Annotated in this window: 27 protein-coding genes (1 of these 27 cut by a window edge); 9 read left to right on the forward strand and 18 right to left on the reverse strand. The window is 45.6% G+C overall.

Annotation, left to right across the window (positions count from 1 at the left end):
• From CLV42_RS07735 to CLV42_RS07775, 9 genes are all read right to left on the reverse strand, one after another.
• Positions 1 to 359, reverse strand: partial view of a DUF4255 domain-containing protein gene (locus CLV42_RS07735; protein ID WP_106601310.1) — the 5' portion only. It extends 256 nt beyond the left edge of the window; the window shows 359 of its 615 coding nt (coding positions 1-359); it begins with the start codon at positions 357 to 359; its stop codon lies off the left edge, out of view.
• An 844-nt stretch (positions 360 to 1203) separates the two neighbouring features.
• Positions 1204 to 2928, reverse strand: coding sequence for a hypothetical protein (locus CLV42_RS07740; protein WP_106601311.1), 1725 nt, complete (start codon positions 2926 to 2928; stop codon positions 1204 to 1206).
• A 24-nt stretch (positions 2929 to 2952) separates the two neighbouring features.
• Entirely contained in the window at positions 2953 to 8436 is a 5484-nt protein-coding gene (locus tag CLV42_RS07745) for a coiled-coil domain-containing protein (RefSeq protein WP_106601312.1), read from the reverse strand.
• Between the two features lie 31 nt (positions 8437 to 8467).
• Positions 8468 to 11587, reverse strand: a complete 3120-nt coding sequence (locus CLV42_RS07750; RefSeq protein WP_106601313.1) for a hypothetical protein — start codon at positions 11585 to 11587, stop codon at positions 8468 to 8470.
• A 2-nt stretch (positions 11588 to 11589) separates the two neighbouring features.
• The gene (locus CLV42_RS07755; RefSeq protein ID WP_106601314.1) at positions 11590 to 15009 is read right to left on the reverse strand and encodes a DUF6603 domain-containing protein; all 3420 of its coding nucleotides are present in this window, start codon (positions 15007 to 15009) and stop codon (positions 11590 to 11592) included.
• Positions 15010 to 15011: 2 nt separating this feature from the next.
• Positions 15012 to 17474: a metallophosphoesterase family protein gene (locus CLV42_RS07760; protein ID WP_106601315.1), complete on the reverse strand. Its 2463-nt coding sequence runs from the start codon at positions 17472 to 17474 to the stop codon at positions 15012 to 15014.
• A gap of 224 nt (positions 17475 to 17698) precedes the next feature.
• Positions 17699 to 18187 (reverse strand): hypothetical protein, encoded by a 489-nt coding sequence (locus CLV42_RS07765; protein ID WP_106601316.1) that lies wholly within the window; start codon positions 18185 to 18187, stop codon positions 17699 to 17701.
• A 2-nt stretch (positions 18188 to 18189) separates the two neighbouring features.
• On the reverse strand, positions 18190 to 19428 hold the full coding sequence (locus CLV42_RS07770) for an AAA family ATPase (RefSeq protein WP_106601317.1): 1239 nt from the start codon (positions 19426 to 19428) through the stop codon (positions 18190 to 18192).
• Between the two features lie 161 nt (positions 19429 to 19589).
• Positions 19590 to 21416 carry a family 20 glycosylhydrolase gene (locus CLV42_RS07775; RefSeq protein ID WP_245901540.1) on the reverse strand — a complete coding sequence of 609 codons (1827 nt, stop codon included), beginning with the start codon at positions 21414 to 21416 and terminating at the stop codon, positions 19590 to 19592.
• A 754-nt stretch (positions 21417 to 22170) separates the two neighbouring features.
• Between CLV42_RS07775 and CLV42_RS07780 the strand changes: the two genes are divergently transcribed.
• Both CLV42_RS07780 and CLV42_RS07785 read left to right on the forward strand, forming a co-directional pair.
• Positions 22171 to 24240 (forward strand): CHAT domain-containing protein, encoded by a 2070-nt coding sequence (locus tag CLV42_RS07780; RefSeq protein ID WP_106601318.1) that lies wholly within the window; start codon positions 22171 to 22173, stop codon positions 24238 to 24240.
• Positions 24237 to 28517, forward strand: coding sequence for an ATP-binding protein (locus tag CLV42_RS07785; protein WP_146154333.1), 4281 nt, complete (start codon positions 24237 to 24239; stop codon positions 28515 to 28517). The genes CLV42_RS07780 and CLV42_RS07785 overlap by 4 nt, the downstream gene beginning before the upstream one ends.
• Positions 28518 to 28578: 61 nt before the next feature.
• Here the strand turns inward: CLV42_RS07785 and CLV42_RS07790 are convergent, their stop codons facing one another.
• Positions 28579 to 29562: an MBL fold metallo-hydrolase gene (locus CLV42_RS07790; protein ID WP_170117428.1), complete on the reverse strand. Its 984-nt coding sequence runs from the start codon at positions 29560 to 29562 to the stop codon at positions 28579 to 28581.
• A gap of 119 nt (positions 29563 to 29681) precedes the next feature.
• Between CLV42_RS07790 and CLV42_RS07795 the strand changes: the two genes are divergently transcribed.
• Positions 29682 to 30062: a winged helix-turn-helix transcriptional regulator gene (locus CLV42_RS07795; RefSeq protein WP_106601321.1), complete on the forward strand. Its 381-nt coding sequence runs from the start codon at positions 29682 to 29684 to the stop codon at positions 30060 to 30062.
• Positions 30063 to 30102: 40 nt separating this feature from the next.
• On the opposite strand, the gene CLV42_RS07800 is transcribed toward CLV42_RS07795, so the two are convergent.
• Together CLV42_RS07800 and CLV42_RS07805 are read right to left on the reverse strand one after the other, a co-directional pair.
• Positions 30103 to 31140, reverse strand: a complete 1038-nt coding sequence (locus CLV42_RS07800) for an STING domain-containing protein (RefSeq protein WP_170117429.1) — start codon at positions 31138 to 31140, stop codon at positions 30103 to 30105.
• Positions 31141 to 31150: 10 nt separating this feature from the next.
• Positions 31151 to 33856 carry an NAD-binding protein gene (locus tag CLV42_RS07805; RefSeq protein ID WP_106601323.1) on the reverse strand — a complete coding sequence of 902 codons (2706 nt, stop codon included), beginning with the start codon at positions 33854 to 33856 and terminating at the stop codon, positions 31151 to 31153.
• Between the two features lie 130 nt (positions 33857 to 33986).
• Between CLV42_RS07805 and CLV42_RS34425 the strand changes: the two genes are divergently transcribed.
• A complete protein-coding gene (locus tag CLV42_RS34425; RefSeq protein ID WP_262509990.1) occupies positions 33987 to 34118 on the forward strand; it encodes a hypothetical protein in 132 nt (43 codons plus the stop codon).
• A gap of 38 nt (positions 34119 to 34156) precedes the next feature.
• Here the strand turns inward: CLV42_RS34425 and CLV42_RS07815 are convergent, their stop codons facing one another.
• From CLV42_RS07815 to CLV42_RS07825, 3 genes are all read right to left on the reverse strand, one after another.
• Positions 34157 to 34699, reverse strand: a complete 543-nt coding sequence (locus CLV42_RS07815) for a hypothetical protein (RefSeq protein ID WP_106601324.1) — start codon at positions 34697 to 34699, stop codon at positions 34157 to 34159.
• 173 nt (positions 34700 to 34872) lie between these two features.
• Positions 34873 to 35145, reverse strand: a complete 273-nt coding sequence (locus CLV42_RS07820) for a UBP-type zinc finger domain-containing protein (protein WP_106601325.1) — start codon at positions 35143 to 35145, stop codon at positions 34873 to 34875.
• Positions 35146 to 35263: 118 nt separating this feature from the next.
• Positions 35264 to 36922 (reverse strand): S1C family serine protease, encoded by a 1659-nt coding sequence (locus CLV42_RS07825; RefSeq protein WP_106601326.1) that lies wholly within the window; start codon positions 36920 to 36922, stop codon positions 35264 to 35266.
• 214 nt (positions 36923 to 37136) lie between these two features.
• Between CLV42_RS07825 and CLV42_RS07830 the strand changes: the two genes are divergently transcribed.
• From CLV42_RS07830 to CLV42_RS07850, 5 genes are all read left to right on the forward strand, one after another.
• On the forward strand, positions 37137 to 38549 hold the full coding sequence (locus CLV42_RS07830; protein ID WP_245901542.1) for a M48 family metalloprotease: 1413 nt from the start codon (positions 37137 to 37139) through the stop codon (positions 38547 to 38549).
• Positions 38550 to 38573: 24 nt separating this feature from the next.
• Positions 38574 to 39191: a DUF6770 family protein gene (locus CLV42_RS07835; protein ID WP_106601328.1), complete on the forward strand. Its 618-nt coding sequence runs from the start codon at positions 38574 to 38576 to the stop codon at positions 39189 to 39191.
• A gap of 36 nt (positions 39192 to 39227) precedes the next feature.
• Positions 39228 to 40142 (forward strand): hypothetical protein, encoded by a 915-nt coding sequence (locus tag CLV42_RS07840; RefSeq protein ID WP_106601329.1) that lies wholly within the window; start codon positions 39228 to 39230, stop codon positions 40140 to 40142.
• A gap of 182 nt (positions 40143 to 40324) precedes the next feature.
• On the forward strand, positions 40325 to 41497 hold the full coding sequence (locus CLV42_RS07845) for an ATP-binding protein (protein WP_146154334.1): 1173 nt from the start codon (positions 40325 to 40327) through the stop codon (positions 41495 to 41497).
• A 2-nt stretch (positions 41498 to 41499) separates the two neighbouring features.
• Positions 41500 to 43479 carry an NACHT domain-containing protein gene (locus CLV42_RS07850; RefSeq protein ID WP_106601331.1) on the forward strand — a complete coding sequence of 660 codons (1980 nt, stop codon included), beginning with the start codon at positions 41500 to 41502 and terminating at the stop codon, positions 43477 to 43479.
• A gap of 65 nt (positions 43480 to 43544) precedes the next feature.
• Here the strand turns inward: CLV42_RS07850 and CLV42_RS07855 are convergent, their stop codons facing one another.
• From CLV42_RS07855 to CLV42_RS07865, 3 genes are all read right to left on the reverse strand, one after another.
• Positions 43545 to 45380, reverse strand: coding sequence for an OmpA family protein (locus tag CLV42_RS07855; protein ID WP_106601332.1), 1836 nt, complete (start codon positions 45378 to 45380; stop codon positions 43545 to 43547).
• A gap of 17 nt (positions 45381 to 45397) precedes the next feature.
• Entirely contained in the window at positions 45398 to 46366 is a 969-nt protein-coding gene (locus CLV42_RS07860) for a PorP/SprF family type IX secretion system membrane protein (RefSeq protein WP_106601333.1), read from the reverse strand.
• Between the two features lie 20 nt (positions 46367 to 46386).
• A partial coding sequence (locus tag CLV42_RS07865; RefSeq protein WP_146154335.1) for an Ig-like domain-containing protein occupies positions 46387 to 48480 on the reverse strand: 2094 nt, incomplete at its 5' end.

Below are 48480 nucleotides of genomic sequence, written 5' to 3' on the forward strand. Positions count from 1 at the left end.
AAACTTGTTTTACTCTGAAAGAACTGTATAGCCTGTGAAAGCCGTGACAGCGCATCTTCATAGTTCTTGTAATGCGCGGACACAAGCATGTACAGGTTCAGATATATTGGAGGATTGTGATAGGCAACTCCCTGCGCATTCCGATAAAAATGTGTGCTGTTCTTCAGGGTTGCTTCTTCCTCAATATTCACCAGGCTCAGGATGATCCGTTCTTCTGCGCCGGGTGGCCTGTCTGGTGTTTCCAGGGTAGCTACATTATCCAGAACCACATGACCTTCGGGGTCGTTTCCCATAGGATTAAAGGACTGTATATAACTATCCAGCTGGTCTTTTAATAATTTAAAAGCAGTGAAAATCATGGTTATGATTTTATTACTATCAAGACATGGAAGCTAGTCCGGTGGCTATTGCCATCGGCTGCGTTACTCGATATGATAAATGATATATTATTTCATCGATACGGTTGATGAGGAATACGTGGATCGTTTCCAAATACAGTTGTGGCAGCATTCTGCTTACGGATTTCAGAGGGTGTATGGGCCATAATGCACATGTTGCGGCGACTGCAGCGCATCAATAGTGTCAAGAATCTTCTTTGTTTTTTTGATTTTTTTTGGGGTACTAATTAAAAAAATTTGTCTTTTTTGAGTGAAATTTTGAGTTAAAATTGGAGTTCTTCAAACGCTTTACACACGATTACCATAGAGACGTAAAACTAGGTAATAATTCGGAAATAAAAAACTTTTCAAAGGATGTAAATTTAAATTGCGTAGAAGTACGCAATGTAATTTCTACTGATGAAAATTAACTTTTCTTATACAATATTTTCTACTCATATGAGGAAAGTATTGTTCTCTTTGTTGTTCAATTGCGATTACTCAAACTTGCATATGAGTTGCATATGAGTTGCATATGACTAGCATCTTCCTCCGTTTAAAAACGGAGGAAGAACGTAAGAATATGCTAGTCATATGCTAGTTACATCCTGGTTATATGCAAACTCATATAAAGATCATTCGCAACGGCAGGACTCCGTTAGGAGTCCCATTGTTTGTAGCGCGGGGTTTCAACCCCGGGAACGTTAGGAGTCCCATTGTTTGTAGCGCGGGGTTTCAACCCCGGGAACGTCATAAACCAGGATAGCATAACGTAATCATTCGCAACGGCAGGACTCCTCCGGAGTCCTATTACCGTGAACATGACCTACGGTATATCTTCGATCTGATCAAACTTCAGATTACTCCACCCCTCTCCTTTACCTGCCTGTTTAAACCTTCCCCGCCACAACAGCGGTTCCCCATTCAACCATCTCGTACGCTGGTAGGAGATGCTTACAATCACTCCCGCACGTGGGATCTCTTCTTCATTGATAAAATAAGGCGCGGGCTGCTCTTTGAGCAACATCCCATAAGCAGGTTTTGCTCCCGGCATGCGTGCGCGTTGGAACCGGATCTCTGTATCACTGTTCTCAACATGTACAGGTATAAAAGGTGTCCAGTTGCCGGGTACTGTTGTACCTAACACATACCGGATGACGGCATTACCAACCGGTACAAAATCAGACGGCGGCGTATCGACCCTTGCCATTTCGTCTCCTCTTATTCCCTTTCCTGTATGAGAGGGTACAATGTTTTCAACCGCCCACACCATATTGGCCATTTCATCCCGGAGGAAGTTCACTTCTTCCAGCGGCGGACATTCCAGTGCTTTGGTGATGGCTGGTGTCAGGTAGAAGAAGTTCGTATTATTGGTAGAAGCTGTCTTTGAGGAGTGATGGAACATGGCCCAGCGATGCCAGTTCGTTTCTGGTCCTTTGCCGGCAGGTCTGATTAAAATTTCCTGTCCGAATACATCTGTGATGACGATACCCTTTATTTCACAGAGGGTGTTGACGGCAAGTGGATAAGGCAGCATAAACCAGTCGTTCGAATAGATCAGTCCGAACTCTGCCAGCATGAGGTGCAGCATACCGGTAACAGAGGTATCGATCTTACCGAAATCGGTCTGGTTTTCTTCCATCTGCCAGAAGCGCGGATGCGGCATCCCCTTAAAGGCAATAGGCGATGGAAGGAATGAAACGAAGTTTTCGACAGGTCCGGCCTGTTCCCCCTCCTCTCCTGGTAAGGGTACCTGCTTACGTGGGTCCATGTCAAAGGAATACCAGTCGAGGTGTCCTTCATAATACTGATCTGCCACCAGTGTTACCTGCTGGTTCTGTGGAGATGATATACTGAACTGGTATTCCAGCTGAGAAGGCAGCCAGGCAGTATCGTCTGCATTTGCCGGCTGACTGTAATTCCGCTCATGCCATGCGGCGAACAAAGGTGCCAGGCTTTTGAAAGTACCTGCATCTGCGGGGAAAGCAGTATCTACCCATGTGTTAAAAACGTGGGATATCGCTATATCCTGGTACAATCTATAGCCGTCAAACATTTTATGCTTCACAGCACTATACAATACGACGGCATCCTTATCATGCGGATCTATTGCATAAATGAGCGGGTACCTTGTTATAAAATCCGGCAGCTTCCCTTCCAGGGAATGCTTCTTCATCAGTTTCAGGAAATATCTGCCCATCTGCACCGATACCGACAGGTCAGGACGGATCACTTCTCTTTCCACATGTGTTTCCAGTGGTATGTCCTGCTTAAACGGGAATGCATCTCCTTTCGGAAAGCTCACCCTGTCCATAGTGGTATGCATACCCAGGATCTGCGCCGTAACCGGGGAAGCGGCATCTTCTCCTTCAAATTCTCCGAACTGCCATTGACGGGTCAGCATCCATAAAGGGTCTCGTACTTCCGCTTTCAGGCTCCTGTCAAAGTTGGCGGTACGCGGAGAATTTTCCAGCCTGTTATAAGCTGTGATAGAAGGTATCCGGTATGATACAAGTAAGAGTTCAGTATATGATCGTGCTGCTTCAGGCATATATCATTTTTTGAAATAGTAAACCTATTTTAGTGATACAGACGTTATCGGTAGTGCTTCTGCCAGCAGTACCAGGTTCAATCTGTAATCCAGTGACACGTTCAGGTCATATTGCGTAAAATCAGCCACAATAGCCGGGCGTAATACACTAACGGCTGGATGACTCACCTCATCCAGCAATCGTGGCTCTACGGCTCTTAATTTGGCCCTTGACAGGGTATCGTTCAGGATGCCGATCAGGTCATCCCATGTCCAATGACCTTTCACCTGCGGGGTGATCGCCAGCAAAAGTGCTTGTGGCGGCATGGCATTGGGCTGGTTATAGTTGAATGAAATACCCGTAGTCTCCTCTGTTGTTGGAATAGCCTCTGTCCAGTCGTCTATCAGCAGACCGGATTGCCGGCCGGCAGGCGTAAATGCGTCTCCATGTACGACAATGGACAAGGTATCATGCACAATATTGAACGGCTGACTGGTAACTGGATCTGTTTCCGGAAACGCTACCGCCAGCCAGGAATCCTTCACTCTATAAGGCAGCTGAACAGCCTCCACCTGCAGGTCCTCTCCTGCATGATCCAGCTCATACAGTGAACGCACCTGCTCCCAGCGTTGCAAACGGGGCCGCACATGCGCTGCCTGCTGCATCCATTCTTCCACGATGTAGTCTGTATTCAGTTTAGTGGCAGCATAACTTAGTAGCTGGGTGCTGTCATTGTGTGACAGCAGGATGTCTGCTTCGTTATTGTAGCTAAACAGCGGCAGGATATTGAATGCCTCCTGCAACAGCAGTTTACCAGCCCGCCTGTACTCTTTTACTTTTTCCGCAATCACCGTCAGACTGGCGGCAGCGGTAACAATATCCCCGGAAGCCTTATATGTGACTGTTATTTTCCGTTGAATACCCTTCGCCTGTTCCAATAGTAGCGCCTTGCTTTCGGTAGTCAGTACCCAAGCGGGCTTGGGAAAAGCATCAGGAACACCAAACTGCGATACGGCCATCAGCGTTTCCTGCAACTTTTCCGCCTCCACGTTACCCAGTGTAAAGGAGATATCGTCAAAAGTCAGTTTCGCCTTGTCTAAGGCATTAAAAGCAGTTTCCAGTGTATTGTATACCGTCAGTAGGTTATTGGCATCCGGGTCTGGGATCTCTGCATGAACAGAAAGGCCATTTATAGCCCCGATATTGACCTGAAAAGCTGTCCGGGCACTCTGTACCCTTGCCAGCAGTTCAGCGTCGTCCAGCGCCCCCGGATTCGATTTATCGGCCAGACTTTTCTTTGAATCAGGATCATAGTCCGCCGCGTCCACAGCACGGGAGTCTGTAATAACAGCCCGCAGGCTGCCCAGCAAAGGCAGGAGGCTGGCCAATGTCTGCGTGCCCGTCACATTATCAGGCTGCGTAAAGGCAATGCTGATAGCCGTACTGTCTTCCAGTCCATGCGCTTTTCTATACTGCCAGGCAATACGGCTTTCCAACTCAGAGACGGAGGTTTTATCCGCCGCCCCTGTATTCAGCTCAGCTCCCGTGATATAAAGCAGATCAACCGGCTGAATACCCAGTTTATCCAGCGTCCATGTTTCCTGCCCCAGGGGCAGGTTCAGGGCGTCCAGATAGGCTACGTTGTATATTATCTTCGCCGGATCTCCTATTACCTTTCCGAGCCACTTATTCAGACCGGCTTCCATCTTTGCCCTTACCGTCATATCCACCGCAGGCCATGGATTACTGGCAGGATCAGCCGCATCTACATTCCCAAACTGTATCATCACCCTGTTGGTGAAGGTAAACTTACTACCTCTCGGCGTTTCAACGACATTCAGTTCAGCTGGAATAACGGCATCCTTCACCGCATTGAGCAAGGCACCACAACGTTCAAAATTACCCTGCACCAGCTGGTACACACTTTCTGCGGATAAAAGGTCTTTTACAGCATCCAGGGTATCCGCCAGTTTATCTTTCTCTGCTATGATCGCGTCTATCTCTCCTGCTGATGCCGATAGCACAGCACCTGTTGCGCCAAAAGGAAATCCCCCGGTCTTTTCAGCCAGTGTTACACCATTCACTACGTTATTGGCAGGAATACTTTCCTGCACAGTTCCTGTTCCTACCTGTTGCACTACATGCTGCAATAGCGGGAAAGCCGCGCGATAGTCGTAGATATATGCGTTCAGTTTCTTCAGACTATCATCCGCAGAACCACGGTCATGCAGTCCTCTTTCAAACTGATATCCCAGCAGTGCTTCCAGGGTCTGACCATTACGCATACCATCCAGTATGAACATGGCCCTGCGCACTCTTTCGGAAGAAAGATTCACTGCCATGATATCCGGATTCTCAGGTGTAGCATGACTCATATAGGCACTGCGTAACACCGCTGCGGCAGAAGCGTGATTCAGAGAAGGCGCATGCACAAAGCCCCCATTATCGGTATACTCGTACAAAGGCCGGTTAGCTGGCTTCAGTTTTTCAGGTACGGGATCAGTGACTACCCGACGTTTACCGGAGGGGCGTACATGTTCCACCCACCCATACGACCCGAGATAAATACCTTTCTGACGCTCCGCAGTCTGCAATCGCCGCTGTTGTGACAACCGCACATTGAACATACCGGTTTGCCATGCATCCAGGCGATAATTACAGGTATCCAGGTGTTCTATGAAACAACGTTCCAGTCTTGCCGTGGGCAGGTCAGCTAACGAACCAATGGCCTTTCTCATGGCAGTCAGAAAGGCTGCTTCATCCTCATCTCTGCCAAGCCCTAATAAATACGCGCCGATAGTACTGTTACTTTGCGGATGCTCAGGCGCTGCTTTCGAAACTGGTGCGCGCATCATCTCCCATTTACTCAGATCACCACCGGGACGGATATTATGGAAATTGGCAGGCTGCAACATGAAGTCAAGCGGGAAATCATTTTTCTTAAACCATAGTATAGATGCCTTGTGCAACTGCAATGACAGACTTCTGCGTAATTGCATGTACAACAGTGCTGCAGGGATTGGCTTCCCTGCACCAAAGTCCTGTTTTTCAAGCGTGTCCAGGTCTGTGATCTCTGCCAGCCAGTTGAGGTAATTCTTCTTAGCTGCTTCATTATAGTAAGTGATCCCGTCCTTTTCTGACAGTGGAACATTATCGATAAGATTAGCAGCATCCAACGTAGTATGATAATGCTGGTAGACCAGTCGTAACAACTGCGGTACTTTTAACACACCACCTTCATCAGCCGTATAACCCAATTGTTGCAGGAAGCTCAGCGCATCTGTCTTGGATGTCATGCTTTGCTGCAGGTCCTTATAATATTTGCCGCCATGTTTGAAGCTGTCCAAATTCCGCAGGTAATCTGTGGAATACCCGATGCGCTGGAAAACAGACGCACTGTTAGGCTGCAAACCGATAATATCCATCAATGTGGCAGACGGATCAAGCCCCGGTTTGCCTACGTAAGAAAGTTTGCCAAGGATCTCTTTCCATATCTCCGAATAGGCTTTCAGCACCACATATAATCCATTCAGGAATCTGTTATCCGGCAATGCGATACCCGGCACGGGCAATGTGCTGTTCCACTTCCATTCCTCGAAATTGCTGGTTAGCAGCACGCCGTAGGGCTGGTTGCCCACACGGATAGCAGGTAAGGGCCCACGACCTGTTACATGCCGCACAAAGAAACTGCGGAGCTTATCCTGTTGCGCTTCACTCAACACGGGGTTAATCATGGTATCGAAGTAATAACCCAAGGTAGAAGGAAAGAGCGCTGTGTTCATCGCTATGGCTTCCTCCAGGTCTTTTCCATTGCTATGCGCTATATTCTGTAAGGATGCATACTCAATACCCAGCGCATTAGCGAGGTTCTTCCCATCACAATCATCTGCATCAGTGAATAATGGCGCCTGCGCCTCTATTACATAACTGGCATTACTAAAATCATCATTCCTGGTATAACCGGAACCATTATCATCCATATTGTTGGTAGCACTGCCCTGTGGTATCAGGCTGAATCCCTTCGGGGAATAATGATGATTATCTATCAGTTCCTCCACCATCTGCTGTGCAGCCGATTCACTGGCGGAAAGATTTACTCCCAATACGAGTATCTTGTCAAATCCATTGGCTGCTTGTGTTGCGTTCAGGGGGATCCTGAAACCCATCCCATTCAGTATAGCCTTATCAAAGTCAGATGTCCAGTCATAACTTTCACCGAACACCAGCTTATCATCTTTCGTAACAAAACCGGCATCTGCATCCATCGGGTCCGGCCCTACAAATAATTCATCCGGTATAATATTCCCTACTACTTCCTTCGTCACTACATTGCCTTCATATAAGGTCACTACAAACCTGTCAGGCAAAACATTCACCCTGGGTGCGCGGCTCCAGGTATCGGGCTTTGTCAGTTCGGGAGAAGGGAATGTCAGCCCATCAACACTTTCTATATTCGGAAGATTATCCCAGTTGGTAGGTTTTGTCTGCAAGGCTACCCATGCAGCACGCTGAGGACTGAATGTCGTTGCCAATACATTCCAGGCTGCCTTCTTTTTGTCTTCTTTTTCCGCACCGCCCTTTTTCTCTGCGTCAAACAATGCCTTCCAGTAGGTGATGCCATCTTTCAATTCCTGACTGGTCAGCAGTTTTTCATGTGTATGTACAGCGATATCGTCGGGGTATATTCGTAACCACAGTTCTGAAAGATTACCGGAAGTGATAAACCGGGTTTCTATCCTTACGGGCATGAACAGGAAAGGAATATTGTCATTCAGTTGTTGCACACCATTACGCGGATGTGGGTCAACATAGATCCCTGCAATGGCATCCGACAATGCGATGTCGTTTTTATAATGCTGTTGTTTAGCCTGTACATATGCCTCCTGTTGTTGCTTCAGTGTCTGCAATACTTCGTCCATATTCTCACCATTACCCTGTTGCAGGAGACCTGCCAGATCAGCTTCCAGGCTAGCCAGTTTAATCTGGAGACCTTTCTTTGAAGATAACAGCTGTTGCTGTTGCTCCATTGCCTGCTGTTGTTGCTGCTTCAGCTGCGCAAGATCATGCTGTGCGGTGGCAAGGTTCTGATCCAGCTCAGGCAACAGTTTTTCCAGCTGCGCTATCTCCTGTATAAGTGCTGCAATAATCTTTTTATCAGGTGTTTCATTGCTTTCTTCCTCCTGCAACCGCTGCTGATCTTCCTGTATACGTGCAGTTGTCACTTCCTTTTTCTTCTGCAGGAAATCAATGTACTGCTCCTGTTGTTTCACCTTCACCCCATAACTGTCGGTTTCATTCAATGCCGCATTGATAGCCCTGATATCTGCCTGTAGTTTGGCGATCTGTTCCCGCAGGGCAGCGATCTGCTGCACATCAGGCGGCAGGGAGGTTTCTTTTTTACTAACCCGTCCCAGCAGGGTATTGGTAGCATGCAGATTGATCTGCGCCCTGTATAAGTCACCGGAACTTTGTTCGCGTTGCAGGCGCAAGGCTGTAATCAGTTCCTGTTGTTCGTTCAATGTGGGCATAATGCTTTATTATTTGGTGTGAATGGTATTTTTATGCATCAACTTTCTCCAGCATTTCCGTTGCGTGTACGGCCACCATGCTCGGTTTCTGGAACAGGATAAATGCCATATTCGCCGCATCCGTTCCCCATTTGTTAAACTCCGATGGAGGAAGGGGAATAGTGGGTTTTGTACCTGCTGTAATGAACTTCATACCAGGATCAAAGTTTGTCCAGGCCAGATCATCCCACGATAAACCATCACTTCCCTGGTCAAAGGAAACGTCCATACCAAACCTCGGCATTCCCGGTATTTCCTGTATGATGAAAAACCATCCCAGGTGGTCAGTGAAACCCGGAGTCAGCTCAGTACCTCTCGCCTGTTCTATGGTAAGATCGAATCCGAAGAATTTAATATCCGGCGCTATCTCGGCTTTATATAAGGGGAACTTGAGTTGTGTTTCAAACTCCGTATCGGAAAGGTCTAGGTCTATCACCGGATCATCATCAGGTGTCGCCCCCGCAAGTGCCTTCTGCGCAAAGATCAGGGTGTTAGGGTAACGCTTTAACAATTCTCCGCGTATCACCAGCACTAACTGCTCTGCATCTCCTTCTGCATCGCGGTTATTATGACGCCCCAATGTACTGCTGACAGGCCATGTATGAATAGGTTTGATATCCTTGTATGCTTCTCTCAGTTCAGCTTCGGATTTATTCTCTTTTGGACGGATCACACCTTTTACATCCCAGAACTGTCTGAAACTGCTTGGGCGTTCATCCGTAGGATATTCCCGCCATAATAACTCACGGCCCATTTCATGGTTCAGTCCAACCATGTAGGATTCTATAAATGGCTGATTTGTTTTCAGCAATGAAATAGTATTCTCTGGTATGAGCTTCAGGTTAGGCAGCAGCAGCTCATTCGAAATATCACACAGCCCTTTATACATCGGGTCTTCAAAATCGGGGTAAGCCATTGCAGGAAAGATCTTTTCCGGCGCATCCAGCTTTATATAAGATGGGAATTTCACCAACCTGTTAAGCCGCTGTGGATAGGCCTTGTAAGGATTAATAGCATCCCGCAGTTTCGTGTTGGCATTCCCCAGGTCGACCGATGTACGTACAGGATCAACCGCCTGCAACACCATTCTTCCCAGGAAGTCCTTCATAGCTACCCTGAAGTTTTGTGCCTCTACACTGTCAGCACCGGGAGTTGTTGGCGTAGGCGCTGGTGTAACTGTTTCATCACTTAATAGCAGCGTAAAATCGGGCTTTGCGGGTATATCTTTTAACTCGTCTGCCGCCTTGAAAGGATCATCCAGTGCTTCCGCTGCTGCCTCGTCATCCTTTCTGCCTTTCAGGAAACGGCTCAATGCAACATAGGCTGCCACAACTGCGACTATCAATACAGCAAAGGTGGCGTAGGCGCCTGTAATAAACATTAATAACAGCAGCAGTACTACGAGTATGATAAATGCCAGCAGACTATTCTTCAGCAGCCATAACATCAGATGGCTCAGCTGGTAGGGGAAGATCTTACTGGAGAAATCCTTTGTATTGGGCAGTCCTGCCGGTATTGTTTTAGGCGGAGCAGCCGTTAAGGTGCCGTCGTTTATCTTTGTAACAAGATCATTGTATACCAGCGGACCATTTGCACCCAGTCTTTTTGCCAGCTTGCCGTTAGGCCGTACCAATCTTCTGAACGCACCTGAGAATACTGTAGTAGGTAATATACTGTCAGTGATCTGCTGATAAATAGTAGTAGGACTCCCCATCACGCGCGTATGCACAGGTTTCGTCAAAGCCACCAGCACATTGTCGGGCAGCTTTGAGAATGTCTTCTGTGTAAACTGGAAAGTAACATACATGAGGAATTGGCTGTTCTTAATATTCCGGTTGGCCTCAATGATCCCGGCCACCTGCAGCCATGCTTTTTGCATATAGGTTTCCTGGTTCTTCTGGATCACTGCCGTCCCAAAGCCTGCAGGCACACGTGTACGCGGATCCCTGTTCAGCTCATTGACCCAGGTCTTTTTGGTAATATCCAGCAGCACTACATCTGTTGCTGATTTCTTTGCATGCTTGCCGCCATATAAGGGTACAGACACGACAGGGTCCTGCGTGAGATCGGCAGCCTGTATGGCCGGCAGGTTCACTATTTTCTGCAGCTCCTTCTGGAACTCACTGTCCGGCGGATTCGGAAAAACAGTTGACACTGTAGTGGGTGATTTAATTGCCCCTTCCAGTCCCAGCATAGGTGGCTGGGTACCGGGAATTTCTGTTGTATTATCATCAGCCCTTACAAAACCCGGCCTGGAAGCATCCATGTCCCGAATGCCCACCCTGGGGTCCATGGCCCTGGGTTCCAGCAGCTTTACCAGCGACTCGAAATCAGCATTGGTACCCGTCTGGAAAAACCATTCATAATAAACAGGCATCTCTCCTTTTGCACCGTTATCATCCCAGGAAGGCAACTGCGCTACTACATTTGCAGTAGGTAGCTCAAGTCCTGCCAGTCTCCCTGTTTCAAACGCAGGCACCAGGAATGCATAGTATTTTGTGTTGGCTTCCAGCTTCCGCGGACTCATTAAACGACAGTACAACTGGTCTGGATCATTATTCACTGTCTTATTCAGTGATAACAGGAACTCTTCATAATCAGACAGCTCACTGTCTGGTATATCTGCATCGCTATGCACATGCGCCCACAACCAGGTATCTTTGAAAGGCGGGAACGCCTCCTTAGCGTTGATATTAACAGACGTCAATGGCAGCTTTCTTTTCGTCCGCTCAAATTCAGTTTCTTTCACTACCAACAGTAACAGCCAGGGCCTGAGCTTATTACCCGACGGAGACGCCGGCGTATACCGCCAGGCAAAATCTTCATCATAAAATTCTATGAACGCAAGGTAGTTGGGCTCGAAATTGGTGATCCAGCTCAAGGGCTCCGTACGAACGATCATATCTTCTTTAATACCGATAATATCGCCCGGCCCTATCAGGGAAAAGTTCTTGGGAACATCCGTCGTATTGAGTGTGACCGAAATGGGAATTTCTGCACGCTCCTTTACAGCAGCAGCTCCTGCGCCAAGATCATCATGCTCGATAATATTGGCGGAAATACCTCTTCTTGACCATGCATGGAACTGGTATCTGGCGATTTCTACACTCATGGTTAATTGTTATTTATTTCATACTGAGATAAGATCTGCACTTTGTTCTTCAGCGCGGGTTGCTTTGCAGTAAGTGTATTGTACATTTCAACGGCTTCCGCATAACTGTTGGCTACCATACCTGCACTATGCATCTTCATATCGCTAACGTTGGCTACTACATATTGATCCTTCTGCACAGCCACTGCATCCGGCGCATTCACCGACTGGCGATTGGTAGCATAAGACATTTTGGATGCAGCCACTGCACTGCCTTTCAGATTGCTTCTGAAGAGCGACTTCGAATATTTATAGATACCCGCAAAGAACAAACTGAACCGCTTCTTCCGGAGATAGCTCAGCTCATAATCAACACTCTTGTTAACCGCAGGAGCAATGCTCAGGTCAGCACTGGCAGTCACCTTACAACCGCTTACATTTGTTTCAAACGAACGGCGGGAAAGCTTTTCATTATCCTTGAGATTGAAGAAATTGGCCGGTGCAAATCTTTCCGTAGCTGACGCATAAGTCAAATTGGTGGTACCGGTCTTCACACCATTGATCTTAAACAGATCTACATCTTTTGGCACCCTGGTGCCGAATTTCTGTATAGTCACTTCCATCGGCAATACCCTTTCACTAAAGGTGAGTACGCCCAGCGGGTGAATGACGATATTCGGAGAAGGGTTGTCTTCCGGTTGTATCAGTTTCAGGTCTTTTACACTTACGTGCAGCTTATTGTTATCCGGGATAACCGCCTGCCAGTTCTGGTTGTTATTGATCTCGTCGATCATCAGTTGCTGCAGGTCTTCTGTTATCTTAGCCACCGCATCCGGATCATCGCCCCAGGTAACATGGAACCCAATGCTGACATCGAAGAAAAGGATACTGAAACTGGCCTCTCCTTTTACGTCCCATGGCTTAGGACCACTCAGTTCGCCGGACAGGGTAATACCCTTAATAACGGATGTTCCATGTCGGAGCGCGAGTCCTGCATACAGTTTCGCCACGAAATGAAATGGCTCGAACTGGAACAGCACATCAAATCCGAGATAACCATACACATTAAAACCTGCCGCTTCAGCGTACAGTTCAGCTTTAGCGCCGAACTGCACCGTGTTGGAAGTGACAGCAAAATAACACTGGATGGTAATACGCGGATTCTCTCCCGACAACAGGCTGATGCCCAGGCGATCGAGGTTCTTGAACCCGTTTGGCAACTGCGGAATGGAAGGAATATCATGGAAGTCGGGATGGAATCCACCCACACTTAAAGCAAAGGTGGCATTGTCTCCCCATGCTACCAGCAATGCCAGGCTACCGGTCAGCGTAAATACCAGCAGTCTTGAATCGTACAGGTCTGCACGAAAGAAAATAAAGCTGTTCGGAATATCAATGATACCGACAAAATTGATCTGCAATTTCAGTACTGGTGCCTCTTCTTTCGGCAGGACGGCTTTCAGCACGCCAAGTATCACTACTCTCGGATCAGGGAAATCAACGATCACACCCAGGTCCAGCGTTACCAGTGTCGGAGTGCCCCACCCTATCTTAGCCATCAGTCCTACTACAAAATGGTCCTGTTGTATCGGGAAGACCTGTTTCAGGTCACTGATAATACGATTGATATTGGCCACCACATCTTCCGGGAAGAGAATGCTCTTCAGTGTATTGGTCTTCAAACCATCTACCAGCACATCTACCTTGATAGTACGATTCAGCCCAAGTAAGCCACCCAGTCCATTCAGTGTAAATCCGAATCCCAACTGGAAGCTGAAACCGGAAGCCGTTACTATTATCAACAGCGAATATCCATCACTGCCATCGGGCATTTTGGTATTGATGATGCCAATCGCTTTGAAGGTGAACAGGTTCTTGAACGAGAGTTCCAACGCGCCAAAATATTCCCCTGCCTTGGAATCGAAATAGAGGAAACCACCACCTGTTACCACACCGGCATCCACCGCTATACCAATACCATTAGGCGGTTTGAAGGAGAAGTCAATATCATAACCTGCAATAGCGCCTTCACCTGCAGGGTTCTTATTTAATTTGGCCAGTACACCGGTACGGGACACTGTAGCAGCAATCACGCTACCGATCTTCAGCTTGAAACTGACAGATACCTCTATCTGTTTTTCCTGGGTAGCCTCGTCGGAGGAGTAGGCCAGTGTGATCACATCAAAACTAACGGGGCCTAATGTGGCATATACCGGCAATGCAATGGTCAATCCGTTAGCCCCGCCATCCAGGAAGAAGCCTTTCTTCTGGCTGATCCCGATCGCTATATCAATCTTCTGGTCTAGTCCTTTTTTAGGGATCAGTGTGAAGGGGAAACTTGTCTTTGTGCCTCTGCCGAATTCAAAGGCTATTGTTGGCTTAAATTTGAATTCAATATCATCTTTAGAGAACCGGATACTTGTCTTAATTCTGCCATAACCAAACTTCATCACGGGATTAGCGAAGAGCGTTCCCTTCGTCACTTCATCCGTGTTGTTCTCCAGTATCATCTCCACAAAAGGATTGGTGGCAAGGGAAGCATCAGCCCCTTCGCCCACGCGGAATATGATACCCAATCCGCCCGTATCAAAAGTGAACTTCCAGTGATTGCCGAGGTCCAGTTCTATCTTTATCTCCCCGGTAATATCCATTACAGCGGCTTTTCCCTGCTGACTCAATGGCACTAATACCAATGTATTGGTCAGCTTACTTTCAACGGTATCAGCTTCATGTTTGATAGAGAAACTGAGTGTCCGTTGAGAAAGCATGTCTGCATTAGGACTGGTCGATGCGGGATAGGTATCATAACCGTAAGCAGCATCTACGCTTAAAGGAATACTAAAATGGAAGAATAACTTGTTCAGTAAGGTAAGTCCTACACCACCTACAAACAGCATCGTGTCAGACAGGTTACGGGCATGATCTTCATTTTCCAGTTTAAAGCCTTCACCTACATTCTCGAAGAACTTACCGATGGCGCCAAAGAGGTTAAGGATACCTCCCGATCTGACAGACTGCTGATCCACACTCTCAATAATGGACATCACCTTAAAGAACATGGGCGCCCTTAAACGGAAATAGTTCAGGGTCAGCAGGTTCATATACGAGGTGGTAAGCTCGCTGGCAGTCAGATTAGGATTGCCGGCGGAAGCTGCCTCGAAGAACTCTTTGATGACTGCCGATATCTGTATCAGGTCTTCCAGCACAGCGAAGAAGGCTATTTCATCTACCTCATCGGCCGACTTCTCTACATACTGGTTGATACTATTCAGGCTTGCCGTTGGAACGGCAGGAGATGAATTGGCAAAGGAAGGGTCCAGGCCAAGAGAGGCCAGCCCTTCTTTCCTGTCTTCCAGCGTACCGCCGAGCATATCCACAAAAGGATTGAGTATGTCCCGGGCAATCTTCACATATTGTTGCAGCAGATTTTTATTATCAGCCATGGTCAGCTAAGTTGTGGGGGTGTATCTGAAGTTGGTTCCAGAGAAGTAGTATGCATTGTGTAACAGGCAGGCTCCTCATACAGATCATCGTCGGGCAAACGGTACCAGAACTGGTGTTCAACAGACAGCTTACCGGCATCCTTTTTAATCTTTACAAAACCTATATTGGATGACCAAACCACTCTCCTTGCGATATTATCTTCAAAGGCTTTCTGATGCCTTGCTACTACTTTTTCATAACCGTCTTTGACAGAAGGAGCGGAAGCGAGATTGATATCCGGCGTGATCGTATCAATACGGATCTTTTCTGGTCTTGCACCCACGGTATCAGTATCGGGCCTTTCATCTCTCAGGATATTCAGTCGCCAGGACCAGTCAGCCGCCGGCGTCACAGTCGCCCCAGGGAACCAGCCTTGCGGAGAAAGTACTACCGGGTTCTTATGCCGGCGCATTTCATTCCTGGGAGAGATACTGCCATTCACGTTCACCACCTTGTTCAACCAGCCCAGTCTTTCAGAAGGGAAATACGCCGCTGACTGCAACTGCTGTAACCTTCCGCTGATAAGGATGTGTTGATTGCCGAGCGTATCCGATTCATTCTTCAGCGCACTGGATACCAGCTGTACGATCCTTGTCTTATCCGCGCCCTTGAAATAGTCCATCACAGTGCTCAATCCGAAATGTACATCCCCGGAAAGGATCACCACCTTTTTCAATTTCTGTATGGTGGCAAGGAAACTTTCAAAGACGGCAAAGTTCAATGCCCAGGCTTCCGTATCAGCATATACATTACTTTTAATGGAACTCATGAGAGGCTGTATCAGCTCTTCAAATACGGCCAGTCCTAATACCGGTGCAGGCGATACAATGAATACCACTTCCGCACCCAGCGGCAGCGGTGTAGTAGGTAATTGTTCCAGCAAGGCATCCGGCGACATTAATCCGGGACTACCATGTCTTGTTTCATACACTCTCCTTGTGCGTGTATCAAGTACATACGTGGTGGTAGGTCCTGTAGGCACATTAAAGTGCAGTTTTATCTTTGGTACATTGCCATCAAAACCCAGCAGGGCATCAATAGCATTGGCCACGCTCAGCGAAGGACCTTCTGTATTGCCGGGGGCAGCTACCTGTTTTATCTGCGTCAGTAAAGTGGCTTTATCACCTGATTCAAAGCTCTTCGGATCATTACCCCAGCCCTGGAACAGTATATAGGCCATCAGCCCGTTCCTGATAATATTCACGCCCAAAGGATGGCTCAGCACCTGGTCACGCCAGTCGCGGGTCATGTACCAGTCGTCCGTAATTTCATGATCATCCAGTATCATATACACCGGCACATTAGCGAGTATCCTCGCTATACGCGGCAGGTTGTCCCTGAACTCTATCACGTTCTTCAGCTCTTTCTTAAACATCCTCTTCATCTGTTTCTCCCACCTATCCCGCTTCTCATTGGAGGTGTGATTGAACATCTCTTTTTCTTCAGCGTTCATCAGGAAGTCACGCATGTCAGCAGCGCTATCGTCTATCATGGTCATGAGATCAGCAAAGATGGTATCCATAGCCCCTTCGCTGATGTCTTCCTTTATATTAGCCAGTTCCGTCGGCCACAGATGGTTACTGAAAGAGAACAGGTACATGGCCACGAACTCATGAAAGGCAATCAGGTGGCTGTCGTCATCATCACTGCTGAACTTTGCGGATTCCTTCATGAGGGTACGCCGCAGATTGGGAGGGAAATTGGTCAGTGTAGCGCTGGCCGTCTTTGTATTACTAACGGTGATCTTTTCGTCAAAATCATCCCCAAACAAGGCCTTCCCCTGCCGGGATAACCAGGGCAGTACCATCATGGGTACATCATCTGCATAGATCTGATCGCCCGTCAGAAATAGCTGGTGAGGACGCTTATTCGGCTCATTAATATAACTGCCTATGAGAAAGTCCATCGCCGCCAGTCCGTCTTTCCCGATACCATGCATCTTTCTGCAGGAGCCGTGCATGATGATCAGATCCTCCAGGTTAGTGGGCGTTAATGAGAAAGAAGGCAACTGCCCTTCCTTAAACCCGATAGCCATATTGGAGAAGCGCGATGTGACCGGGTTCGTCTGGTCAGCAAACAATCCTTCCGACTTCAGGTCGCGCAGGGTACTCGAATTAGTATCTGTAAAGCGGACGTTATAGCAATACACCTGGTTCGGCACCAACGGTAACTTAGGTGCCTCAATGTTCAATGTAATAAAGGCAATGTGGAAATGGGTACCGATGCGTTGCGTATCTGTCGTAGCCGTATAATCCGGTGGGATCTCCGGTTCATATACAGTACTCGTCTTCTGCGTCTTGATGATTTCAGACCATAAATGCAACTCTATATGCTGTGGCTCGGAAAACGCCATCCAGATAGTCACCAAACGAGGTTCTACTCTTCGCAGGATGGGGCCTGCCAGTATTTGGGGTAATGCAGCCATACATTAAATTTATCAGACAATTAATGCAGCCTCACTGGTTCGGTAAATATAGATTGAGCGATTGATTTTTGGGGTCAAACGCGAAAATGTAATTCGGGGTAATTAGTATTTTAACACAGTAACACTAGGTTCACAGTATAAATCTATATAGAATTTTGAAGAAATGGAAGTTTTGGGGGATTTTTTTGTCGGGCCCGTGTGCCTACTGCTCAGTTCCTTCTTTTCTATTTAGCGATAATAATTTCCGCCTGGACATCTACTCTGAAACCATATTTCCGGTAAAACCTAAGATTAAGTTCATTATCTATTTCCTGGAAGCGTGGGCGCCTTTTATTGCAGGCAAAAGCCTTTTTATGTTTAAAGCTGCTTATATCGTGATGCGCTTTCAGAAATTCAATTGTTGACGCCAGCTGGTCTACAGCCCCTTTTTGCCAGTGGGAAGTGGCATCTTTAAGTTCGATGAGGTACAAACTATTGTCTGACGTTAACATTCCATCACAACGGCCTCTATCATTTTCTTCATGATCCTTTATGACACATTTGTCGATAGCAGTGAATACTAATTGCTTTTGATCATCATTTTTAACTGTGGCAATCCATTCCGACAGATTTACTGTATCAGTAAATGCTTTGCCTCCATCCTGATCATCACATATTCCAAATAATTTATGCCGGAACGGTGGTTCCTGGCAGACAGTATCAAAAAAATTCATACTTATATTTCTTCTTCTATTTCCAGTAATGTATCGAAAAGATTATTTCCCTCCCTCAACATATCATTCAGATAGTTTTTATCTGTTGGAATGCCTTCGGCAGCAGATAGTTTCTTAATAGTTCCGTCCAGCTCATTTAGCTGATATACGATCACCGACGCTGAGGAGATCAGCGATTTGCCTGAAATGACTTTCTCAAGTTGGGGTAACAATTCAGATTGTTTCCCTGCTTCAATGATTTTATCCTTCAAATAATCAGCTTGTATAGCTATACTTAAAAAGTTAATAATGTATGGGCTGTGTGTAGTCATTATCAATTTGTTCCCATCACTCATGTTATTAAACTCAAGCAAACATTGAAGCGTTTGCCATTGTGAAGACGGGAAAAGATTTTGCTCCGGCTCTTCTACTATATTTACAAAAGCGGTTTTATTAAATTTTGAGGAAAGAGCAGAAAGCGCAATCCTCCGCTGTTCATCTGTAAGTGATGCATTTGCCCAAATGTCTACTATCCCTTTCTTGAATCTTTGCAATTCATCACTACTCATGGGCTCTTTATTATCATCACTTTGCTTCTTCACGGAAACTGCCAGGTAATCTGATACAAGGAACAAAGGCACCAATGACTGGAAACCGCTGGAAGCATCGGTTAACTTAGTTTTATATCCATCGCCTCTAAGATTCAATGTATCATTTAATTTATCATACTCAATGTCGGAATTATTGATGGGTAATTTTACATGTCCCTTCATCGCATCTTTCGCATTCTCAAATTCGGTAAGGAATTCTTTGAGAGAATCTGACGAAAGCTTTAATTCCCTCGCAGTTTTAACATAGGCAATAAAGTTTCTCTCCGCAGGCACATACATTATCTGGGGAAGCGAATAAGAAGACCCTGATATCTCTTCGATATTTAAAGAGCCATCAGCATATCTTATAGAATAGGCATCTCCCCGGTATTCTATTTCAGTTTTATTATCCAGTAAGTAATTTTCCAGACGATGGTACCTGAGGTACTGATTCTGGAGTTTATTCTTACGCTCAAACCACTTTTTATCATAATCACCCCGCACCAATGCCTTTTCTATCCAGGTAAAAGTCGATATCAGTTTCGCAACTGCACTTTTACCTGATCCCTGATTACCTATAAAGACAGTCGCCTTTTTAACTTCAATCCAGCCATCATTGTCGAGCAAACCTTCCTTAATAGGGCCAAAATTTTTTATTCTGATTCTACTCATTGTCTGATCCTAAAGTGTTTTGATAAGCAGATCCCTACTTTACTTTGTTTTAACAAATCTACAGAAAATAAGGCTATAATATAAGATTCAAAGTTTTCGTATAAACGAACAGGATGCCCCATTACTGAGAACATCCTGCCCTTATCAAATTAAAACAATCTCTATTTTCCTTCCTGCAACGGAACACTGAACATATTACTTATTCTTCCTCCCGGTGTCACGATAATATAATTCAACACCATTGGCTTTTCACCCGGAACAGGCAATGCAATAGGCCCGTTATACAGATTACCTGTCTGATCAGGTTTATGACCATCCAGTGTATAATACACTAAACTGTTCGCTACGAAAGGCGTGATCTCAGCCGTCCTTCTGCCAGCAGCATTCGTCGCGAATGCAACTTTTGCTTCAGGAATACGGAAGAAATATTGCATCTCTTCCAGTTCCTGCAAACGTGCGGGCAGTCTTCTGGTGGAGAATTCATCGTAGTTCTGTTTATCCCTTGGCGTCCAGGCTATTTCAGATAAAGCCAGTATCCGTGGGAACAACATGTACTCCAGTTTATTGTTGGTACCGATATATTCTGTCCACAGGTTCGCCTGTACACCTAATACCAATTTCTGCTGATCCGCAGTCAGGGAATCAGGACGTGGATGGTAGCTGTATACTCTTTCCAGTGGCAGGAAACCACCGATAGCAGTAGGCTCAGTTGTTTTATCCTTTGCCTGGTAATGGTCGATATACAGGTGACTGTTAGGTGTCATGATCACATCATGCCCCATTCTTGCAGCAGCAATACCGCCCTTTTCACCTCTCCAGCTCATTACAGTAGCATTAGGCGCTAAACCACCTTCCAGGATCTCATCCCAACCAACAAGACGTCTGCCGTTCTTGTTCAGGAATTTTTCGATGCGGGAAATGAAATAACTCTGCAGCTCATGTTCGTCTTTCAGTTTCTGTTTGCTGATGATACCCTGTGCGAATTTGGATTGCTGCCAGTGCTCTTTTGGTACTTCATCTCCACCGATATGGATATATTGGCTGGGGAAGATAGCCATTACTTCTGTCAGTACATCCTCCAGGAATTTAAAGGTCTCTTCCTTCGGACATAAGATAGCATAATGCACGCCCCAGTAACCAGGTACGTTGTACGTGGTGTCTTTACAACCGAACTGCGGATAAGCCGCCAGAACAGCCGTGCTATGACCAGGCAGCTCAATTTCCGGCAGGATCGTGATCTTACGGTCAGCGGCATACTTTACCAGTTCACGGGCTTCTTCCTGGCTGTAATAGCCACCGTGTTTTTCACCATCGTATACAAATGGCTTGAAATCACCATATTGTCCCAGGATGGTAGAATCACGCCATGCGGATATCTGTGTGAGTTTAGGATATTTTTTGATCTCGAGGCGCCATCCCTGATCGTCGGTGAGATGCCAGTGCAGCCTGTTGAATTTGAAATAGGCCATCACATCTACGATCTTTTTCATTTCATCGAGAGAGAAGAAATGCCTGCTCACATCAACCATTACACCGCGGTAGCCGAACTCAGGTTTATCGGCAATCACTACCGCCGGTATTCCCAGACTGCCATTCTGCACATTGATCAGTTGCAGCAGCGACTGTAAGCCATAAAAGCAGCCGATATTGCCACCTTTGATGGTTACCTTGTCTATTCCAGCTGTCAGGCTATATGCCTCTGTGGTATCGTTCTGTTCTTCCAGTACGATGGCCCTTCCTTTGGCATCAGGAGCTACAGTAAGACGGATACCATAACGGTTCCATAGGAAATCATTGAACAATGCTGCGTTTTTCCTGGCGGCATCACTCTGCGCTACCAGAACTGTCTGCGGACCGAGATCGAACCTGCCATTCGCAGGTTGCATAGACGTGGGTTTGGGTATTAAGGAATAGTTTCCCTGCTGCGCATAGGCGCCGCTAACCCCTAACGAAAGAAGTAAGATAGAAGCGATTCTTTTTAACATCATCCTGTTTTATTGGTTTACTAGATCAAATTGCACATGAAAAGTTTAAGTACCTGTAACGTGGAAATATACCCTCCTTATAGCATAATATTATCCAAACACTGATAGTATTTACACTGGTTTTCCGTAACTGGCTGAGTTATCGGACAATATAGTGAGAATTTAATGGGAATCAAAGCCGTTCATCCTATAAATATGTTCCAGATAGGGTGAAGTACCCTATCAGATCCGGTGGAGGCTATATCCTATAGGCTCATTACTATAGCATTATAGGCACTTCCTATAGCCACGGCTATACAATAGTGCCTGTAACGTAGGACCAGAGAGCCTATAGATAGAGAGGTCCACCATAGTCGGAGCGAATCTCTACCGAAGCTCCACCCCTCCTCAAAACGCCATTAACAAACCATAATAGGACTCCTTTAGGAGTCCCCTTGTTTGTAGCGCGGGGTTTTCAACCCCGGGTAACAATGCGTTCAGGTCCACCCATACGTCCGGTATACGTCCGGTATACGTCCGGTATACGTCCGGTATAAAGCGTACCTTCCCCCAGGCAACGACACATCCCCCTCATATTATTATTTTTTCATCGTGATTATTTTCCTTAACTTAATACCAGCATATTAAAAATAACTAACAAGTTATAATTGACTGAAATGTAGAACTGAAAAGGTAAGTAAGAATCATATACCCCAAGATAGAAAGCAGAAACATACCCCAGATAAATCCACACAACCCCGGTTAAACACAACACAAGATGTCCAGATTAGCACTGTTGGCATATGCCAATGATATGAAGGAGGGACCCTTACAATTTGTCGAACAGGAAATTAAAGAGATCAACACTAATTTCGGAAATATCAAAAAACACCTGAGTCCGGAAATCCTGATCAGCGCCACAAAAGATAACATGTTCCGCTTTTTCGCCGACCACGGTCCCGAAATTGAAATCCTGCACTTCTCAGGACACGGGAACAGCCTCGCGCTCTTCTTCGAAAAGGACGGACTATTCAGGAAAGAGGGACTCGCAGAACTATTAAACCTCGCCCCGAACCTGAAACTGGTCTTTCTCAACGCCTGCGCGTCCAAAGAGATCATAGACGTACTGCATACCCCTGATGCCGCCCATCCGAACAAGGGTGTGCCTATCGTGATCGGTACCCACCGTCCGGTATACGACAAGGTAGCCGCTGATTTCTCGATTTATTTCTATACCGCCCTGACCAAATCATGGCAAATTGGAAAAGCATTTGATTTCGCCAAAACCTTCGTCCTCTCGGGCGAACATTTTGCATTGTTCCCTAAAGGCACTAACCGTTACATAGGCACCAAACGGGCTGCGGTAATGGACGACGAACCAGACGATGATAAAAGCGACCAGTTCCCCTGGGGCATTTACTACAAGGAAGCGATGAACGATGAATGGTCTGTCACCCAATACCTGAATGAGAAATATGACGATAAAGAGAAGTATGCACCTAACGATGAACTGATACGGGCGCTGGCCTCCAATGCCAGCCGCATATACGCCGGTCTGACAAAGGAAAAGAACCAGCTTATAGAATCGCTGTATGAAAAGAATGATCTCTCCGCCAAGGAAGTATTGATCGAAGTCGAAAACATCAATGACAAGTTTAACCGGCGGAATAATCAGCTGAAAGAGATCGACGACCTGTATACGGCCTATATAAAAGATCCGCAGAGCCTCAGTGATATTGCAGATAAACTCATTAATACCTTCCCCCTTCCCCTGGGTAAGCTGCTGCAAAGGATGTATTCTTTTAGTAAAGAAAACCTGCTGACGGAAGAAGACTACAATGAATTCCTGGAACTGCAGATCAACTTCTATGAAATACTGGTGAAACTGGCCGCATCCACCATCCTCTCCGACCTGCTCGAAATATATGGCCTGAAAGAGAAGATCGGGAAGACCATGGAGCTGAACCCGATACAAAAGGAGATCATCCTGAGCTATTTCAGACTGACAAAAGAAAATGTAGACGATTTCGATTATACCTCATTCATTGAAGTGATCGGACAGGTATTAAAAAAGAACCTGGAGAATGAAAAGGGAATTGATGCTTTCGTAAAGGAATACCTGAACGTTAAAAACGTCAATACCTACGAGAATAACTTCTTTAGCTCGCACATGCTCATCAAGGGTATCAAGGCGAAGTTGCCTACCCTGAATACCGCTGCGGCCTATATCCATCATTGCAAGCTCATTGAACAGGGCCTGATCGATCTGCTGAAAGAACTGTTCTTCATCCTGCAGTACAAAATGGTGGTGATCAAAAACGTGGAAGCCATCCGAAAGAGGAATCTGTTGAACAAAACCTATTTCCATAAATACCTGCTGCTGGAACAACGCATCTCCGACAGGATGGAAGTACTGGAGCTGCAGTCCCTGCCGGAATATGCCGAGTCTTATTCCGTTATACTGGTGAAAGAGATCTACAGGATGTTTGAATACCTGTCCCTCTCTCCTTTCCTGATCGATAAAAATGTACTGTGCGAATTTGATGGCGTAGACCTCTATTTCTACAACTATACGGAAGGTGAGGGTATTGTGTACAAAAGTCTGACCAGCAATGAACGACAGATCCACATCCTGCCGGAAACGAATGAGATAGAGCTGGGCGCCACTACGATCACCAAAATAACGATTCGTTTCATCGAGGAAATGACCAGCAAAACTGACCGGGAGAAGAACAGGATCACAAACAGGCTGTTGCAACTGCATGCAGAATTCCTGTATTACAGGTCTAAAATTGCCGCTACCCCGGCTGTTGTATCCAGTTCAACCCCTATAAACAGCGAATCATGAGCACGTCGATGGAAAATCCCTTCAAACTGCTGGAGTCTTATACAAAAGAAGATAAAGACATCTGGGGTGGCCGTACGGCCGAGATAGATAACCTGTATAACCTATCATTTGCAGCCAGTCTCATACTGATCTACGGGATATCGGGTGTGGGTAAAACCAGCCTTATTCAGTGCGGACTGGCCAACAAGTTCAAAAGGACGGACTGGCATGCCATCTGGATACTGAGGAAGAATAACATAGCAGAAAGCCTGGTCAGTACCCTGCAACAGGAAGCGCGTGAAACCAATACCGGACAAGCGGCCAGCATTCCCGAATTGATCCGGAAGATTTATTTACGGCATTTTAAGCCCATCTTCCTCGTTTTCGATCAATTGGAGGAATTATTCATCTTCGGAACAAACGAGGAAATTCAGGGCTTTATAAGCACAATAAAGGATATTCTCAACAACGACATACAATGTAAGATCATCCTGGTGCTCCGGGAGGAATACCACGGACATCTGAAAATATTGCAGGATTCCGGTGTCCCTGTCTTTAAGGCCTCTGTGAAAATTGAGCCCATGAGCATTGCGGATGCTACTGACTCTATCGCCAGACTGCTGGATAAATTCAACATCCGGACACCCGATGGCGACCATCTTGGCTGTGCTGCCAGGATCGCATCCGACTGCGCTACGGAAGGCCGGGTAGACCTGGCCAACCTGCAGGTATATCTCTTCTGGGCATGGGAAAAAGCCGCAGAGAAAGCAGAAACGGATGAAGACATTGCTTTCACCCAGAGCATTCTCCGGGAGATCGGAGAAGGCAGAAATATGCTGGCCCGTTACCTGAATGCTGTCGTGGAAAAGGTCTCAAAAGGAAAGGCGGGCGGGGTATGGTATCTCCTGCAGCATTTTGTTTCAAAGTCGCAGACCAAACAGCCCCTACGCCTCGGGGAATTGCAGGATATTGATCCACAGATTGCCAGGTCATGGCTGAATGGCCTGAGCAAGGGCCGGCTCGTGAAATGTAGCAGGGAAGGCGATAACGAAGTATACTTCCTCGTTCATGACAGCCTCGTACCACTGATCATACAAAAGAGAACAGCGGCCTCCCGTGGCCGTAACCGGCATCCCACGGTACAGGGTAATCCTTTTAAGGGACTCCCCTCCTATGAAGAGAAAGATTCCAGCATCTTTTTCGGCAGGAGTATGATATTGCGGGAACTACTGGCCTTCTTTGAAGATAAAAGATTGCTGGTGATCGTAGGCCCCTCCGGATCAGGCAAATCCTCCATTATCAAAGCCGGTATTATTCCGGCCATGAAACAGGAAGGATACCAGGTGCTACAGGGAGAACCCGGCGCTCATCCCATGCTGTTCGGAAAAGAGATCATCAAAAAAACACATGTACTGAATGGAGACAAATTCCTGCTGTACATAGACCAGTTCGAAGAACTCAGCACACAGGCATCTACCCGCGAAAGCGAGGACTTTATCAAAATACTGAATGAACTGGTGGAAGATACTCACGCAGCCAGCCGCAACCTCAAAATCATATTGAGTGTACGCTCAGACTATGAGTATGAATTCGAACGGGCGCTCACCAACTGGCGGGAATCGAAAAAGACCGTACCTGATCTGATGGAAAGCGCTGTCCGGGAGATCATTACAGAACCGGCTTACCTCGCCGGACTGGAATACAAACCGGTATACCTCGTAGAAAATATCGTGCGTGATGTGATGCAGTCCAATGGTACACTGCCGCTCCTCTCCTATGCCCTGGAACAGATGTATATCGAATATGAAAAGAGCGGCGCCAATGATGGCTATCTTACCGAAGACCACTACAACGCCATCGGCGGTGTGGTGGATGGCTTAAGACTGCGGGCGTCCAAACTGTATACCAGTTCCGATGCAGATACCCAGCGTACCATCAAGAACGTGATGCTGCGCATGGTATCTCTGAGCATCAATGAAAAGGCTTCAAAAAGGATCCTGGCAGAAGAACTGATATATGAAAGTCCTGCAGAAAATGAACGCGTACAGAAAGTGTTGAATGACCTTGTCAGCAGTCGCCTGATCGTATCTGGCCCAAATGAAAGCGGTCAGGTATACTACGAACCTGCACACGATTCCCTGATCCGTTCATGGAACCTCATAGGCGATTGGATAAAGCAATATGGCAAGAATATCCTGTATCTCCAACAGGACCTTTCCGAAGCAGTGAAGCAGTTCAAAGAGAACCCCAAACGCTTATGGCATGATGATTCCCGGCTGGATACACTGTTAAGCATCCTGAAATCGTCCGACAACTGGCTGAACCAGGCTGAAACCAGCTTTGTAAAAAGAAGCGAGCAACGCCGCCGTGAGCTGGAAGACAGAAAGAACAGGCGGCAGCAGGAGCTAATTGAGGAAAGGGATAAGGTGATCGCTTATGAAAAGAAAGAGAAGGAACTGTTGGAAGAAAGATTGAATAAACAGGTATACATCGCCAGACTGAATGAAGAGAAGGAAGAAGCTTTAAAGGAAAAACTGGAAGAAGCGAAAGCTAAAACCCGCCTGCAGAAGGAAAGGACCTGGTTTACCTTACTGGGATTATTCCTGCTGTCTATAGCTGCATTCTATGCCTTTAGCCAGTATAAGGAAGCCAATCATAACCTGAAACAATCGCTCGAATATATTGACAGCGTTAAACTACTGAGACATAAGGACAGTCTTTCGACAAAGACACGGGACAGCTTGTATGACATAGTAAGAAAACAATCCGCTGTTAACCAACGGAAAGCAATAGAGGCTTTGGAGTCCAGTATCCTGGCTAACGATGCTGCCAAAAAAGAAAGGAGAACAAGGAAAGAACTGGAAAAACAAAAGAAAGTACTGCTGGAGCAGAAAGCAGCGCTGATACAGTCACGTGATTCTGTAAATACATATTCGCTATTCCTTCAGAATAAATCAGATTCACTAAAGCAACAACTGGACATTATAAAACGCAAAGACGAGGAAATCAAAAACGCCAAAACAATCGCTTCCTTCTTTGCAAAATCACGGACGCTACAGCGTTCGGACCCTGCACTTGCCTACCAGCTGGCGCTGGAAAGTTTAAGGCATGATAGCTCCAATCGGCAGCTCAGAGACTATATCAAAGATACGTTGAATAAGCAATCCACTTTCTATGAATCATTCATTCTCGACAGCGTATCTTCTGCATTCTTCTCTGATGATGGCAACTATGCAGTGGCACTGCTGCAGGATGAAAAAAACATGACCATTCTCGATCTTACTACGCACGAAGAAATACCGGTGCGGGCGCGTGCAAAAATACTGTCGGCAGAATTCAGCCCGGTTGACAACAGTATGCTGGTCACAACTAAGAACAATATCTACAGATATAATACGAATGGGCAGCTGGAATCTTCCGAAAGAATTGACAATCTTGTAAAAGCGACCTATACAGCCAGGGGAAAGATCATCGTACTGACACCCAATGAGATCCAGATTAAAAGAGCCGTCGGTACGTCTCCCATTATCTATATTCCATCCAAAAATAATACAGATGATATTATTGATGTGTGTTCCAATGATACAATACTTTATCTGAAAAGACAGATAGGAATAGAGACCTATGATCTGACAAACGGAAGATCTATTAAAACCTACCGAAAACCCGATGCCATCCTGGAAAAAGGTGGCAATGGCTTCGTTCTTCTGGACAAAAATAACAACAATGGTTATGACATCACTATTGCGAAAAGCACCGGCAACAAAATTGTATCGGAGACGCACTCCATCCCATTAGAAAAAGAATTTGAGAAAATCTCCTTGGTTAGTTTTGCAGCTGACCTGAACACTATTTATTATCTGGCTCACCCATCCGTTGTACAACAAGATTTTCAGCAACAGCAGATCAGCAGGCAGGTCAACAGCCCCGTCCTTGTATCCACTCCGGTATTGTATACGTACAAGGCACCTAATGCTCCCAGAAGGATTGTCCGGAATATATTCTACAGCAAAAAGATCGTATTATCCGAAAAAGGAGATTATATCATTACGGGAGAAACGGGCGTCCTGACAGTATATGACAAAGACGGAAGACCGCTGGACCGCTTTGGTGGATATGTAAATTACACATCCTGGTCTTTTAATCCCGCCAATACAGACATCGTACTCAGCATGAATGATTCCCGGCTCAAGCTCTGGGCCAGGGGAACCCCCAACACATTGGCCACCCAGCATAAACTCAAAACATTTACCGAATCGGAGCTCCGGAAAGCAGTGGAAGATATTGCCTTTCGCTGATACAGCGGATTAGAAAATAAATCAGCTGCCGATCATTCCTCAGCAGCTGATTTATGGCATATTATGCGGGGAACGCATACGTCTCAGCTACCCACTCATAAGCACCCGCTTTCTTCCGGATATGTCCAATACCCGGCCATGGCAGATGATAAGAAAACACCGCCGTCCGTTCAAGCGCCAATGCTTCCATTACCTTTCTTCTTGTAATTGCGGCCATATCAAAATCAGTGTCTCCGTCAAAGCCCCATTCCGGATGAGGAAACAGGAGCACATCCGAATGCAGCAGGTCGGCGATGTGTACCATCTCTTCCTGCCCGGAGAATATCTTCACAAGTGTATGTCCCGGCGTATGCCCCGCAGCCAGCTGCAGGCGTATACAGCCGAACAGTTCTTCCTTATGATCAAATAGATGCAGGCGGTCTTTCAATGCCGCCAGTGTTTGCTTTGTCGATACCAGTATCTTGGCCAGCAGCTCCTTATCACTGAACCTGCTTTTTGAGAAATCCGACTTATCTGCAGACATCCAGAACTGGTGCTCTATTGCGGCAATATACACCTGCGCATTTGGGAAGACCAGTTTATTATCACGGGTAAACAGTCCGCCGATATGATCAGGGTGTGCATGTGTAATAACAATCTGTGTAACGTCATTCACATGAATACCTGCATCTTTCAGTGAAGCGGGCAGCCAGCCGGAATCAGGTCCGAAACCGTAACCCGCGCCCGTATCAATCAGGATAATATCTTTTCCCTTTTTTATGATCAGTATATTCATACCCAGATCTACAGCGTTTGTTGACCGGAAATTGTCTTCCAGTAATTTATTCACGTCAGCTGCCGGCGCATCCTGGGCGAAATGCTGTTGCACAGGGCTCATCATGATATGCCCGTCTGTTACTACTGTCAGTTCCAGGTCGCCCAGCCGGAACCGGTGATAAGGACGCTCCGCACCGGCGAAGGATTTTCCGGCAAACAGGGTATGTAGCGGCAAAGCAGATCCAAAGCCGATTATGGCCATCTTCTTTAATAAAGCTCTTCTTTCCATCATTCTATATTTACATCAAATTTATCTGGGGCGTATCTTTGAAACAAGTATGTACTTTTAAGTATCCTGGATACCAAAAAGTATCTATAGTTGATTTTCAATGACAAAAAAGTAAAGGAATGGCGAAGAAAAATATTGACACACCCATTTGCGCGGTAGATTTTGCTTTCCGGAGGATCGGGGGAAAATATAAAGGCCGCATCCTGTGGTATCTGCACGTGCATAAGGTATTACGCTACGGGGAACTGCGCAGAAGCATTATTGATATTACAACAAAGATGCTGACCCAGACGCTGCGGGAGCTCGAAGAAGATGGACTGGTACATAGAGAGGTATATCATACCATGCCGCCCCGCGTGGAATATACGCTCACGCCTAGCAGCCGGGAACTGATCCCTTTTATCAATCACCTGCGGCAATGGGGCGACCGCCAGATGGAGAAAGAAGGTATTCCTGCAATAGGCAGCTCAGCAGAATGCGTGATAAAAGACCCCTGTTAAAAGATTAGCGGCAACACATCGTGTCGCCAACAGTTGTAGGTTACAGTATGCCAGCACTGAGTTTGTCGACGTGTGCCGGTACCTCATCAGCAGATATAATGTATGTCTTCTCCGCCTTCAGCGCCAGTTCATGGTCCAGCGTGCGGCGGAAGTTGACAATCTCTTTGGATCTCAGCGAATCAATGAAGTCATTATCTGTTTCCAGTACCTTTTCATTGTCTTTTTCGCGCCAGAAACGCTCAATCAGCCCGATGATATTCTGAGCAGTCAGCAGGGTGGTAGGAATATCGAGGATGTGCAACGGCGCCTGCTCATCCGCCCGTGGCAAAACATAGATACCTATATTCCGCCCATCGTCCGCCGCAAAGCTTGTTTTATAACACCCCGGTTGGGATGTCAGGAAAGCGTCCGCATCCTGTCTGCCCATGATCTTATCAGGCATGATAACGGTGACAGTGATACCATTCTCAGGACGCCATAACAGTGTCTTACCGTTAATCTGCAGCTCCTGCGGCTGTTTTACCTTCCATAGAGACAGCAGGAAATTATTGAGATAAGCATGCGCCAGCCCCTGTGCCGGCAATTCCGAGTGGAAGGAATCGAAAGTAACATTGTTCAGGATATTCCTGATCCCTTCTGCCGCAGATGCAGTGGCATCCATTCTTTCCTGATCTGTATAGGTTTCCTGGTTGTGATAAGTAAATACCAATGGCTTTACATCATCAAAGTAAGTAGGCAACTTTACCTGTGGTTCATCGGGCAATAAGATGATCGTTTTCTGTGGCCCCAGTTTGGCCATAGTAGCGCCCAGTTCAAAGATCACATTGTCTTTGGGGCCGTTGATCTTTGCACCATCCTTAGTAACATACGACACCATATTGTCGTTAGACAATACAATGATCGCATAGTCATAATGAAACAGCTTTTTGAAGAATGTCCACAAAGGTGTAGTATGATTATCTCCGAAAAAGTCTCCTTTCCAGAGATGGATTATAAAGTCGTTCTCAAGATGCGCGTGGATGCCCTCTGCCACAGGAAGACTGCCGGATGAGGAAAATATAACAACATATGGTTTCATATACCTGCGTTTATAAGATGTTATTTTGTGCCAGTACATGTATGAAATAAGGAATACCGTTTATCTGTGAGCGGTCCTTGCTTTTCTCTGCGTCTGATAGTTTATCGTAAGGTACCAGGTCGATATGCAGTTTCTGTGACTGGTAACGCGTCTTATATCCACGTTCACTATTCCACCGTGCTATCCGTGTTTCTACATCTTCTATATCCGGATCATAGTCCTGTAAGGGAAGAAACCCATTCAGTAGTTTCTCCGCACACCAGCGGTGCTGTTCCGTCTTTGACAGTAATTCAAACAGTCCCCTGCAGGCTGGATTGGCTTCCATACTGAAATATTCAAATAGTATTTCCGAGGTATCATTAGCCGTTAACGCCTGTTTTATTTTCTGCAGCGAGTATGAAGTATAGCGCAGTTTCACCCAGATATGATCCGCCGCCCGGCGATTGCTTTCCTTATACGTATAAGACAAAGTCTCCCATTCCTGTCTTGCCAGTCGCATAATGTCGACAGGATGGTTCCTCCAGTATGTTTTGTCTTTCATATTGGCATACCACAGATTGATGAGTGCAGGGAGATCGTCAATAGCGGCATTCCCTTTGGCTAACGCCCTGCATTCATCCACCAGCTGTCCGAAGAAGATCACCGGTGTATAAGGCAATTGCCTGTTCAGCATGTGAGAGATATTCTCAAACTCACTTTCATCAGCCAGGTTACAATAACAAAAGATCTGCAGGTTAAAATGCCGCAGGGCTATCTTACCCAGGAAACCATGCAGATAGGCAGCGCCCTGCAGGGCATCTTCCAGGCAGAAGTATGCTGTAATAAGATTTTCTTCATGCAATGCCCTTCGCATTACTTCATCATTATAATAGGCGGCATCAGCAACAGGCAATTCCCTAAAAGTAATCCTGCCTTTGGGAAAGATCTCCTTCCTGATCTCACGGGTGTAGGGTGCTTCATATAACAGGTTTTCGTGCGGATTATACCACAGACAGGGATACTGTTGGTAGAATGCGGCTTCTGCCTCGGTAGCGCTCTGTGCAAACACCGTGATATTGACATGATGATTATTATTCAGCTGAATAGTATGCAATAACGTGACCAGCAGCTGCCTGCCCATATCGCCGAAGCCAAATAAAAGTATTTCGGTTGGCTTCCACGCGTCCTGGCTTTCCCTGTAAATGGGATAACGGATCAGTAATTTCCTGCTGATGATTTCGTGGAAATTCAGTCGCCGCACTACTACGCGGCCTGACAATGGATTCAGCTTTCCTACAAATTCAGCTGCCCGGTCATCTTTCAGATGAACATAACAGTGCTTTCTCCTGGATTGCTTTGCCCACATAAGATCTAACTCCTGCAATGTCCGGATATTATCAGCATCAGACTCTTCCAGCAGGTATATAGTATGTGCATTGACAGCCCGGTTCCGTCTTAAAAAGGTAGAAGACTGAGGACTTCCACTCACCACCCTGATGCCGCGTTTCGCCGCCTCCGTTTTCAGGTTGGGATCAGGCGCTTTATCAATGATCATCACATTCTGATGTTCCTTTTTTAGCGTGATGGCCAGCAGGTAGGTAATACTGTTTAATCCGCTGATCATACAGATCCTGTCTCTCGAAAACCAATGCCAGAAAAAGAAGCGAAGCAGGTTTTTATTATTGCTGCCAATCGCCAGTAGAAAAGCAACGACAAATGCATTAATAAAGAAAAACAAACCGCTGAAGCGCGCGATGTCCAGTATGACAACCACCTTTTCTGACTTGTCGGTATCATCAGCAGAAGAGTTAAAGGTCAGCAGGTTGACAGCACTGAAGAAAGCGTGGCGGTATCCCGGATAATCAGGAACATATCCGGCTTCTTCGCGTAAGATAAAGCCCCAGGTACCGAAAGAGACTGTCAGCAGTACAAAAAAGAGCGGTAATACAAAGCGCCAGAAGTTCTCATTATAGACCACATTCCGCTTCCACCAGGGTATCCGGCTTTTATAGGTGAATTGCGGGAAACAGGTTGCTGCCCATTCCATCTTGTCGGGGGGCGGGAAATAACGTTGCCGCTGTAAAGCAGCGCCGCAAAGCGGCGCGTCATTTTCTGCCCGGGAAACGATCAGCTGGTACAGGTTGCCTGATTTACAACGTTTCCCTGCTGCTTCCATGGCCATATTCACCACATCTGCCGTACCGCCTTCTTTTCCCGTATCCACACCGTCCCATAACACGATCAGGTGTTCTGCAATATTGACGAGGCTCCCTGCCAGGATCTGATAGGGAATATTATCTCCTCCCGCTATCTTTTGCATCCCGCTACCGGCAGCTTTCCTGTTTCTTGCCTCCGTTATGTAGGGACTGAGAGATACAGTAGCGATGAATGCTGTACCGAACCTGTCTGCCAATGTTTTCACTCTTCCGGCATCACCATCTTCCGGCAATAACAATAAAAGCACTTTAAGGCCCATTTCCAGGGCTGTTGTCACCACAAGGCTATCCGCACCATCGGCTATCCCTGAAACCAAAATAAAGTCCTTATAGTTACCTTTTGTTATGTCCTGCAATTTTTCCTCTACTGCATGCGCGATATGTTGCAGCTCGCCATCTACCAGATGCCGATGGCCACTATGAGCAATTACCTTCTTTCCCCGTGGAATAAAATGGGAAAGCAGGGGAAAATCCCTTAGACGTTTACGATAAAAAATATAGGGGAATTTGCTCCGCGCCATGACGATTGGGATTAATTTTGGGGGCCTACTGCAAAGTAACGGTTAATGCTGCTTTGTAACACACGACAAGAAACATATTCGTTTCTATACTTTATGGATTATAAGTATATTATACACTAAATTTTTCCTCATGGCATATGATGAAGAACCTGCAAACAGGATCAGGGAACGATTTGAAAACCTTCCCAATGTGGAAGAAAAAAAGATGATGGGCGGGCTTACTTTTGAACCGGGCCGATACAGGAAAGCTCCGGCTGTCTGACCGGAGCTTTGCGCTGATAATTTTGATACACTATGTTGTTATTTCATCTCCACGCCTACTGATACCCTTGTTTCATCATAGAAAAGGCTCAATGATTTAGGTTTGGTACCAGCCGGTAATTTGAATTTATTGTCGGTGGACGATTTGGTGGACTCCGCATCCACGTTCACTGAATTATAGTTGTCATGGGTAATGTTGTTGCCATTATCCAGCTGCAGACGGAAATTTGCCGGATTAACGAAAATGCTGCTACCTCCCACCTGGTTTTTGTTGGTTACTTCAAATTCATAAGTAATTTCAGTGCCTGTTACTTTTCCATCGGCATCTGCTAACTCAACTGCTTTAGCATTGGTTACACGAACGAGTACTTCTTTATTTTTACCCAGGTAAACGGAGTCAGGGGAAAAAGTTACTGCGTACGTTTTAGGCTCGTTAGAAGGCGCTGTGGCAGCAGGGCTACTTTGTGCAGGTTGCTCAGCTGTTGTGGTTTGCTGATCTGCATTTTCAGTCTTATTTTTCCCTTTACATGCAGCAAGAGTTACTATCAAGCCTACAGAGAACACAAGAATGATCCTTTTCATTGTTATTATTATTGGGTTTAAGATTAAAGATGGTGGTTACAAAAAACAATAATATGACTAAAGTACTCATTTTTCGCATTCCTGGAAGTGCATGGTAATCATTTGCGTACAAATACGTACACATATAAGGGTTAGCGGACTGAATAAACGTAGAAATACGTATCCGGCACCGGTTAATATTCTGCAAACTGTTTGTCAGGATAACACCAGAGCCAACGTTCTCCTGGTTCTGCCGAAGCCACCACAGGATGATGCGTTTCATTATAGTGGCGGGTCATATGCTTTGACGGCGACTGATCACAGCAAAGTGTCACGCCACAGGTCTGGCAGGTGCGGAGATGTACCCATTCCCCGTTATTCTTAATACATTCTTCACACACATAATCTTCTCCAATCTGCACTTCCGTAATCTCACGCAGATGTTGACAGGTATTCTGATCTTCCATTTGTAACAATGATTTTTATTCTACCATCGGGTTATCTGTGGTAATATAAAACTTTCTGTTGACTAATTATCATATAGCAGCGATCACATCACTATCGATGCGATCGCTGCTATCATCATCAGCTGTCTTTTTGTAAAAGATGCCCGTAAATAAACTGTTGCACAATGGCTGCCGGAATCACCAGGCTGCTGGTACGGGAAAACCTCGCAATATTGATCCCATAAAAATGTCCGTATGTGTCAAACACAGGACCGCCGCATTGTTCCGGCCTTAGAATAGCATCATGGGAAAAGACGCTTTCAAAACCATCCCTTCTGTGGCTCTTTCCTCCACTGAACATTTCTGCAGGATGACTGGCAGGTTGCTGAGGACGGGTGCCCAGCACGATCTCTTTGGTATATGGGGTTCCATTACGCTGGCTTTCAAAAATGATCTGGTCTCCCGGCCAGTATCGGGATAATTCCCGGCCATAGTCTTCCGCCTTTTTAATGGGAACACCATTTATGCTTATCACCAGATCTCCTGCCTCCAAACCGCTTTCTCCGGCAGGCGAGCCAGGTTGTACAATCGTCAGTGCCAGCGGTCCGTCCGTCGGAGCTATCGCCGCTCCCAGAAATGCAAGGCTGGTCATTCGTGGCAAAGAGAACGCCCGGCTCCCCTTTACGCTTGCAATGCCTGTTTCATCGGGCTGAGGAGATAACAGGAATTTACCCAGACTGTCTACCGCTTGTGTACCCACCGGGAAAGTTATTCCCCTCTTCAGTCGGGAAGCTACTTCCAGACATACCAGGTCATTACTCCTGTCCCGGAACATAACAGTAGCTTTCAATTGTTTGTTGCTTACGGTAATAATGGGCTGTTCTCCTACAGCAGAACTCTTACTAATGATGACAGACTTTCCACGCACAGAGAACAAGGTCCCCAGTATTGTCTGCTCTTCTCCATTCACCCTGCTGACGATCTTCAGGCTTAAGCCGTCGTATACCGTCGTTTTCAATGCGGCATTAATATCTTTCAGTGCGGGTACAGCTATCAGGCTGCCGGCAAGTGGGTCTGCAGCAATAGTATCTGCTGTTGCCGGAAACCGGGTGTAATGTTCCACCTTATTCAGGGCCGTCCAGTATTTCCTGTAGAGGTCCACCGGCACTTCATAATTGATACGCTCACTTACTTCAACCGCGCTATGCAGGCCGATGACGCGACCCATGTAATCAAACAGGGGGCCTCCGGAATCACCGGGCTCCATGATACAGGACGATTGCACAAAACCTTTGTCATTCACTACCTGCGTGATACAGCCAAACCGCACTGCAGGTAAAGGCTGGTTCAGGCTTTCGGGATAGGCAATACTGATACAGGGCTCATTGATCTTTAAGTCTGAAGACCGGCCCATGACAGCAAATGGCCACTCTCCTTCGCTGATGATCTTCATCATAGCCACATCAGGCAGGATGGGCGTTTCTGGAAAGTTGATCTTTCCCAGGGCAAGCGCAATGACAGCTTTTCCATCAGGGAAAGTGACCTTATAGGTCTTCCCCGGGATAGTGGTGTGGGCCACCGTCAGGATATGTCCTTCCCGGGTAACGACCACTCCGCTGAACTGGGCGCTCATTTGCTGGTTGGATACGGTGTCATATCCCCAGATCCTTACACTGGCGGGATAGGCCTTTTCAATAGCTGCATGAATAAGAGGAGGTAAAGTTTGGGTAATACGCTGGCTGTAGCTATCTCCTGCAAATAATAGCAGGAGAATAACAAATAGTTGGTTTTTTCTCATTTTAATGAACCCGGTTTTTAAAACCGGCGTATAAAGATAATTTTCCCACGGGTAACCTGTATATAACGGGGCTGGATATCCTCAGTTTACTTACAATGAAATTATTAAATATATATAAAATCATTATCTTGCATGATTAACCCCGCATCCCGGGGGTTCAACCAATATGAAACCTATACCTAAGTTTTTTTCTCTGTTACTAGTGCTGACAGTTATGAGCTATGTCGCTAGCAGCCAGACCAATAACCTGTACAGTTACCAGGAGCTTTCACACCTTTTCTACCAGAAGCAAAAAGACTCCCTGAAAAAGGAATGGACCTGCCCTGTCAGGTATAAAGAAAAGGCGACCCAGAAAAAATATAAGGAAATATGGGACGAAAGGACCGATTTCTTCCTGAATGCCATCACTGATGATGACTATGTGTATGATAAGGAGATCTGTGATTACCTGGGTGCTATTTTCAATGAAATTGCAAAGGCCAATAAGAACTACATGCCAGTGCAGCCAATGCTATTTGTAGACAGAAGCCCTTCCGTCAACGCATATGCCATTGGTAATAACGTGATAGCGATCAACCTCGGACTGGTTGTTTTTGCTAAATCCCGGGAAGAAATAGCCCTTACGGTAGCACATGAAATGTCGCACAATATCCTGGAGCATGCTGAAAACTCTATGAGGAAGCGGGCGGAATGGCTGACATCCGACGAGTATAAACAATCACTGGAAGACGTGCTTGACTCCAGGTACCAACGACTGACACGCCTGAAGAAGATATTTGAGAACTACTCCTTTGACAGAAGCAGGCACCAGCGCTATCGCGAAAGTGATGCAGACTCCCTGGCCATCATCCTGCTGAAAAATGCTCACCTGTCCTTTGATCCCGGTTTCTTCCTGCGCCTGGACAGTGCCGATATGGTATACAGACAGCCACTAAAACAGCCGGTTAAAAACTACTTTTCGCCCTATAACATTACAATTGATGACGCCTGGCTGAAGAAACGCTCCAAGGGGCTTTCCACCAGGAACTATAACTTCCAGGAGGCTGTCACCCTGCAGGATTCCCTGAAAACACACCCGGATTGTATCGAACGTTATAATAACACGAAAGCGGCCGGTACTGCCGATCAGAAGATAACCCCTGTCCCTGCGCATATCCAGGAAAAGGCAGGTAAAATGATGATCTGGAACATGTACTGTAACATGAACCTGGCCCCTTGCCTCTACCGGGTACTGATGGAAAAGGATAAAGGCAACAATGATCCCTGGTATGACTTTATGTTGCATAATATCATGCTGGAACTGTTTCATGCAGATAAAGAACTGCATCGCTTCAGCGCTATTGGCGTAACACAGAAGGAATATATCTCGAAAGATTACTACGAGTTACAGACCATGCTGGAACAGATACCACGTGAAGAACTGGAGAAATCCTGCCGGCAGCTGCAAAATGCAGCGTTCTGGGCGCGCATGGCCAAGCCGGAAAATGGCATGAAAGATCTGCTGAACGTGCTCACTACCGGAACAGACAATGCAGGCGAAGCAGGTAAAAAAGCGGCGAAAGAGTTTGTGAGCAACAACAAGACCAGTCTGTATTGCGAGTTCGCCGATGAAATCGAAAAGAAATAATTGACCCATAATTATCCCTGTACCATGAAAAAACTATACCTGGCGATCGCACTGGTATTGATCGCCGTACAACACATCCATGCCCAGACTAAAGTGTTCAAAGAAGTCAGTGATGGCATCTCTACTGAACTGAAAACCATCATGCAGGATGGAACCCTGGTAGGATATCTCTCGTTCACAGAACTCGAAAGAGCAGATAAAGACTCTTTCAACTATAAGATCACCATCATGGATGAGAATCTCAATGACCTGGGCATCGTGAACTTCAAAGAATTGAAACTGGACCTTCAACGGGTGTCATTTGAAAAAGACACCCTGTGTCTAGCCTACCTGAAAAGTAATGTAGTGGGTTATGACTTTAAGAAGCGCAGCGAGCGTAATGCCTCGCTGAAAGATGGATTCATGTCTGTATTCGCCCAATTCATCAGCCTTGACGGAAAGATCACGCATACTTTTGAAAAGAAGCTAAACGTCAATATCCGGTTTGTCTTCGATAACACACGGTATGGCCGCATTGGCGATGGAACACTGAAGGTCCCCGTACAGATGAAGAACCTCAAAGACTTAGGATTCGCCTTCTACTTCGGTGATAATGAGCGCAACTACCTGTTGGCATACAACACACAGGGACAGCCGCTCTGAGAGAAATACATCACCGAAAAGGCAGATCATTATTATATGCTGACTTCCGAACATGACGTATATCTCCTACTGAAAACTGACGGAAAAATTCAGCTGGGCGGGTATTCCCTCATCTCTTATAATGTGGACAGCAAAGCAGGTATCCTGAAATATCCGCTGGAAGACAAGAAAAAGAATCCATTACAGGTAATGTCGTTCGATAATGATCCTGCTACCGGAAAGCCCTGTCTCAGCGGTTATATCCTCAACGGGAAAGCATCCAACAATTACGTATCTGTGAAAGGCATGACCAAACGTATATACAAGGGTATCTTCACCATCAATCTGAATGGTCATGAGAAATCAGACGTCAAGCAGTTATTTACCTACTGGGATGATAACTCTACCACTAATGTTTCCCGCAAAGGTTATATTCCTGCTACGCAGGGATATATGTGGCCAGGAAGCACCTTCCGCGACTATAACGGCAACACTTATTTCGCAGGCTCAAACCTGACCAGGAAGGTAAGATGGGGTTGTATTGCTAGCTCCGTTATCACTGCCCCACTGATCATACCGCCTTTATACATACTGGGTACTGTTGGTTCTCTAAAGTTCAGGATCACAGACGGTGTACTGATCAAGCAGGATGCAAATGGGAAACTGTCTGAAGTGAATGCTATTGAGGCTAGCAGAGGAAGATCCCTGATAGGAAGAGCCCCTATTTATATGGTAAGTCCGCATAGCTTTTATACCGTATCTGCATCTGATACAAAGTCTACTTTCCTGATCATGAATGACGATAAGAAATCGACTATTTATAATGTGGATCAGCATAAGATAGTGCGGACCATTCCTTATAAAGAGGGTAATGTAAGAACGTCGATTTATCCGGCGAAGGAAGGGCATGTGATTGTGTCGGAGTATAATAGTAAGGAGAAGTATACGAAGTTTTCGATAGAGGCTATTTAAGAGGTTATTGTTAGATAGGAAACGGCGTCCCAATCAATGAGACGCCGTTTTGTTTTGTCTATTTATCAGGTAATAAAAAGAGTTACTGAAAGGCTTGCTTGCTCACAGATGACAATAAATTTATTGCCATCTTTTTTGACAATAAATTTATTGTCATTATATTTGACAAAAATCCTATTGTCATGAGGAACATTATTGGCCTTCCAGCCAGGGGGAATAGCTTTTACCAACGTGACCGGGAAATAGAAAAGGTGAGCAGGGCATTAGCTAATGGTAATAATATTCAAATTACCGCTCCCCGCAGGGTTGGAAAGACCTCCATACTATGGTATCTTCTTGACAATAGCATTGATGGCAGGCATTATATATACATAGACACGGAGAGTATCGCGGAGTCTTCTCATTTCTATAAAAAGATGCTGGAAGTTGTGCTGAATGATCCTAAAATATCCTTATCGAAGAAATTAAAGGCAGCAATCACTGATACCGGGAATAAGATCTTTCAGAAAATAAAGAGTATTAAACTATTTAATGCAGGAATAGAGTTTAATCATGATGAAACCGTCCGGGACTATTGTGAGGAGTTTCAAAATTTTCTCACGGTTTATGCTGCTGTAGAAGATACCGAGCTTGTGCTACTGATTGATGAATTTCCTCAAACTATTGAGAATATCAATAAAAGGGATACTGAATCTGCTATCAGCTTTCTGCAGAGAAAACGTGAGATCAGAATAGATCCTGTGATCTCGCAAAAAGTGCGGTTTATATATACTGGCTCTATCGGACTGAACCAGACAGTATCCTCTATTAACGCCACTGCTACTATTAATGACCTTGCGTCCTTAGAAGTTGAGCCATTGGCAGAAGAGGAGGCTATTGATCTCTTCAGAAAATTATTAACCGGCAGAACAATTCATGATAGTGCAATCACTACATTAAGAAAGGTTTTAGAATGGTATATTCCTTTTCATATTCAATTGATTGTACAGGAAATCATACGAATAAATGACAACCGGACGATGATCACCGGAGAGATTGTAGAAAAAGCTATTGAGGAATTACTAAGTTTGAGATATAAGAATCACTTTGACCACTATTATTCCCGTCTGAAAACGCATTTTAAAGGAAATGCGTTTAAATACGCGGACCTCTTATTAAAACAACTGGCAGAGAAACGAACCCTTGATAAGAAAGATACTTTAGAGCTGGCCTTACAATGTCAACAGGAAGATGAATATAAATTGATAATCGAAAACCTCATGTATGATGGATATATACACTTCGATCATACACAGAAGATTTACCTTTTTAACTCCCCTATCTTAAAACGATGGTGGGAGCGATTTATTTGTTAGTTATGAGCGTTCTACTTTACAACCCTGATCGGAAAGACAAGCAGGAATTTATATCGGAGTTTGTTATTCGTACAGAAATATTCGAAGAAATATTTAAGGATATTAAATCCGGTAAAATGACAACCCCTGAGCAGCATTATCTGCTGCTTGGTCAACGGGGAGCTGGGAAAACCACCTTGTTACTTCGATTAAAGTATGCTATTGAGGATGATCAAAAGTTATCCAAATGGCTGATCCCTGTTATATTCAGTGAGGAACAATATAACATCAGCGAACTTGGCAATCTCTGGGAAAAGATTGCAGAATATCTGGAAGACTACCATGCCTTTGCAGGCATCACTGAAGAAATGGCTCCATTCATTCAGCACGATAACTATGAAGAGTCCTTATTCAGGATTTTGATCAAACATCTTGATCTGCATAAGAAGAAAATAGTCCTGTTGATAGATAATATCGGACAACTACTGGCCAGGTTTGGAGAACTGGAAGTCCGGCGCCTAAGAGAAATATTGCAGACGATCCCCCATTTACGGCTGATAGCTGGTTCACCTGTAGTGTTAGAAAGTGTATTGGATTATCAGCAACCGCTGTTTGAGTTTTTTAAGATGATACAGCTAAAAGGTTTGACCGATGAGGAATGCATTGCTTTATTGCGACAATTGGCGGTTGTGCATCATGAAGAAGAAAAAATTGAACGCATTATTAAAAATACTCCCGAACGTATATCAACGCTTAGAACATTATCGGGAGGTGTGCCAAGGACTATGTCCCTGTTATTCCAGATTTTTGTCGATAACGAACATGGCTCTGCGCTGAGCGATCTCGAAAAAGTGCTGGATGCTGTTACACCTTTGTATAAACACAGGATGGATGATCTTCCCCCGCAACAGCAAAAGATTGTTGATGCTGTGGCACTACATTGGGAGGCTATCAGTGTAAAGGACCTGACAAAACAGGTAAGACTGGACAGCAAACTTGTTTCAGCCCAACTCCGGCAGCTTGAAAAGAATCAGGTAATTGAAAAACGTGCTACTAACACAAAAAATCATATTTACCTCTTAAGGGAACGATTTTTCAATATCTGGTACTTGATGCGATATGGAAGAAAACAGGATCGCAACAGGGTGATATGGCTGGTAAAGTTCCTGGAATCCTGGTGTGATAAAAATGAAATAGAAAAGCGTATACTGGACTATGTTGATAAGGTCAAAAACGGTTTACTTGATAAACATACACTTGAAGTATATGGCGAAGTATATTCGTTCTTTCAAAATATTGATATTCAAACTAAGTATTTACTAAATGAGAATATCTCCGAGTATATCAAAACATCTACTGAGTTATCAGACGATGATTTCTACAAATTGTTGGATAAAAAACTATTAGAAAAGGACTATTCATCCTTCTTTAAAATTGCATTCGAAAGGAATGTATCTGAGCCTGCCTCCAGGGAAAGGGCTTTCTTATATCTAAAAAAGAGCGTTCCAAAATTCGAACCCGAACTTTTATTCAATAAGAAAGCAGACCTTATTAGGTATTTAGATAACAACTCAATGAGTTTCCATACCTTGTTTTGCTTTGCTTTGAGCGAGCAAACTCTTATGACATCTATTTTCCTTCAAAAAGCCGATTCGGTTGCAGCTATCATCAACGATTTAGTATTATTTTTTCAATATATCAAATTTACAGAGGTCACAGACGAAGAGATGCTATTTTTTAGACAAATAATTTATTTTTTACTTTCAGGCGGATATTATCAACTTGCTATAAAGGTATCTAAGGCCATTCCTATAGCTGACCAAGACGTAGAAATTTGGAACAAGGTGATTACATACATGGCTTCAAACAATAGCAAAGAAATACTGTCCACTCTTGGCTCAGAAATCGAGGAAGTAATGCATTCAATTGTAAATTCTATTATACGTTTCAGAAAGGCAATCAAGGTAAGATACCCGGAATTTCAGTTGAGCACTCTGGAATAATTAAGGAAAATTCCGGGTATAATTCTAAGGAGGCAATACTTTACTTGCCTCCTTAAAATTTATTATCACTTAACAATCTTAAACTCCGTTCTCCTATTCACCTTATGCTCCTCCTCACTACACTGCACCCCATTGGCACAATTATTCAACAACCTGGTCTCACCATATCCCTTCGCTTTCACTCTCGCTTTCTCCACACCCTTCGTCACAAGATAATTCGTTACCGACACGGCCCTTCTCTGTGACAGCAAGAGGTTGAACTGATCACTACCACGGCTGTCTGTATGAGAACCTACTTCCAGTATACTACCTGGACTATCTGCCAGCAATTTAACCATCCTATCCAGTACTGGTTGTGCGTCAGCACGGATATCGGCCTTATTAAAGTCAAAATAGATATTAGGCAGATCTATCGCAGGAGAAGCAATGCTGTCTTTCGGCTTCTCAGGCATAGTCACTACAGCCACCGGATTATCCTTAGGATCTATACCAGCAGGAACGGTACCAGCGCTGTCTGCTTTCGCAATAGGAATTTGATTAATAGTATCGTGTTTTTCCACCTCTGGTACAATCGCATCCGGCAATGCCGCTATTGCATAAATATCATCGCTACCTACACCGCCTTCCCTGTTGGATGACAGATAAGCAATACCCGCTTCTGTGAGACCAAATGCAAAATCATCCTGCGGAGAGTTGAATGGATAACCCATATTCCGGATAGTACCGTTGCTCTTACCGGTGTTATCAAGCGCCACACGGAAGATGTCCAATCCTCCCATACCAATACGGCCATCACTGGCGAAGTAGAGGATGTTGTTTTTGGTCATCGCCGGACTACGTTCATTACCGGGGGTATTAATTGTCCTCAGGTTCAAGGGTGGTCCCCACTCTCCGACAGCGGTTCTATAACATACATATAAGTCTGTTCCTCCGACACCTCCCGGCATATTGGAAGAAAAGTAAAGCGCCATCCCATCTTCGGTAATGAATGGATCACCTACAGAATAAGCAGTTACATTATTATGCGTGAATGGCAGCGGAGCAGACCAGTTACCTGATGCATCCTGTCGGCTGCTGTAGATCTCTATGTTGACGGTCAGTGCTTTCCCCTTCGTACCACTACCCTTGCCGGGAATACGTGTCAGGGTAAAATACACCTCTTTTCCATCCTTTGTAAAACTGGCCGAGCCAACGTGATAGTCTGTACCTGTTTTTAAAGGGAATAGCTGTACACTGTCATCGCTGGCAGGTTTGATGAACAGGTGCAGGTAATCATTACCTGTCCAGCCGTTCAGCAAAGGATCGGGTGTATTGCGGGTATCAAAATGTAAAAAGGCACTACGTTTCTTAGGCTGGTGTGTTTTATCTGTAAAACGATCAGAAGTAAAGACCATACCACCCTGATAAGGTACTGCACTCCAGTCGGACTTAGCTGAGTTCAGCAGCTTGTAGTTATCGATCTTCAAAGGTACGGGCGACTTCATCCAGGTGATAGCGGAATCGCAGGAAGCGATCCACACATCTTTCTGTTCTTTCGCTATCGTCTTGTCGGCTGCTGCGAATTTCTGGTATTGTGTTTTAGCCTCGGCATACTTTGAATTATTCTGTAATGCCTTTGCATAGAACAACAGATTTTCAGCTTTACTACCCGGCATAGCTGTAGCAATGGCATACCAGTGTTCTGCCTCTGCATAGTTATTATTCAGCCGGTAGCAATCTCCCAGACGTTCCGCCGCATGTAAAGTAGCTTTCTTATTATAAGCCTGTTCATAAAGGCTGATCGCTTCCGCGTATTTAAAGACCTCATATTGCTTATCAGCCTCCTTCATGACATACTGCGCCATTGAATTAAGGGAAGAAAACAATAAACACAGACTAAGCGCGTAATGTATCTTTTTCATGTCAGTATAGGATGCTTTTAGAATACCCTTGGCGTAGCCATTCTGATATTTTGTTTATTGAATGTGAACCCGACAGATATTTCGTGTGAACCACCGCTATAACTCTGCAATGGACCTACTGAAAAATCATAGGCGTATCCCACACGCAGGTTAGGCAGGGGGAATACTTCCACCGCCGCTACAGCAGCGTTACGGTACATCAGGTTCTTCTGCAGATAACTCTTGTCGTACATCTTTACACCTGTGCGGTAAGAACCACCTACCCACACAATGTCCTTAAAGAGGAGGAAGGCATTCAGGTCCAGGCTGGTAGGCCCTCCGCGATCATCCTTCAGGAGGAAGGACGGTTTCAGCTGGATATCCTCGTTTATCGGCAACAGCATGCCTGCAGTTAAATAGTAATGCAACTTGGTTTGTGGTAGCCAGGTGAAACGCCCGGTATTCTTAAAGGCTTGCACCACCAGGTTATCTACCGAGAAGCCGGCAAAGTATTTATCGTTGGCAAAGAAAATACCCGCCCTGGCATCAGGCGTGAGCCTGTGCAGACCTGCCGGCATATCCGTTTCAGGATCGTTGGGGTTGAGTGTAGCCCCGTTGATACCTGACTGCAGAATACCGGCGCTCAGGCCGATTGCAAGACGGGAACTACCATCTGCATTCAGTCGGATGCGGTAAGCATAGCTGGCATAGGCGGATAAGTTGTCCTGTGCGCCTAGTTTGTCGCTTGACACCTGCAGCGCCAATCCTACATTGCCATCATTGGCAATAGCATCTACTGCCAGTGAAAAACTTTTGGGAGCACCTGCAATACCTGTCCACTGATTGCGGTAAAAGGCATGCAGGTTGAGTGCTTCCTTATAACCGGCATAAGCGGGATTGATATAGATGCCGTTGAACATATACTGGCTATACTGCGCATCCTGTTGAGCATTGACAGTAAGTCCCAGTGATGTTAATAATCCGGCTATCAGCAATATTCTTTTCATAGTATAGAGCGCTTATTCCTTTACTGTTTAAAAGACCTGATCAATGTTACATACCCTTTCATCACTTCCCATTCCGCGTCAGCATTGCGCCTGATGCGCAACAGATAGTAATAGGTACCCTCATTCAGGCCCTCGCCTTTCCAGGTGTTTTGGTACCCCTTCTGACGATATACTTCATTACCCCAACGATTGACGATGATCAACTCATTTTCGTAATACTGGTTCAGACCTCTTATTTCGAAGGCGTCATTTTTACCGTCGCCATTCGGTGTGAACAGGTTAGGTACATTGATAGTAGATAAAGTGATCGTGATACGTACAGTGGCTGTATTAGAGAACTGACCATTTGTATTTGCCACACGATAAGTGAAGACATCTTCACCGGTATAACCCGGATCAGGCGTATACACAATTGTTCCGTCCTCATTCACTTTTACTGTACCATGTGCAGGCTGACCGACAATCTCTACAGATTCCTTATCCAGTGATGAATTACCCGCATTATCATTTGCCAGCACATCAACGGTTACAGCTGTATTTGCTTTAGTCTCCGTCTTATCATCTGTAGCAACCGGAGGAGTAGTTGTTTTTACTGTAACAGTGATATTGACAGTTACAGTAGTCGTACCACCTTTGCCATCACTGATCACAATGGTAAAGTTATCAGCACCGCTATAACCTGCAGCAGGTGTATAGGTGTAAGTACCATCCGCATTTACCACTACTGAACCATGGGCCGGATCTGCACCTTTCGTAAAGGTCAGCACATCGCCGTCTGGATCTGTACCGGATACTGCACCATTGACAGGTGTATCCTGTTCGGTTGTCTTCGTATCGCCGGTGCCTGTCGGAGGATTATTAGCAGGAGTAACGGGACTTACTGTAATATTTACTGTGACTGTTGTCGTACCACCTTTACCATCACTGATGTTAATAGTGAAGTTATCTATACCAGTGTAACCTGCAGCCGGTGTATAAGTATAAGTTCCATCTGTATTTACGACTACTGAACCATGGGTCGGGTCCGTACCTTTTGTAAAGGTCAGTGCGTCGCCGTCTGGATCTGTACCGGATACTGAACCATTTACCGGCGTATCCTGGTTAGTGGTCTTCGTGTCGCCGGTACCGGACGGAGGATTATTACCCGGAGTAACAACAGGATTTACGGTGAGATTCACAGTAACTGTTACAACACCACCCCTGCCATCACTGATGTTAACAGTGAAATCGTCGGTACCTACGTAACCTGCAGCAGGTGTATAAGTATAAGTACCATCCGAATTTACCACTACTGTGCCATGAAGCACATCTGCACCTTTCGTAAAGGTCAGTGCATCCCCATCAGGGTCCAGTCCACTTACAATACCACTTACAGGAACGTCCTGAGTAGTTGTCCTGGTGTCACCAGTTCCTATAGGAGGATTATTTGGCAGAGCAGCAGGATTTACCGTGATGTTAACAGTAACCGTTGCGGTACCACCTCTGCCATCACTGATAATAACGGTGAAGTTGTCCGGACCGATATAGCCTGCATTAGGCGTGTAAGTATATGTTCCATCTGAACTGAAGATGATTGAACCATTAATCGGATCTGTACCTATTGAGTAGGTCAGTGCGTCACCATCAGGGTCTGTACCGGATACAGCGCCATCTACCGGTGTATCAACCGTAGTTACTTTAGTATCCCCGGTTCCTGTAGGCGGCCTGTTTACAGGCAATGCAGGATTTACGGTGATATTCACAGTAACAGTAGTAGTGCCACCCTTACCATCACTGATAATGATAGTGAAGTTGTCAGTGCCAACATAGTTTGCGGCAGGCGTATAAGTATAAGTGCCATTTGTGTTGACCACTACTGAACCATGCGCAGGGTTTGTTCCCTTCGTAAAGGTCAGGGCATCTCCATCAGGATCTGTACCGGATACTGAGCCATTTACAGGCGCATTCTGGTTAGTGGTTTTCGTATCGCCGGTACCAGTCGGAGGATTATTTGGACGAGGATTTACAGTGATGTTCACAGTAACTGTTGCAGTGCCACCTCTGCCATCACTGATAGTAATGGTGAAACTATCAGGACCAGTATAACCTGCAGCTGGTGTATAGGTATAAGTACC

It is taken from the genome of Chitinophaga ginsengisoli, from assembly GCF_003014595.1.
Lineage (GTDB): Bacteria > Bacteroidota > Bacteroidia > Chitinophagales > Chitinophagaceae > Chitinophaga > Chitinophaga ginsengisoli.

Coding starts and splice junctions, on each gene's coding strand:
- CLV42_RS07740 (WP_106601311.1), bottom strand. CDS start 2,928: ATGCCTGAAGCAGCACGATCATATACTGAACTCTTACTTGTATCATAC.
- CLV42_RS07745 (WP_106601312.1), bottom strand. CDS start 8,436: ATGCCCACATTGAACGAACAACAGGAACTGATTACAGCCTTGCGCCTG.
- CLV42_RS07750 (WP_106601313.1), bottom strand. CDS start 11,587: ATGAGTGTAGAAATCGCCAGATACCAGTTCCATGCATGGTCAAGAAGA.
- CLV42_RS07755 (WP_106601314.1), bottom strand. CDS start 15,009: ATGGCTGATAATAAAAATCTGCTGCAACAATATGTGAAGATTGCCCGG.
- CLV42_RS07760 (WP_106601315.1), bottom strand. CDS start 17,474: ATGGCTGCATTACCCCAAATACTGGCAGGCCCCATCCTGCGAAGAGTA.
- CLV42_RS07765 (WP_106601316.1), bottom strand. CDS start 18,187: ATGAATTTTTTTGATACTGTCTGCCAGGAACCACCGTTCCGGCATAAA.
- CLV42_RS07770 (WP_106601317.1), bottom strand. CDS start 19,428: ATGAGTAGAATCAGAATAAAAAATTTTGGCCCTATTAAGGAAGGTTTG.
- CLV42_RS07775 (WP_245901540.1), bottom strand. CDS start 21,416: ATGATGTTAAAAAGAATCGCTTCTATCTTACTTCTTTCGTTAGGGGTT.
- CLV42_RS07780 (WP_106601318.1), top strand. CDS start 22,171: ATGTCCAGATTAGCACTGTTGGCATATGCCAATGATATGAAGGAGGGA.
- CLV42_RS07785 (WP_146154333.1), top strand. CDS start 24,237: ATGAGCACGTCGATGGAAAATCCCTTCAAACTGCTGGAGTCTTATACA.
- CLV42_RS07790 (WP_170117428.1), bottom strand. CDS start 29,562: ATGGAAAGAAGAGCTTTATTAAAGAAGATGGCCATAATCGGCTTTGGA.
- CLV42_RS07795 (WP_106601321.1), top strand. CDS start 29,682: ATGGCGAAGAAAAATATTGACACACCCATTTGCGCGGTAGATTTTGCT.
- CLV42_RS07800 (WP_170117429.1), bottom strand. CDS start 31,140: ATGAAACCATATGTTGTTATATTTTCCTCATCCGGCAGTCTTCCTGTG.
- CLV42_RS07805 (WP_106601323.1), bottom strand. CDS start 33,856: ATGGCGCGGAGCAAATTCCCCTATATTTTTTATCGTAAACGTCTAAGG.
- CLV42_RS34425 (WP_262509990.1), top strand. CDS start 33,987: ATGGCATATGATGAAGAACCTGCAAACAGGATCAGGGAACGATTTGAA.
- CLV42_RS07815 (WP_106601324.1), bottom strand. CDS start 34,699: ATGAAAAGGATCATTCTTGTGTTCTCTGTAGGCTTGATAGTAACTCTT.
- CLV42_RS07820 (WP_106601325.1), bottom strand. CDS start 35,145: ATGGAAGATCAGAATACCTGTCAACATCTGCGTGAGATTACGGAAGTG.
- CLV42_RS07825 (WP_106601326.1), bottom strand. CDS start 36,922: ATGAGAAAAAACCAACTATTTGTTATTCTCCTGCTATTATTTGCAGGA.
- CLV42_RS07830 (WP_245901542.1), top strand. CDS start 37,137: ATGAGCTATGTCGCTAGCAGCCAGACCAATAACCTGTACAGTTACCAG.
- CLV42_RS07835 (WP_106601328.1), top strand. CDS start 38,574: ATGAAAAAACTATACCTGGCGATCGCACTGGTATTGATCGCCGTACAA.
- CLV42_RS07840 (WP_106601329.1), top strand. CDS start 39,228: ATGCTGACTTCCGAACATGACGTATATCTCCTACTGAAAACTGACGGA.
- CLV42_RS07845 (WP_146154334.1), top strand. CDS start 40,325: ATGAGGAACATTATTGGCCTTCCAGCCAGGGGGAATAGCTTTTACCAA.
- CLV42_RS07850 (WP_106601331.1), top strand. CDS start 41,500: ATGAGCGTTCTACTTTACAACCCTGATCGGAAAGACAAGCAGGAATTT.
- CLV42_RS07855 (WP_106601332.1), bottom strand. CDS start 45,380: ATGAAAAAGATACATTACGCGCTTAGTCTGTGTTTATTGTTTTCTTCC.
- CLV42_RS07860 (WP_106601333.1), bottom strand. CDS start 46,366: ATGAAAAGAATATTGCTGATAGCCGGATTATTAACATCACTGGGACTT.